At 66.8% G+C, this 57,024-nt stretch carries 54 protein-coding genes, 1 tRNA gene and 1 pseudogene (1 of these 56 only partly in view); 31 read left to right on the top strand and 25 right to left on the bottom strand.

Features of this window, described 5'->3' with window-relative positions; all coding sequences use genetic code 11:
* Positions 1–117: 117 nt before the first annotated feature.
* The 4 genes from A5747_RS18420 to A5747_RS18435 form a co-directional block, all read right to left on the bottom strand.
* Positions 118–1,875 (bottom strand): serine/threonine-protein kinase, encoded by a 1,758-nt coding sequence (locus A5747_RS18420; protein WP_076126872.1) that lies wholly within the window; start codon positions 1,873–1,875, stop codon positions 118–120.
* Positions 1,876–2,123: 248 nt separating this feature from the next.
* Positions 2,124–3,284 (bottom strand): ATPase/transcriptional regulator EmbR, encoded by a 1,161-nt coding sequence (gene embR / locus A5747_RS18425; protein ID WP_076126874.1) that lies wholly within the window; start codon positions 3,282–3,284, stop codon positions 2,124–2,126.
* 5 nt (positions 3,285–3,289) lie between these two features.
* On the bottom strand, positions 3,290–5,245 hold the full coding sequence (locus tag A5747_RS18430; RefSeq protein ID WP_369805139.1) for an ABC transporter ATP-binding protein: 1,956 nt from the start codon (positions 5,243–5,245) through the stop codon (positions 3,290–3,292).
* A 5-nt stretch (positions 5,246–5,250) separates the two neighbouring features.
* Positions 5,251–6,996 (bottom strand): ABC transporter ATP-binding protein, encoded by a 1,746-nt coding sequence (locus tag A5747_RS18435; RefSeq protein WP_076127300.1) that lies wholly within the window; start codon positions 6,994–6,996, stop codon positions 5,251–5,253.
* A gap of 197 nt (positions 6,997–7,193) precedes the next feature.
* Between A5747_RS18435 and A5747_RS18440 the strand changes: the two genes are divergently transcribed.
* Together A5747_RS18440 and A5747_RS18445 are read left to right on the top strand one after the other, a co-directional pair.
* Positions 7,194–7,742 (top strand): DUF3558 domain-containing protein, encoded by a 549-nt coding sequence (locus A5747_RS18440; protein WP_076126877.1) that lies wholly within the window; start codon positions 7,194–7,196, stop codon positions 7,740–7,742.
* On the top strand, positions 7,739–8,281 hold the full coding sequence (locus A5747_RS18445; RefSeq protein ID WP_076126879.1) for a DUF3558 domain-containing protein: 543 nt from the start codon (positions 7,739–7,741) through the stop codon (positions 8,279–8,281). Before A5747_RS18440 ends, A5747_RS18445 begins: the two co-directional genes overlap by 4 nt.
* A 1-nt stretch (position 8,282) precedes the next feature.
* Here A5747_RS18445 and A5747_RS18450 read toward each other — a convergent pair whose 3' ends face one another.
* The gene (locus A5747_RS18450) at positions 8,283–8,786 is read right to left on the bottom strand and encodes a histidine phosphatase family protein (protein WP_076126881.1); all 504 of its coding nucleotides are present in this window, start codon (positions 8,784–8,786) and stop codon (positions 8,283–8,285) included.
* 118 nt (positions 8,787–8,904) lie between these two features.
* Between A5747_RS18450 and A5747_RS18455 the strand changes: the two genes are divergently transcribed.
* The 9 genes from A5747_RS18455 to A5747_RS18495 all read left to right on the top strand — a co-directional run bounded on the left by A5747_RS18455 (position 8,905) and on the right by A5747_RS18495 (position 20,140).
* Positions 8,905–10,428: a CdaR family transcriptional regulator gene (locus A5747_RS18455; protein WP_076126884.1), complete on the top strand. Its 1,524-nt coding sequence runs from the start codon at positions 8,905–8,907 to the stop codon at positions 10,426–10,428.
* Between the two features lie 245 nt (positions 10,429–10,673).
* The gene (locus A5747_RS18460; RefSeq protein WP_233148081.1) at positions 10,674–11,240 is read left to right on the top strand and encodes a hypothetical protein; all 567 of its coding nucleotides are present in this window, start codon (positions 10,674–10,676) and stop codon (positions 11,238–11,240) included.
* A gap of 275 nt (positions 11,241–11,515) precedes the next feature.
* On the top strand, positions 11,516–12,040 hold the full coding sequence (locus A5747_RS18465) for a GreA/GreB family elongation factor (RefSeq protein WP_076126888.1): 525 nt from the start codon (positions 11,516–11,518) through the stop codon (positions 12,038–12,040).
* A 53-nt stretch (positions 12,041–12,093) separates the two neighbouring features.
* Positions 12,094–12,564 carry a GreA/GreB family elongation factor gene (locus tag A5747_RS18470; RefSeq protein ID WP_076126890.1) on the top strand — a complete coding sequence of 157 codons (471 nt, stop codon included), beginning with the start codon at positions 12,094–12,096 and terminating at the stop codon, positions 12,562–12,564.
* Positions 12,565–12,711: 147 nt separating this feature from the next.
* Entirely contained in the window at positions 12,712–13,323 is a 612-nt protein-coding gene (locus tag A5747_RS18475) for an STAS domain-containing protein (RefSeq protein ID WP_076126892.1), read from the top strand.
* A gap of 105 nt (positions 13,324–13,428) precedes the next feature.
* Positions 13,429–14,571, top strand: coding sequence for an exonuclease SbcCD subunit D (locus A5747_RS18480; RefSeq protein WP_076126894.1), 1,143 nt, complete (start codon positions 13,429–13,431; stop codon positions 14,569–14,571).
* A complete protein-coding gene (locus tag A5747_RS18485; RefSeq protein ID WP_076126896.1) occupies positions 14,568–17,186 on the top strand; it encodes an ATP-binding protein in 2,619 nt (872 codons plus the stop codon). The genes A5747_RS18480 and A5747_RS18485 overlap by 4 nt, the downstream gene beginning before the upstream one ends.
* A 52-nt stretch (positions 17,187–17,238) precedes the next feature.
* Complete coding sequence (locus tag A5747_RS18490) at positions 17,239–18,840, top strand: GMC family oxidoreductase (RefSeq protein WP_076126898.1); 1,602 nt, start codon at positions 17,239–17,241, stop codon at positions 18,838–18,840.
* 55 nt (positions 18,841–18,895) lie between these two features.
* Positions 18,896–20,140 (top strand): alpha/beta hydrolase, encoded by a 1,245-nt coding sequence (locus A5747_RS18495; protein ID WP_076126900.1) that lies wholly within the window; start codon positions 18,896–18,898, stop codon positions 20,138–20,140.
* Here A5747_RS18495 and A5747_RS18500 read toward each other — a convergent pair.
* From A5747_RS18500 to A5747_RS18515, 4 genes are read right to left on the bottom strand one after another with little or no spacing between them, the layout of a single operon-like run.
* A complete protein-coding gene (locus A5747_RS18500; protein WP_076126902.1) occupies positions 20,127–21,791 on the bottom strand; it encodes an ABC transporter family substrate-binding protein in 1,665 nt (554 codons plus the stop codon). The two genes, A5747_RS18495 and A5747_RS18500, sit on opposite strands and share 14 nt — an antisense overlap.
* Positions 21,784–23,619, bottom strand: coding sequence for an ABC transporter ATP-binding protein (locus tag A5747_RS18505; RefSeq protein WP_076126904.1), 1,836 nt, complete (start codon positions 23,617–23,619; stop codon positions 21,784–21,786). Before A5747_RS18505 ends, A5747_RS18500 begins: the two co-directional genes overlap by 8 nt.
* On the bottom strand, positions 23,616–24,491 hold the full coding sequence (locus tag A5747_RS18510; protein ID WP_142245649.1) for an ABC transporter permease: 876 nt from the start codon (positions 24,489–24,491) through the stop codon (positions 23,616–23,618). The genes A5747_RS18505 and A5747_RS18510 overlap by 4 nt, the downstream gene beginning before the upstream one ends.
* A gap of 47 nt (positions 24,492–24,538) precedes the next feature.
* Complete coding sequence (locus A5747_RS18515) at positions 24,539–25,513, bottom strand: ABC transporter permease (RefSeq protein ID WP_076126910.1); 975 nt, start codon at positions 25,511–25,513, stop codon at positions 24,539–24,541.
* 136 nt (positions 25,514–25,649) lie between these two features.
* Between A5747_RS18515 and A5747_RS18520 the strand changes: the two genes are divergently transcribed.
* Complete coding sequence (locus tag A5747_RS18520) at positions 25,650–26,141, top strand: carbonic anhydrase (protein WP_076126912.1); 492 nt, start codon at positions 25,650–25,652, stop codon at positions 26,139–26,141.
* Between the two features lie 91 nt (positions 26,142–26,232).
* Here A5747_RS18520 and A5747_RS18525 read toward each other — a convergent pair whose 3' ends face one another.
* Both A5747_RS18525 and kasB read right to left on the bottom strand, forming a co-directional pair.
* Complete coding sequence (locus A5747_RS18525; protein WP_076126914.1) at positions 26,233–26,664, bottom strand: PaaI family thioesterase; 432 nt, start codon at positions 26,662–26,664, stop codon at positions 26,233–26,235.
* Between the two features lie 9 nt (positions 26,665–26,673).
* On the bottom strand, positions 26,674–27,930 hold the full coding sequence (kasB, locus tag A5747_RS18530) for a 3-oxoacyl-ACP synthase KasB (RefSeq protein ID WP_076126917.1): 1,257 nt from the start codon (positions 27,928–27,930) through the stop codon (positions 26,674–26,676).
* 114 nt (positions 27,931–28,044) lie between these two features.
* On the opposite strand from kasB, the pseudogene cysD reads away from it, so the two are divergent.
* From cysD to A5747_RS18545, 3 genes and pseudogenes are all read left to right on the top strand, one after another.
* Positions 28,045–29,030 (top strand): annotated as a pseudogene (gene cysD, locus A5747_RS18535) (sulfate adenylyltransferase subunit CysD).
* Positions 29,030–30,883: an adenylyl-sulfate kinase gene (gene cysC / locus A5747_RS18540; RefSeq protein WP_076126922.1), complete on the top strand. Its 1,854-nt coding sequence runs from the start codon at positions 29,030–29,032 to the stop codon at positions 30,881–30,883. The pseudogene cysD and the gene cysC overlap by 1 nt, the downstream one beginning before the upstream one ends.
* Positions 30,884–30,982: 99 nt before the next feature.
* On the top strand, positions 30,983–31,468 hold the full coding sequence (locus tag A5747_RS18545; protein ID WP_076126924.1) for an RrF2 family transcriptional regulator: 486 nt from the start codon (positions 30,983–30,985) through the stop codon (positions 31,466–31,468).
* On the opposite strand, the gene A5747_RS18550 is transcribed toward A5747_RS18545, so the two are convergent.
* The 3 genes from A5747_RS18550 to A5747_RS18560 are packed head-to-tail and all read right to left on the bottom strand — an operon-like array spanning position 31,465 to position 33,483.
* Positions 31,465–31,854 carry a VOC family protein gene (locus tag A5747_RS18550; RefSeq protein WP_076126927.1) on the bottom strand — a complete coding sequence of 130 codons (390 nt, stop codon included), beginning with the start codon at positions 31,852–31,854 and terminating at the stop codon, positions 31,465–31,467. The genes A5747_RS18545 and A5747_RS18550 overlap by 4 nt on opposite strands.
* 25 nt (positions 31,855–31,879) lie before the next feature.
* A complete protein-coding gene (locus tag A5747_RS18555) occupies positions 31,880–33,067 on the bottom strand; it encodes a bifunctional 2-polyprenyl-6-hydroxyphenol methylase/3-demethylubiquinol 3-O-methyltransferase UbiG (protein ID WP_076126930.1) in 1,188 nt (395 codons plus the stop codon).
* A gap of 2 nt (positions 33,068–33,069) precedes the next feature.
* A complete protein-coding gene (locus tag A5747_RS18560) occupies positions 33,070–33,483 on the bottom strand; it encodes a VOC family protein (protein WP_076127303.1) in 414 nt (137 codons plus the stop codon).
* Positions 33,484–33,551: 68 nt separating this feature from the next.
* Here A5747_RS18560 and A5747_RS18565 point away from each other — a divergent pair, with 68 nt between their 5' ends.
* Positions 33,552–34,430: an LLM class flavin-dependent oxidoreductase gene (locus A5747_RS18565; RefSeq protein ID WP_076126932.1), complete on the top strand. Its 879-nt coding sequence runs from the start codon at positions 33,552–33,554 to the stop codon at positions 34,428–34,430.
* On the opposite strand, the gene A5747_RS18570 is transcribed toward A5747_RS18565, so the two are convergent.
* Complete coding sequence (locus A5747_RS18570) at positions 34,427–36,151, bottom strand: NAD-binding protein (protein ID WP_076126934.1); 1,725 nt, start codon at positions 36,149–36,151, stop codon at positions 34,427–34,429. The two genes, A5747_RS18565 and A5747_RS18570, sit on opposite strands and share 4 nt — an antisense overlap.
* Before the next feature lie 83 nt (positions 36,152–36,234).
* Between A5747_RS18570 and A5747_RS18575 the strand changes: the two genes are divergently transcribed.
* The 3 genes from A5747_RS18575 (at position 36,235) to A5747_RS18585 (ending at position 37,837) form a co-directional block, all read left to right on the top strand.
* Entirely contained in the window at positions 36,235–36,705 is a 471-nt protein-coding gene (locus tag A5747_RS18575; protein WP_076126937.1) for an SRPBCC family protein, read from the top strand.
* 85 nt (positions 36,706–36,790) lie between these two features.
* Complete coding sequence (locus A5747_RS18580; RefSeq protein WP_198938223.1) at positions 36,791–37,276, top strand: NUDIX hydrolase; 486 nt, start codon at positions 36,791–36,793, stop codon at positions 37,274–37,276.
* A 30-nt stretch (positions 37,277–37,306) separates the two neighbouring features.
* A complete protein-coding gene (locus A5747_RS18585) occupies positions 37,307–37,837 on the top strand; it encodes a pyridoxamine 5'-phosphate oxidase family protein (protein ID WP_076126943.1) in 531 nt (176 codons plus the stop codon).
* Here the strand turns inward: A5747_RS18585 and A5747_RS18590 are convergent.
* Both A5747_RS18590 and A5747_RS18595 read right to left on the bottom strand, forming a co-directional pair.
* Positions 37,825–38,403, bottom strand: a complete 579-nt coding sequence (locus A5747_RS18590; protein WP_076126945.1) for a TetR/AcrR family transcriptional regulator — start codon at positions 38,401–38,403, stop codon at positions 37,825–37,827. The genes A5747_RS18585 and A5747_RS18590 overlap by 13 nt on opposite strands.
* On the bottom strand, positions 38,376–39,365 hold the full coding sequence (locus A5747_RS18595) for an NAD-dependent epimerase/dehydratase family protein (protein WP_076126948.1): 990 nt from the start codon (positions 39,363–39,365) through the stop codon (positions 38,376–38,378). Before A5747_RS18595 ends, A5747_RS18590 begins: the two co-directional genes overlap by 28 nt.
* 83 nt (positions 39,366–39,448) lie before the next feature.
* Between A5747_RS18595 and A5747_RS18600 the strand changes: the two genes are divergently transcribed.
* Complete coding sequence (locus tag A5747_RS18600) at positions 39,449–40,285, top strand: SDR family NAD(P)-dependent oxidoreductase (RefSeq protein WP_076126951.1); 837 nt, start codon at positions 39,449–39,451, stop codon at positions 40,283–40,285.
* Here A5747_RS18600 and A5747_RS18605 read toward each other — a convergent pair.
* The gene (locus A5747_RS18605) at positions 40,258–41,046 is read right to left on the bottom strand and encodes an SDR family NAD(P)-dependent oxidoreductase (RefSeq protein ID WP_076126953.1); all 789 of its coding nucleotides are present in this window, start codon (positions 41,044–41,046) and stop codon (positions 40,258–40,260) included. The two genes, A5747_RS18600 and A5747_RS18605, sit on opposite strands and share 28 nt — an antisense overlap.
* Before the next feature lie 81 nt (positions 41,047–41,127).
* Here A5747_RS18605 and A5747_RS18610 point away from each other — a divergent pair, with 81 nt between their 5' ends.
* From A5747_RS18610 to A5747_RS18625, 4 genes are all read left to right on the top strand, one after another.
* Positions 41,128–41,670: a carboxymuconolactone decarboxylase family protein gene (locus A5747_RS18610; protein WP_233148082.1), complete on the top strand. Its 543-nt coding sequence runs from the start codon at positions 41,128–41,130 to the stop codon at positions 41,668–41,670.
* 183 nt (positions 41,671–41,853) lie between these two features.
* Positions 41,854–42,276, top strand: a complete 423-nt coding sequence (locus tag A5747_RS18615; protein ID WP_076127306.1) for a hypothetical protein — start codon at positions 41,854–41,856, stop codon at positions 42,274–42,276.
* 179 nt (positions 42,277–42,455) lie between these two features.
* The gene (locus A5747_RS18620) at positions 42,456–43,958 is read left to right on the top strand and encodes a DUF4185 domain-containing protein (protein ID WP_076126957.1); all 1,503 of its coding nucleotides are present in this window, start codon (positions 42,456–42,458) and stop codon (positions 43,956–43,958) included.
* Positions 43,959–44,007: 49 nt separating this feature from the next.
* Positions 44,008–44,397, top strand: a complete 390-nt coding sequence (locus tag A5747_RS18625; protein ID WP_198938224.1) for a DUF4189 domain-containing protein — start codon at positions 44,008–44,010, stop codon at positions 44,395–44,397.
* Here the strand turns inward: A5747_RS18625 and A5747_RS18630 are convergent.
* From A5747_RS18630 to A5747_RS18645, 4 genes are all read right to left on the bottom strand, one after another.
* The gene (locus A5747_RS18630; RefSeq protein ID WP_076127308.1) at positions 44,394–44,687 is read right to left on the bottom strand and encodes a hypothetical protein; all 294 of its coding nucleotides are present in this window, start codon (positions 44,685–44,687) and stop codon (positions 44,394–44,396) included. The two genes, A5747_RS18625 and A5747_RS18630, sit on opposite strands and share 4 nt — an antisense overlap.
* Before the next feature lie 42 nt (positions 44,688–44,729).
* On the bottom strand, positions 44,730–45,119 hold the full coding sequence (locus A5747_RS18635; protein WP_076126961.1) for a heme-binding protein: 390 nt from the start codon (positions 45,117–45,119) through the stop codon (positions 44,730–44,732).
* 90 nt (positions 45,120–45,209) lie between these two features.
* Entirely contained in the window at positions 45,210–45,890 is a 681-nt protein-coding gene (locus A5747_RS18640; RefSeq protein ID WP_076126964.1) for a thioesterase II family protein, read from the bottom strand.
* Positions 45,891–45,917: 27 nt separating this feature from the next.
* Positions 45,918–46,448, bottom strand: coding sequence for a hypothetical protein (locus A5747_RS18645; RefSeq protein WP_142245644.1), 531 nt, complete (start codon positions 46,446–46,448; stop codon positions 45,918–45,920).
* A gap of 110 nt (positions 46,449–46,558) precedes the next feature.
* Between A5747_RS18645 and A5747_RS18650 the strand changes: the two genes are divergently transcribed.
* A complete protein-coding gene (locus tag A5747_RS18650; RefSeq protein WP_076126968.1) occupies positions 46,559–47,059 on the top strand; it encodes a hypothetical protein in 501 nt (166 codons plus the stop codon).
* A 92-nt stretch (positions 47,060–47,151) separates the two neighbouring features.
* Here the strand turns inward: A5747_RS18650 and A5747_RS18655 are convergent, their stop codons facing one another.
* Positions 47,152–47,535: a hypothetical protein gene (locus A5747_RS18655; protein WP_076126971.1), complete on the bottom strand. Its 384-nt coding sequence runs from the start codon at positions 47,533–47,535 to the stop codon at positions 47,152–47,154.
* Positions 47,536–47,783: 248 nt separating this feature from the next.
* A complete protein-coding gene (locus A5747_RS18660) occupies positions 47,784–48,563 on the bottom strand; it encodes an alpha/beta fold hydrolase (protein ID WP_076126973.1) in 780 nt (259 codons plus the stop codon).
* A gap of 80 nt (positions 48,564–48,643) precedes the next feature.
* Here A5747_RS18660 and A5747_RS18665 point away from each other — a divergent pair, with 80 nt between their 5' ends.
* Positions 48,644–50,410 (top strand): GNAT family N-acetyltransferase, encoded by a 1,767-nt coding sequence (locus A5747_RS18665; protein ID WP_076126975.1) that lies wholly within the window; start codon positions 48,644–48,646, stop codon positions 50,408–50,410.
* A gap of 56 nt (positions 50,411–50,466) precedes the next feature.
* On the opposite strand, the gene A5747_RS18670 is transcribed toward A5747_RS18665, so the two are convergent.
* Positions 50,467–50,539, bottom strand: a tRNA-Arg gene (locus tag A5747_RS18670).
* An 829-nt stretch (positions 50,540–51,368) separates the two neighbouring features.
* On the opposite strand from A5747_RS18670, the gene A5747_RS18680 reads away from it, so the two are divergent.
* The 5 genes from A5747_RS18680 to thrC all read left to right on the top strand — a co-directional run.
* Positions 51,369–51,716 carry a hypothetical protein gene (locus A5747_RS18680; protein WP_139329693.1) on the top strand — a complete coding sequence of 116 codons (348 nt, stop codon included), beginning with the start codon at positions 51,369–51,371 and terminating at the stop codon, positions 51,714–51,716.
* 444 nt (positions 51,717–52,160) lie between these two features.
* Positions 52,161–53,813, top strand: coding sequence for an arginine--tRNA ligase (argS, locus tag A5747_RS18685; RefSeq protein WP_076126980.1), 1,653 nt, complete (start codon positions 52,161–52,163; stop codon positions 53,811–53,813).
* A gap of 80 nt (positions 53,814–53,893) precedes the next feature.
* Positions 53,894–55,228, top strand: coding sequence for a diaminopimelate decarboxylase (lysA, locus tag A5747_RS18690; RefSeq protein ID WP_233148087.1), 1,335 nt, complete (start codon positions 53,894–53,896; stop codon positions 55,226–55,228).
* Between the two features lie 3 nt (positions 55,229–55,231).
* Positions 55,232–56,557, top strand: a complete 1,326-nt coding sequence (locus A5747_RS18695) for a homoserine dehydrogenase (RefSeq protein WP_076126985.1) — start codon at positions 55,232–55,234, stop codon at positions 56,555–56,557.
* Positions 56,554–57,024: the 5' portion of a threonine synthase gene (gene thrC, locus A5747_RS18700; protein ID WP_076126987.1), read on the top strand. 621 nt of this gene lie beyond the right edge of the window; 471 of the gene's 1,092 nt are visible here — the first part of the coding sequence; its start codon is at positions 56,554–56,556; the stop codon falls past the right edge of the window. Before A5747_RS18695 ends, thrC begins: the two co-directional genes overlap by 4 nt.

The raw sequence follows: 57,024 nt of genomic DNA on the forward strand, positions 1-57,024 counted from the left end.
CATCGACCCCACCCGCGAGGCCTGACCGTCACTCATCCCAGATCCTCCAAACCAACCCCAGACCCGCCGACCATACCGCCCGTAGCCGAGTGCCGGTATCCGTTGCCGCGCAATGGGTCAGCCGTACTTCTCCCACCATCCGTGCAGGTCCTCGATTGTCGGGGGGTCCCCGAAGACGTCACAGAGCATCAGTTTGGCGTCGTTGGTCCACACCACGTTCGGGTGATCCTTGTAGGTGGCGCAGGCGACCATGCCGGCGGTCACGGTCGGGCTCTTGTCGTAGTGCCAGCTGTCCGGTGACGGTCCGCCGCCGGGGCAGTTCATCAGCTGACCGGCGGCGATGTCGTCGTTGAACGCCTTCTTCAGGACATCGGCGTTGGCGAACAGTCCGTACACCGCGCGAGACGGGCCGCCCGGGTTGGTGTTCTGCCCGCAATCGACCATGGCCACCGCGTTCACCCAGACGCTGTTCGGCTTCGGGGTGGTCGGGGTGCAGGTGCCGCTGGCGTAGCCGGCGGGCAGCTGACTGAGCAGCTTGCCTTGGGGATCGCCGCCCGGGGTCGTGGTGGTGGTGGACCGCGAGGTCTTCGTGGTGGTGGGGGCCGTCGTCGTGGTGCTGTGCGCCTGCGGGTTGTTGTCATCGTTGCCGCCCATGACTATTGCGATGCCGATGGCGGCGCCGACGAGGACGACCACCAGCGCCACGGCGGCGGCGACGAGGGGCCAGGGGTTGCGTTTGGGTTTGAGTGGTTGGTTCCAGGATTGTTGGGGCGGGGGTGCGCCCCAGTTGGGGCCGGCGCCTTGATAAAACGCGGCGGGCTGACCGGCCGCGGGCACCGGGCCACTGGGTGGTCCCCAGGCCTGCCCGGGTTGCGCGGGCGGCGTCGGGCCCGAACCGGGCGCGGCGGCGCCCGCATACGGCGGGGGCGCGTCTTGCGCCGGCGCCGGCGGGCTCGGGGATGCCGCGGCAGGCGACGGTGCGCCGGGCAGGGTGGCTTCTTGGCTGCGGCGCAGGATGTTGTCGGCGTGGTCTTGGTCGGGGTCGGAGAGGGCTTCGTGGGCGGCCAGGGCCAGATCGCCGGCGCTGGCGAAGCGGTCCTCGGGTTTTTTGGCCATGCCGCGTGCGATCACGCCGTCGAGGGCCTTGGGGATGCCCGAGCGTGCCGTGCTGGGCTGGGGGATGGGCTGCATCAGATGCGCGGTGACCAACGTCGAGGCACTGTCGGCCCGATACGGCGGCGAACCGGTCAAGCACTCATAGAGCACACACGCCAGCGCATAGATGTCGGCGCGATAGGTGACCTCATCGTTGGAAAACCGTTCCGGCGCCATGTATTTCCACGTACCCACCGCCGTGCCCAACTGGGTCAGCTTCTCATCGGTGGTCGCACTGGCGATACCGAAATCCACCAGATAAGCAAAATCGTCACGGGTGACCAAGATGTTGGGCGGCTTGACGTCTCGATGCATCACCCCGGCCGCATGAGCGGCATCGAGCGCCGACGCGATCTGGGCGATAATGGCCACCGCCCGCGGCGGAGTCAACGGACCAAACCGCTTGAGCACACTATCGAGATCGGTGCCCTCGATCAGACGCATCTCCATGAACATCTGGCCATCGATCTCGCCGTAATCATGAATGGGCACCACATGGGGCTCCTGCAAACGCCCGGCAATACGGGCCTCCCGCTTCATCCGCTCCCGAAACACCGGATCGCGGCTAAAGGTGTCCGACATCAACTTCACGGCCACCGTCCACTCCTTGACGGTGTGCTCGGCCTCATACACCTCACCCATGCCACCACGGCCCAACAGCCGCTTGAGGTGATAAGGACCAAACATCGACCCCACCCGCGAGGCCTGACCGTCACTCATCCCAGATCCTCCAAACCAACCCCAGACCCGCCGACCATACCAACAAGTTTGCCCACATTCGCCCAGATCACCTATAACAACCGGCCTGCGACCCAGCGACCATACGGCCGGATGCCGGCGGAAACGACACACACCGACAAGGCCCTGTGGTGGTTGTCATGCGGCTTGGCCGCGCAGCGGTGCCGCGCTGTCGAAATGCTAGGCCGCGAAAGAAAAGCCGTGCACCGCAACCGTATTCGGCCTCGCGCCTAGACCTGGGTGGTATCGCCCGTTTTGTCGGCCGCGGCGATCCGAAACGTGAATTCGTGGTCGCAGATGCGGATGTGGTCACCGTCGTTGAGGGTGGCGGCCGAGCGGATCCGCTGGTGCCCCACATGCACGCCGTTCGATGACCGGAGGTCGTTGAGGATGTAGCTGGTGCCCGTGTCGACGATGACGGCGTGGTGTCGGCTGACGTTGGCGCCATCGAGGACTATGTCGTTGTCGCTTTGCCGCCCGATCCGGGTCGCGGCCGCCAGCAGCGGGTAGCGGCGCCCCGAGGCTTCGTCGAGATACGCGACGGCCTTCTGGCCCGGCACCTGGGTGCGCTGGTCGAGCACGGTGATCGTGCCGACGGCGGTGGTTTTGGCCGATTTCTTGGCGTCCAACGGATCCTGTCGGAGGATGAGCTCGTTGAGATCGCGCAGGGTTTGGCCGGGGTCGATGCCGAGGTCGTCGGCGAGGGTTGTTTTCACGCGGCGATAGGCGGCCAACGCGTCGGATTGGCGGTCGGTGAGGTAGTAGGCGGTGATCAGCTGGGCCCACAGCTGCTCGCGGTAGGGGTGTTCGGCGGTCAGGGCCTCGAGCTCGGCGATGATGTTCGCCGCCCGCCCGCACGCGAGTTCGGCTTCCGCCTTCGCGGTGTGGGCGAGCATCTTTTCCTCGGATAGCGAGGTGGCGTAGGTGTCGACGAACTGGAAGTCGCGCAGGTCGTCGAGGACCGGTCCGCGCCATTGAGCCAACGCATCCGTCAGGTGCCGGCTGGCCTGTTCGAAGCGGCCGGCGGCGGCCGCGTGCACGCCCGCGGTCTTCTCGGTGATGAACCGCCCGAGATCGCAAGCGTCCTCGGGGATGCTGAGTCGATAGCCCGGGGGCGCGGCCGCCAACACCGTTCGTGGATCGATCCCGGCGCCGCTGAGCAGCTTGCGCAGGTTGGACACGTAGGAGTGAATGCTGGCCCGCGCGCCCGACGGGGGCCGCTCCTCCCACACGGCGGTGATGAGCCGCTCGACGCCCACCGGACTGTTGCGATTGATCAGCAGCATGGCCAACACCGCTCGCTGCTTGGGCGTGCCCAACGGCACCAATGTGCCGTCAACGCTCATCTCTAACGGCCCGAGGAGGCCGAATTCGAGACGTTTGTCCGCCATCGCGCTTACCAGTCCTTCCGTCGTTCTGGTGAGTAGTTCGTGGATTCGGAAAAGGCCTGGGCCATCGCGTAGTAGGCGCCCCGGCGGCCCAGGAGCTCTGCGTGATTGCCTTGCTCGACGATCCGGCCGGACTGCACCACCAGAATGCGATCGGCGTCGCGGATGGTCGAAAGACGGTGCGCGATAATGAAACTCGTGCGATCCTGGCGTAGCTCACACATGGCGCGCTGAATGAGCGTCTCGGTGCGGGTGTCGACCGAGCTGGTCGCCTCGTCGAGGATCAACAGCTGCGGGCGGACAAGAAACGCGCGCGCGATCGTGATGAGCTGCTTCTCGCCGGCGCTGAGGTTGCCGCCGTCCCAGCCGACCCGGGTCTGGTAGCCGGCGGGCAGGGTGTGCACGAACCGGTCGACATAGGCCGACTTGGCGGCTTCCACCACCTCGTCCTCGCTGGCCTCGGGCCGCCCGTAGGCGATGTTCTCCGCGATCGTCCCGTCGAAGAGCCAGGTGTCCTGCAGCACCATGCCGATGCGCGAGCGCAGCGTTTGCCTGCTCATCGTGGTGATGTCGACCCCGTCGACGAGGATCCGGCCGGAATCGACGTCGTAGAACCGCATGAGCAGGTTCACCAGGGTGGTTTTGCCGGCCCCTGTCGGTCCGACGATCGCCACCGTGCTGCCGGGCTCGGCCACCAGCGACAGGTCCTCGATGACCGGGGTGCCCGGACGGTAGGCAAAGCTGACGCGCTCGAACTCGACCCGTCCGCTCGGCCCCGATCGACCGGCTGGTCCGGCCGGCTCGGGACCTGGCTCGGCTGCCGGAGTCTCCTCCGGCTCGTCGAGCAGCTCGAACACCCGCTCGGCGCTAGCGACTCCGGATTGCAGGGTGTTGTACATCCCGGCGACCTGGCTCAGCGGGGTATTGAACTGCCGCACATATTGGATGAACGCCTGAATGCTGCCGAGGGTGATTTGTCCGGTTGCCACCTGCAGCCCACCCATCACGGCCACCGCAACGTATCCCAGGTTGCCGACGAACGTCGTCGCCGGTGCGACCAGACCGGAGAAGAATTGGGAACCGAAGCTGGCGTGGTAGACGTCGTCGTTCAAACCGCGGAACTGCTCGCGCGCCGCGGCCTGGTGGCCGAACGTCTTGACGATCGTGAACCCGCTGTAGGTCTCCTCGATGTGCGCGTTGAGCCGTCCGATGCTCTTCCACTGCGCCGCGAACAGCCGTTGCGAACGGCGGGCGATCGCGCGCGTGGCCAGCAGCGAGACCGGCACGGTGAGCAAGGTGATGAGCGCCAGCAGCGGCGAGATCGACACCATCATCGCAAGCACCGCCACGATGGTCAGGATCGACGTCAGCAGCTGACTGAGCGTCATCGACAGCGACGATTGCAGGTTGTCGATGTCGTTGGTGACCCGGCTGAGCAGCTCGCCGCGCTGCCGTCCGTCGAAGTAGGCCAGTGGCAGTCGGTGCACCTTGTCCTCGACCTGGGAACGCAGCGCCACCATGGTGCGCTGCAGCGTGAGGTTCAGCAGCCGCGCTTGTATCCAAATCAGCAGCGACGCAACCAGATACAGCGCCAACGCCACCGCCAGCGTGCTGGCCACCGCGCCGAAGTCCACCCCTTTGCCCGGCACCACGTTCATCCCCGAGAGCAGATCGGCGAAGCCCGTGTCGCCGCGGCTGCGGGCCGCAGCGACGGCCTGTGCTTTGGTGATACCGGCCGGGAGGCCGCGGCCGATCACGCCGTTGAACAGCAGATCGGTGGCATGGCCGAGGATTCGCGGAACGACGACGCCGATCGCCGTGCCGGTGATACCGAGGCAGATCACCGCGGTGGCCAGCCCTCGTTGCGGCGCAAGCTGTTTCACCAGCCGCATCGCCGAACCCCAGAAATCGCGGGACCGCGCGGCCGGCGCCGGCGCGGCGCCCCGGGTCGGCCTACTGGTCACCGCCGTCATTGTGCGTCCCCGACCCCGGCGCCGACGGACTGCGAGTCGGCGAATTCCGCGTAGGTGGGGCACTCGGCCAGCAGCGATTCATGGGTGCCCGAACCGACCATGATCCCGTTGTCGACGACGATCACCTGGTCCGCCTGGGCGGCGGTCGAAATTCGTTGCGTGACAGCGATGATGGTGGCGCCCGCCGATATCGCGCGCAGCGAGTCGCGCACCTGCGCGTCGGTGTGCACGTCGAGCGCGGAGAACGCGTCGTCGACGAGATAGATGGCCGGGCGGCGGATGACCGCGCGGGCGATGGCAAGCCGCTGCCGTTGCCCACCGGAGAAGTTGATTCCACCCTGGGCGACCCGCATGCGCAGTCCGTCGTCGTGTGCCCGGACGAATCCCTCGGCGGCCGCCATTCGCAGCGCGTCCCACATCTCCTCGTCTGACGCGTCGACCTTGCCGTAACGCAGGTTTTCCTCGACGGTGCCGGAGAAGAGGTAGCCGCGCTGGGGGACCAGCCCGATCGCGGACCAGAGTCGCTCGGTGTGGTAGTCGCGGACGTCGACGTCGTCGACCAGGACGGCGCCGGCCGTCACGTCGTAGAGCCGGGCGATCAGCGATATCAGCGTCGACTTTCCCGAGCCGGTGCTTCCGACGATAACGGTGGTGCTGCCGGGTAGCGCCGTGAACGAGATGTCCTGCAGCACTGGGCGATCCGCGCCAGGATAGGTGAAGGTGGCGTTCTGCACGCGCACGACTCCGGTGATCCCGTCGCGCGGAAATTTGGGGCTCGGCGGATCGCCGATCGCCGGGCGGGTGGACAGCACCTCGGTGATCCGTTCGGCGCACACGGACGCCCGGGGCAAGATGACCAGTGTCATCGTCGCCATCAGCACCGCCATCAGGATCTGGGTGAAGTAGGCCAGAAACGCGGTAAGTGAGCCGACCTGCATCTGGCCGCGATCGATGCGCAACCCGCCGAACCAGATCAGCGCGACGCTGGACACGTTGATGGTCAGCGTGGTCACCGGCAGCATCAACGCCTGCCAGTTGCCGGCGTTCAGCGACGCGTTCGACAGTGCCGCATTAGCTCGGGCAAACCGGTCGCGCTCGAAGCGTTCGCGGGTGAACGCGCGCACTACACGGACGCCGGCAAGCTGGTCGCGCATCACCCGGTTGATGCCGTCGATCAGGCTCTGCATCCTGCGGAAAAGCGGCAGCATGTGCGACATGATCCAGTAGTTGGTCACGGCCAGGATCGGAACGCTGACCAGCAGCAGCCACGTCAGCGCGGCCTCCTGATGGATCGCCATGAAGATGCCGCCGACACACATGATCGGCGCGGTGACCAGAACCGTGGCCCCCATCTGGACCAGGTATTGGATCTGCCGGACGTCGTTGGTGCTGCGGGTCAGCAGCGTCGGTGCGCCGAACCGTGCGGTGTCGCGCTCGGAGAAGGTGGTGACGTGTTCGAACATCGCCCAGCGCAGGTCGCGGCCGAAGCCCATCCCCGTCCGCGAGCCGACGTAGAGCGCCCCGACCGAACACAACAGCTGTACACCCGTGACCGCGAGCATCAGCACGCCGAGGCTGAGGATGGCGGCGGTATCGCCCTTGGCGACGCCGTCGTCGATGATCGCCGCGTTGACCGTGGGCAGGTACAGCGTCGCCAGGGTGCTGATTATCTGGAGCACCGTCAGCACCGCGACCAGCCGACGGTACGGCCGGATGTACTGGCGCAGCAGTGCCAGGAGCATTTGGTAACTGTCGCATATGGCAGGGGTCCCGGTCCCGAGCACCGCCGGACGGTTGCGCGCTCGCGCCGCATCCGGCAACGGCATTGAATTGCCAGCTCAGCGGGCGCGTCGGTGGTTGACCCGCGGGGCTGCCGCTACAGTGCATCGTGTGGGGCATCGTGTGGACCGGCAGCAGGCTGAGAAGAAGCAGAGTATCGGTGCGTCGTAACCTGACAGCGCTCGCCGTCGCGGCGTCGGCCACGATCCTGATTTCTGCGGGGTGCTCGAGTTCCGGCGACAACAAACCAGGCGCGACTTCATCGACCGAACCTGGGAGCGGGGACGGTCACCACGGGCCGATGTTCCCGCAATGCGGCGGCGTCGGCGATCAGACGGTGGCGGAACTGACCAAGGTAAACGGACTGATCAATACCGCCCGGAACTCCGTTGGGTGCCAGTGGCTGGCGGGCGGCGGCATTCTCGGCCCGCACTTCTCCTTCTCCTGGTACCGCGGCAGCCCGATCGGTCGCGAACGCAAGACCGAGGAGCTGTCGCGGGCGAGCGTCGATGACATCAACATCAACGGCCACGGGGGTTTCATCGCCGTCGGCAACGAACCGAACCTGGGCGACTCGCTGTGCGAGGTCGGGATCCAATTCCAGGACGACTTCATCGAATGGTCGATCAGCTTTAGCCAGAAGCCGTTCCCGCCGCCGTGCGACATAGCCAAAGAACTGGCCCGTCAGTCGATTGCGAACGCGAAATGAGCAGCCGAGGCGTGCGTGGCGGTGTCGCCGTGTTGATCATCGCGCTGATGGTGGCGACCGGTTGTTCACGGTCGGTCGGCGGTAAGGCCATCAAGGCGGGCGGCCCGTCCCCCAATAACAACTCCCAGCAGCAGTACCCCAACCTGCTGAAGGAATGCGAGGTCTTGACCTCCGACATCCTGGCCAAGACCGTGGGTGCCGATCCGCTCGACATCCAGAGCACCTTCGTCGGCGCGATCTGCCGGTGGCAGGCGGCCAACCCCGCCGGACTGATCGACATCACCAGGTTCTGGTTCGAACAGGGCAGCCTGGGCAACGAGCGCAAGGTTGCTGACTTCCTGAGGTACAAGGTCGAGAGCCGTCAGATCGCGGGCATCAACTCGATTGTGATGCGCCCCGACGATCCGAACGGCGCGTGCGGAGTGGCCAGCGACGCGGCGGGGGTGGTCGGCTGGTGGGTGAATCCCCAGGCGCCCGGTATCGACGCCTGTGCGCAGGCCATCAAGCTGATGGAGTTGACGCTGGCCACCAACTCCTAGGTCAGCGCGGTATCTCGAAGGCGACCAGCGCGGCCCGGTTGAGTTCCACCCCTTTCCAGCAGCCGGCCACGCTCAGCACCGCGATCGCCGACGTCGGAAATTTCTCCGAAATGCGTTGCACCGCAGCCGTATCGGTGCCCTCGGCGCCCGCTAGGCCGATCGCCACGTTGGAGGTTGTCGGTTCGTGCCCGACGACGAGCAGGGTGTTGACGCTGTCGGCGACACCATTGATTTCGTCGATCATCGTGCCGGGGGTGGCGCCGTAGAGTCGCTCGCTGTATCGCACCATGGCGTCAATGCCCGTCCTGTCCAACGTCTGCCGGGCACGCGTGGCCGTCGAACACAGCACGGCATCGACGGGGGGCACGTTGGCGCGCAACCAGTCGCCGGCCAGCCCGGCCTCGCGGATGCCCCGCGGCGCCAACGGCCGGTCGTGATCGACGACGCCATCCGGGTACGACGACTTCGCGTGCCGCATCAGCAGCAGGGTGCGTTGCCCATTCACCCGACTCACGTTAGTGCTCGAAGTTCGGCTTGAGCGCTGTCGCCGACGACGCGTCGTGTCTAGAGTTCGTTAACGGTCACCGCAATGTCGCTGTGGTCGATGGTATGGGGAGCGGCTCGTGATTACGTTGGACCGCTTGGTGAATGTGTTGGGCGATTACGGCGTCCGCCTGAAGTGGTCGTCTGTGCCGCGATCGACGGAATTGCGCAGCGTGGTTATCCACGAGACCGCGGGTGACCACACCGTGGTCGGCGACGTCTTGTTGGCCATCGGTGCAGACACCGTGGCCCAAGCTGTGCAGTGGGCAGCCTCTGCTGGATCCGTCGTGGTGCTGGTGCGCGGCGACGGCCAGCAGGTCACTTTCGACGGTGCGGACGCGGCTCTCGCGATCATGGTTCTCGACGAGGAGATGGCCTGGAGCGAAGTCGCGGCGGTTGTCTACGGACTCGTAATGGAGGGCCGTGAGACGGAGTCCGGCCGCGGCCCCACCGATTTGTTCGCGCTGGCGGACAGTCTGGCGGATGTCATCGGCGGTGCCGTTGTAATCCACGATCGGCTGTTGCGGGTGTTGGCGTATTCGAGGCAGCAACGGCATGCCGACGCTGCGCGGGTTGCGACAATCCTCGAGCGACAGACGCCGGAGCAGCTGCGCGCATTGTTCGAGGCCCGTGGAGTATTCGCGCATCTGGCGGACTCCGACGATCCGCTGTTTGTCGCGGAGGACAACGAGCGCGGCATGTCTGGCCGGATGGTGGTGGCGGTGCGCTCAGGACGAGAACTTATCGGGTCGGTTTGGGTCGCGTGCTCGGCGCCGCTGGAAGGCGGCGCTCTAAGCGCCTTGGCCGACGGTGCGCACACGGTGGCCCTGCATCTGCTGCGGTCGCGGGCCAGCGCGGACCTGGAGCGTCATGTCGAATCCGAGCTGGTGATCCGCCTACTGGAGGGCACCGCTGATGCCGCCACCGTGGCCAGCAGGCTGGGTTTGCCGCACGGCCCATTGCGCGTGATTGCACTCCGAGCGTTCGTCGGAGCGGACCGCGATGCTGCGCTGCTGCTCGCGTTCGAGCGCGCGACCATGGGTTTCGGCTGGTCACGTCCGGGCCGCAGCGCGTTGGCAGGCAACACCGTTTACACCGTGCTTCCCGGGGACGAGGCAACGACGGCGCGGCGCTGGGTGAGCGGTTTGGGGGCGGCCCTTCCCGAACGGGCCACGGTGTTGGCCGGTATCAGCGGGGTGGCTGAGGTGACTGAACTCGCCGCCGCGCGCGACGAGGCCGAGGAATGTTTGGCGCTGCACGAGATGTCGCCCCGCGCGGCGCCTCCGGTCTATGACGAGTCGTGGGCTGACATCCTGCTGCAGCGATTACGCACCGCGGCGCGCTCGGGCCGGTCCCCATCGCGCGGGCCGGTGGCCGAGCTAGGCCGCCACGACCGAGCCAACGGGACCGACTACGTGGCCACGCTGCGAGCATGGCTCGAGGCCCAGGGCGACCCCACCGCTGCGGGTGAACGTCTGGGAGTGCACGAGAACACCGTGCGTTACCGGCTGCGCAAGATGGCCGAGATCACCGATCTGCCGTTAGACGACGCCAGGAAGCGGCTGGCGATGATGATAGAACTCGCGGCCATCGACACCGATTGATCAGGTGCGCTGTCGTAGCTCGACAAAGCGCGGCAGCGTGGTTGTCCGGCTGCGGCAAAGCTTGCGGCAGCGATTCACACCATCATGGGGGTTGCCAAGTCAGGGCCAGGTTCGAGTGGCGGCCGGTGTTCGGCCGCCTTGCACTGGCTCAAACCCCCGCACTCTCCGATGGGAAACGTTCGATGTCCACCTCAGAGCCCGGTCATCGCCGGATCGGCGATCGCCGACCCGGCGACGACGGCGCGATGGAGACCTTCACCGTGCCGTTGCCGCGGACGCTGTTTGTACGGCTGTTTGGTCGTAACCCGTTGGTACGCGCCACGGATCGGGTGGAGGGACTGATTTTGGTGTTGGTCGTTGTGGTGTCATTGATCGCAGTGCCTATCAGTGCCGCCGTGGGCACCGCTGTCCACGATTCTCGAAGCCGCGCCTACGCCGAACAGGTCCAAACCCGCCGCCCGGTGACCGCGACTATCACGGGGGACAGTCATCCGCGCCGGGACCTTGAAAGCCCAACGGTCACGGTTCCTGCGCGATGGATTGCTTCCGGGGCCGAACGCTCCGGCGACGTCACAGCACCGCTGACGGCCAAGATCGGCGACGATATTGAGATTTGGGTAGATGCCGGAGGCCATCCGGTGGCCCAACCGGTCAACACTGCCCGCACCGAGGCGGTGGCCTTCGCGGCCGCGACCTGGTGGGCCATAAGCCTCATGGCGGTGGCTTTGTTCGCCCGCGCACGAATCACCCTTGACCGACTCCGTTACGACCAATGGCAACAGAGCTTCGATCGCCTCGTCGAGCGACGATAGGTCAGCACGCGCGCACGCGGTGGTCGCTATCGGGCACGGCGGCAGCAGCTTTGTCGGGTCGCGACAATGCTCGACGGCGCCGTTGTTCGTTTCCGGCAAACAGTGCGGCGCCTGCGCGAGCCATCATGGAATTAGGCGGCCCCCGGCACTTTTCGCGTCACGCGGGCTAAGCCCGCAGCGAATATTTCGCCCATAACGTGCCCCGAGTGGTCAGGGGGGGGGCCCCGGGCGGCCCCCCCCCGACGACGCCCTCGATACGAAAGGACATCAATCCAATGACCACCATCCAACGCGTCCGGATGACGCACCACGACTACACCCGACTGCACGACGAACTTGCCGCGCACCGCTCGCGCCGCGGCATCGAGGTTCCCGACGACTTCATGGATTACGACGCGAATCGCGCCGCGCGCCACTCGGCGCGACAAGCACGCATCCGCGAGATCGAGGATTTACTGAGCAACGCGGTGGTCGTCGGTGCGGAAGCCGTCTTCGACCCCGTCGCCGAACCGGGCATGGTGTTGACCGTCCGTTACGACGACACCGGCGACACCGAAACATTTCTGCTCGGCAGGTCTGACGTGGACGACGCCGGCATCAAGGTCTACTCAATGGCATCGCCGCTGGGCCGCATGATTGCCGGTGCCCGTCCCGGCGATCAGCGCGTCTACGCAATTCCTGGTGAGGCCGGACGGCTCGTGACGCTGCTGAAGGCGGTGCCCTGTGGGATATATGTGGCGAAACGACATGGGCCGCAGTCTTTTTCACGGATGTATCGCGACTGCTCAATGGGGACCTAACGCCCTTCGGGCCAGCCCATGATCATCATTGTCACGCGACGAAAGGAACAGATATGACCAACCCGCAAACGCGCGTGTGGATTTCGCCGCAAGGCTACGAGCGGCTCCAAAGGGAACTGACCACCCTTCGTGAGCTATGTTGCGCCGCAACGGCTGACGGTGATATCGTTGAAAACAATGTGGCCGTGCAACGAGCGTGGCAGGCGCGTATTCAACGGATCCATGATGTGATGAGCAACGCCGTCGTCGGTGTGGATCCACCTGACGACGGGATTGCCGAACCCGGCATGGTTTTGACCATTCGCTACGACGAGACCGGCGACACCGAAACTTTCCTACTGGGTGTGCGCGGAGCCGAATACGGCGACATGAACGTCTACTCCAACCGATCTCCGCTCGGCGCCGCCATCGAAGGCGCACGCCCCGGCGAGCGTCGCACCTACACCCTGCCCAGCGGCGCCGCCCTCACCGTCACACTCCTGGAAGCCGTTCCCTATGGCATCCACACAGCTGAAGTGAAATAACGGCGCGCTATGCAGCCCGGATAGTAACTAGCACAGAACAATTGGAAGGATTCCGCCACAATGTCAACTATTCTCGAGTATCGCGACACCGATAGTTACGCGCGACAGCTTGCACGCAATTGCTCGTTGGCCGCCGCTCACGCCGGCATGTCGCTGCGCACCCATTTCCGGCCGGAAATGACCATCGTCGAGGTGCGCGGCGCGCTCGACGCCCACAACGCCGAGCGGCTGAGCGACCACATCGACGACCTGGCCACCCGCGACCGGCCGCTAATCATTGACCTCTACTCTGTGGATTTCTTTGGCAGCGACGGTTTCCGAGCATTGGTCAAGGTTGCCGAAACCTGCCAGCGCGAAGGTTTGCGATGGGCGTTGGTGACGAGCCGCGCGGTCGATCGGCTGCTGGATACCGACAATGGTAACCACGCCTTTCCCGCTGCGGCATCGCTGGACGAAGCCATGCGGCAACTGACACCGCCGGGCCATGCGTGGTCGCCACCCCAGCGCATCGCGCCAACTGGATCGCGAGGCGCGTCCCGGGTGAGCCATCGGGGGCGCGGGGTGCCTGGCATGGGCAAATTCACCGAGAAATTGAAATCGGTGCTCATGCACCACGAGTTATCGGACATCCCCGCCAAGCAGATCCACAGGTGGGAAGACGAGGGTGGCTTCATCCCGCCCGAGCGCAAACCGCGTCGGGCATTCACTCGGCGTAGTCGAACATGCGGTCACTCGTTCGGCGGCGGAAAGGCCGGATGAGGACGCCCGGAGGCATGCCGGTGCGCGTCCCCCGACTTGTCGGTGTCCGGACCTAGACTCGCGGTGCCTCGATAGCCACGCAGTTTCGGAAAGGCGGCCGCCCGGATGCGATTCCTGCACACCGCCGATTGGCAGCTGGGCATGACCAGGCACTTTCTTGCCGGCGACGCCCAGCCGCGGTATTCCGCGGCCCGCCGTGACGCCGTGGCCGGCCTGGGGGCGCTGGCGGCCGAGGTGGGCGCCGAGTTCGTCGTGGTGGCGGGTGACGTCTTCGAGCACAATCAGCTCGCCCCGCAGGTGATCGGCCAGTCCCTGGAAGCCATGCGCGCCATAGGCATTCCGGTCTACTTACTGCCGGGCAACCACGATCCGCTGGACGCGTCATCCGTCTACACCAGCGCACTGTTCACCGCCGAACGCCCCGACAACGTCGTGGTGCTCGATGAAGCCGGCATCCATCAGGTTCGGCCCGGCGTGGAGATCGTCGCCGTGCCGTGGCGGTCCAAGGCCCCGACCACTGACCTGGTCGCCGAAGTCCTCGAGGGCCTAACCCCGGCTCCGGCCACGCGTATCCTCGTCGCCCACGGTGGCGTCGACGTGCTGGACCCCGATCGAGACAAGCCCTCGCTGATTCGCCTCGCGCGGCTTGAGGAGGCGTTGGCCCGCGGCGCGCTGCACTATGTGGCACTGGGGGACAAGCATTCGCTCACCCAGGTCGGCGACACCGCCCGCGTCTGGTATTCCGGATCGCCGGAAGTCACCAATTTCGACGATGTCGAATCCGACCCCGGCCACGTCCTGGTCGTCGACATCGATGAACACCGCAAAGTATCCGTAACGGCCCGGCACATCGGCCGCTGGCGGTTCGTCACGTTGCAGCGCCAGGTCGACACCAGCCGCGACATCGCCGATCTCGACATGAACCTCGACCAGTTGACTGACAAGGACCGGACCGTGGTGCGGCTGGCGCTGACGGGTTCGCTGACCGTCACCGACCGCGCCGCGTTGGACGCCTGCCTGGACCGATACGCGCGGCTGTTCGCCCACCTGCGAACCTGGGACAGCCACACCGATCTGGCCGTGATACCCGCCGACGGCGAATTCACCGACCTCGGCATCGGGGGGTTCGCCGCCGCAGCCGTCGAGGAGTTGGTGGCAACCGCGCGCGAGGGCGACACCGAATCGGCGGTCGACGCGCAGGCCGCGCTGGCGCTCTTGCTGCGGCTCACCGATCGGGGCGCCGCGTGAAGCTGCATCGGTTGGTCCTGACCAACTACCGCGGCATCGCACACCGCGAGATCGAGTTTCCCGACCACGGAGTGGTCGTGGTCAGCGGCGCCAACGAGATCGGCAAGTCGTCGATGATCGAAGCGTTGGATCTGCTGCTGGAATCCAGGGACCGTTCGACGAAGAAGGAAGTCAAGCAGGTCAAGCCGACCAACAGCGACGTCGGCTCCGAGGTGACTGCCGAAATCAGCTGCGGTGCTTATCGTTTCATCTATCGCAAGCGGTTCCACAAGAAATGCGAAACCGAATTGACGGTGCTGGCGCCCCGGCGTGAACAGCTGACCGGCGACGAGGCGCACGAACGCGTCCGGGCGATACTCGCCGAGACGGTCGACAACGACCTGTGGCACGCCCAGCGGGTGCTGCAGGCCGCGTCGACCGCCGCGGTGGACCTATCCGGTTGCGACGCGCTGTCGCGTGCGCTCGACGTGGCGGCCGCGCAATCCGACACCGACGCGGCACTCTCCGGCACCGAGCCGTTGCTCATCGAGCGGATCGATACCGAGTACGCGCGCTACTTCACCCCAACCGGCCGGCCCACCGGGGAGTGGGCCGGCGCGATCTCCAGGCTGGCCGACGCCGAGGCCGCGGTGGCGGAATGCGTGGCGGCGGTCGCCGAGGTCGACGACCGGGTCCGGCGCCACGCCGTTCTGACCGAGGAAGTGGCCGAGCTGTCGCAGCTGCGCCTGGCCGCCGGCCCGCGGTTGTCCGCCGCGCAGGCCGCCGCCGACAAGATCGCGGAACTCACCCGCCAGGCGCGTGAAGCCAAGCTCGTCGCCGAGGCCGCGGCCGCGACCAGCGCCGCGGCGGCCGTCGCGCACAGCGGACGGTCGCGGCTGCTCACCGAAATCCAAACCCGCACCGCGGCTGTCGCCGCCGCCGAGGCCGAGGCGCAAGAAGCCGCCGATGCCGAGTCGACGGCACGCACCGAAGCCGAGGCCTCCGCCGCTGCGGCCGAGAAGGCCGCCCAGGCCCTGGCGGAGCTGCAAGGCCGCGTCGAATCCGCGAGGCGCGCCGTCGACCGGTTCGCCGACCTCGAGGAGGCCGACCGGTTGAGCACCCGGCTGGCCAAGATCGACGCTATCCAGCGCGACCGCGACCGGGTCTGCGAAGAGCTCGCCGCTCTCGTCATGACGGAGGAGCTGCTGCATCGCATCGAAAGCGCCGCGGCCGCAGTCGATCGCGGCGCCGACCAGCTGGCCGCGATCTCGGCGGCCGTTGAGTTCACCGCCGTCGCCGACCTCGAGCTCGCCGTTGGCGACCAACGGATAACGTTGCCGGCGGGTCAAACCTGGTCCACCACCGCCACCGGCCCAACCGAAGTCGATATTCCCGGGGTCCTGACCGCGCGGATCACGCCCGGCGCGACCGCGCTCGATGTTCAGGCCAAACATGCTGCGGCACAACAGGAGCTGGCCGCCGCACTCGCCGCCGCAGGTGTAGCCGACCTCACGGCCGCGCGACGCGCCGACCAACGCCGTCGTGAGTTGCAGAGCGGCCGCGACCAGCTGAACGCAACGCTGTCCGGCCTGTGCGGCGACGAAGGCGTAGACCAGCTGCGCTCGCGGCTGGCGCAGTTGCACGCTGACCAGCCGTCGGAACCCACGAATATCACCGCCGCCCGCGGCGAACTCGACGCGGCCGACGCCGCTCGGGCGGCCGCGGAGACAGACTGCGAGACAAGTCGCCATGCCGCGGTGGCGGCCGCATCACGGCTGACTGAGACATCCACCCGGGCAACGGTTTTGATCGACAAAGCGGCCACTCAACGCGCCGAGCTCGAAAGGGCGACCAACCAGCTGGCCCTCGAGCGCGCGTCAGTGAGCGACGAGGATCTCTCGGCGTCGGCGGAGTCGAGCCAGCGGGCCGCCGCCACGGCGCAGCAGCGCGCCGCCGAGCTGGCCGAGGAACTGGCCGCCGCGGCACCCGACGCGGTGGCCGCGGAATTGGCCGACGCCAAGCAGGCGGCCGAGTCGCTGGACGATCGCTACGAAGACGCCGCCCGCGCGTTGCGCGAGATCAGCATTGAACTCTCCGTCATCGGCAGCGAGGGGCGCCACGGCAAGCTCGACGCGGCGGAGACGGAACTCGAACACGCCACCAGCGAACACACCCGGGTCGGCCAGCGGGCCCGGGCCGCGGAGCTACTGCGGTCGGTGATGGCACGGCACCGCGACACCACCCGACTGCGCTATGTCGAGCCCTACCGCACCGAACTGCAGCGGCTCGGCCGTCCCGTGTTCGGGCCGACGTTCGAGGTCGACATCGACAGCGATCTGTGCATCCGCAGCCGAACGCTGGACGGCGTCACGGTGCCCTACGAATCCCTGTCGGGCGGGGCCAAGGAGCAGCTCGGCATTCTGGCGCGGCTGGCCGGCGCGGCTCTGGTCGCCAAGGAGGACTCCGTCCCGGTAGTCGTCGACGACGCGCTGGGGTTCACCGACCCGGATCGGCTGGCCAAGATGGGGCAGGTATTCGACACCGTGGGCGCCCACGGTCAGGTGATCGTGCTGACGTGCAGTCCCGACCGCTACGACGGCGTCACGGGCGCACAGCGCATCGATCTGAACGTTTAGCACCGTCAGCCGTCGGGAGCGTCTTACACTCACCCCGAAACGGGAGTGCACCATGGACATTCAGTGCGACTACCTTGTGGTCGGTACCGGATCAGCCGGCGCGGTCGTCGCGAATCGGCTCAGCAGCGATCCGGCCACCACCGTGGTTGCGCTCGAGGCGGGACCGCCGGACAAGAACCGATTCATTCCGATCCCCGCCGCCTTCTCCAAGCTGTTCCGCAGCGAAATCGACTGGGATTACCTGACCGAACCACAGCCGGAGCTCGACGGCCGCGAGATCTATTGGCCCCGAGGCAAAGTGCTCGGCGGGTCGTCGGCAATGAACGCCATGATGTGGGTGCGTGGATTCGCCGCCGACTACGACGAATGGGCGGTGCGGGCCGGCCCGCAGTGGTCTTTCGCCGACGTGCTCGGATACTTCCGTCGCATCGAGGACGTCACCGCCGCGTGGCACTTCGTCAGCGGTGACGACAGCGGGGTCACCGGGCCACTGCAGATTTCCCGCCAACGCAGCCCGCGGCCCTCCACCGCCGCCTGGCTGGCCGCGACCCGCGAGTGCGGATTTCCCCCGGCGCAACCGAATTCACCGCGGCCGGAAGGCTTTTGCGAAACGGTCGTCACCCAGCGCCGCGGTGCCCGGTTCAGCATCGCCGACGCCTACCTGAAGCCGGCCATGCGCCGCAAGAACCTCACCGTGCTCACCGGTGCCACCGCTACCCGAGTCCTGTTCGACGGACCCCGCGCGGTCGGCGTCGAATTCCGACGGGGTGGCCGGCAACACGATCAACTATGCGTCGCTCACGCCCGCCGCGAGGTGGTGCTCTGCGGCGGTGCCATCAACAGCCCCCAGCTGCTGATGCTTTCCGGCATCGGCAGTCGTGACCACCTCGCCGATCTCGGCATCGACACCGTCGCCCACTCGCCCGAGGTGGGGCAGAACCTGCTTGACCACCTGGTCACACCGCTGGGCTTCGACGTCGCCGGCGACAGCCTCGCCGACGCGCAAAAGCCAGGACAGCTGCTCAAGTACCTGCTGCGGCGGCGCGGCATGCTCACTTCCAATGTCGGCGAGGCCTACGGATTTGTCCGCAGCCGCCCCGAGCTGGACCTTCCTGACCTCGAGCTGATCTTTGCTCCCGCCCCGTTCTACGACGAGGGCCTGCTGGTCAAGCCACCGGGGCACGGGGTGGTGTTCGGGCCGATCCTGGTCGCCCCGGAAAGCCGCGGCCAGATCACGCTGCGCTCGTCCGACCCGCGGGACAAGCCGGTCATCGAACCGCGCTATCTTTCCGATCCGGGCGGCGTCGACCGCGCCGCGATGATGGAAGGCCTGCGGATATGCGCCCGGCTCGCCGCGGCTCCCGCCTTGAAAGACCTGCTCGGGCCCATCGCCCGGCCGCGCGGTTGCACGGAGCTGAACGAGGCCACCCTCGAGGTCGCGCTCGCCGCCAACTCTCACACCCTGTACCACCCGCTCGGCACCTGCCGCATGGGCAGCGACGAGTCAAGCGTGGTGGATCCGCAGTTGCGGGTTCGGGGCGTCTTCGGGCTCCGGGTGGCCGACGCGTCGGTGATGCCCAGCACCGTCCGCGGGCACACGCATGCGCCGTCGGTGCTGATCGGCGAGAAGGCGGCCGACCTGATCCGAGGCTGACGGGCGGAGCCTCGGCGGAGTGTCGGCAGAATGGGACCATGGCGGGCCGACACCGATGACGATGGACGCGAAGCGGCGCCGGGCACACGAAAAGCTGGCGAGATTGCCCGGCGTGCGCCGGGTGCGCCGGCCCGTCTCGGCGGCCAGCTCTGACGAGTTCGACCTGTTCTACGTACGCACCGGCCGCCGGTCCACCCACCCGGTGGTGATCATCCCCGGCGGCCCGGGCGTGGCGTCGGTGCAGATGTACAAGGGGCTACGACGGCGCGCCGCCGCCGCGGGTCTCGACGTGATCATGATCGAGCACCGCGGGGTGGGAATGTCACGCCACAACGACTCGGGTGCCGACCTGCCGCCCCGCGCGCTGACCGTGAATCAGGTCGTCGACGACGTGGCCGCGGTGCTCGACGACGCCCGCGCGGATTCGGCCGTCATCTATGGCACCTCGTACGGCACCTATATCGCGTCCGGCGTCGGCGTTCGCCATCCGGGGCGGGTGAAGGCGATGGTCCTCGATTCGCCACTGTTGTCACGGCACGACATCGTGATCGTGCGCCGCGCAATTCGCCGGCTGCTGCTCAAAGGAGACAGCCCCGAAACCGCACCGCTGGCACCCAAGGTCCGCAAGCTCGTCGACGCCGGCGTGATGACCGCATCGGCAACGCAGATCATCGCGACGATCTACGGACACGGCGGCGCCGGCCTGCTGGATCGTCAACTGGATCTGTTGCTCGACGGGCGAAAGATGCTGTGGTGGGCCCTATCCCGATTCACCACGCTGTCCAACCTGCCGTTCCGCTACGAGGAAGACCTGGTGAGTCGCATCGCGTTCCGCGAGCTCGACTACGCCGCCCAGCCCGACGGCCTGCCGCTCGACCCGGCCGTGGCCGAGCGCGAAATCCGCACGCAAAAGGTCAGTTTCGACGACGAGCCCTACGACCTGCCGGCCGAGATGCCGAACTTCGGCTGGCCGACCGTGGTGGTTTCCGGCGGCCGCGACCTGATCACTCCGCCCGCGGTGGCCGAGCGGGTGGCGTCGCTGCTGCCGAACTCCGTGCTGCTGAAACTGCCGACCATGGCGCACAGCGCGCTGGACTTTCGCGAGCCCGCGGCGCTGGCCATCGCGGGCGCCGCGTTCCGGGGCGATCTCGACGGGCTGGTTGCCCAAGCGCCGGCTCTCGACGAGATCCCGCCGCGCGCCGCAGTGCGCCTGCTGTGGAAGGCGATCGCGGCGGCCGCCATCGCGGAGAGCGCGGTGCCCGCCATGCCGGCGATGCGACGGCGGCTCAGGTCCGCATGAATCCGATCGCGGTGTAGTCCAGGTCGGCGAGTCCGGGCGCGCCGAAGTTGGCCAGCGTGCTGCGCACGGCGACGTCGCCGGGCGACTGGGTCAGCGGCAGGCTGAAGCCCTCGGCCCAGATGAGCTTGTCGAGGTCGTTGGCCAGCGCTCGGGCCTTTCCGGGATCGAGCTCTTCGAGCGTGCGCTCGATGGCGGCGTCGATCTCCGGGCTGCCGATCTTGCCGAAGTTGCTGGCCCCGCCGGACTGGTAGATCTGGGTCAGCGCGGACAGCGGGAACGCGTCGCCGAGCCAGCCGAATTGGGCCATGTCGAAGGCCCCGACGTTGATGTAGTTGGTGAAGAACCCGCTGCCGGACCGGGCTACCAGTTCGAGTTTGACCCCGATCTGGGCCAGGTCGTGCTGGGCGATCTGGGCGAACACCTTGCTGCCCTGCGCGTCGTAGAACAGGTCGCGGATGACCAGCTGGCGCCCGTCCTTTTCGCGGAACTGGCCGCGCTGCTTCCAGCCCAGCGCGTCGAGCTCTCGTCTCGCCGCGGCGGGGTCGTACGGGACGGTGGCGCTGTTGTCCTGGTAGCCCTCCTGGCCGGCGACGTAGATGTGGTTGTCCAATGCCACCGGGTGGCTGGTGAGGCCGTATTGGACGACCCTGGCGATGGTCTGGCGGTCGATGCCCTTGGCCACCGCGACCCGTAAAGCCTTGTCTTCCAGGATCGCCCCGGGGGCGCCATTGAACGTGAAGTGCGACCAACTCGGGGCGGGGGCCCGCCGGATGGAGATGCCTTTGGTTCGCTGCGCGATGGTCAGCTGGTCCAGTGTGCCGACGCCGGTCGCGTCGATCGTGTTGTTCTGCAGCGCGGGCAGCCGGGCGGCGTCGTCGAGCACCAGGAAGGTGATGGTGTTCAGGCGCGGCGGCCGTCCCCACCATTTCGGGTTGCGGGTCAACACGATTCGCTGCGTGGTCCGGTCCAGGGACGAGACGATGAACGGACCGGCCGACGGACCGGGACCGCCGAGCTGCCCGTTGTTGAACGCGTCGGCCGTCGCGGTCATGCTTTCCGGCAACAGCATGCCGTTGCCGGCAAACATGCCACGCCACTCGGCGTAGGGCTTGGCGAAGGTCATGACGGCCTGCCGGTCGTCGACCCCGCGGGTCACCGACGCCACGCGGTCGGCGCCGCCGGGTGCGGCGATCGCGAAGTTCTTGTCGGCGCCGCTGAGGGCGTGGATTTGGCTGGCAATGTCGCGCCAAGTGATCGGCGTGCCGTCCGACCATACGGCCTTGGGGTTGATGGTGTAGGTGACCACCTGCGGGTTGGTCCCGGTGAGCTCGACGCTGGTGAAGTAGTCGGTGTCGACGGTCGTCGATCCGTCCGGCCCGATGATGAACGCCCTCGGCAGGGTGGCCTTCATCATCGCGGCGACCTCGGCCGAGTTGCCGTCGATGTTCAGGATGTTGAAGTTCGGCGGAAAGTCGCTGAGCGCCAGCCGCAAATCCCCGCCGTCTTGCAGCGTGGCCGGGTCTCGCGGGTTGAGATCGCTGGTCGTGCCGACCGAGGCGACGTCGCCCGTCGGGGGCGGGAGGTTGATGGCCGGCGAGCATCCGGATACCACGAGCGCAACGAATACCAGCGCAAGGAACCGCCTAGACATAGCGCCCCGGATCAGGTTGCGGCACCGCGCCCAGTAGCCGCCGCGTGTAGTCGTGCTGCGGATTGCGGAAAAGCTCGTCGCTGTCACCCTGTTCCACGATGGCGCCGGCGTACATCACTGCCACGTCGTGGGCGAGGTGCTTGACCACCGAAAGATCATGGGAAACAAAGAGATAGGACAGGCCGAACCGCTCTTGCAGGTCGAGCAGCAGGTTGATTATCCCCGCCTGGATGGAGACGTCGAGGGCCGACACCGGTTCGTCGAGGGCCAGGATCTTGGGCTGCAACGCCAGTGCCCGCGCGATGCCGATGCGCTGCTTCTGCCCGCCGGAGAATTCGGCGGGGTAGCGGGCCGCGTCCGCGCGGCGCAATCCCACGATGTCGAGCAGCTCGGCGACCCGCGCGTTGGTGTCGCGCTTGTCGAACCCATTGGCCCGCAACGGTTCGGCGAGCAGCTCGAAGACGGGCAACCGTGGGTCCAGCGACGCGACGGGGTCTTGGAAGACGACCTGGATGTCACGTCGCAGGGCCCGCCGGCTCGCCGGGCTCATAGCGGCAACATCCGTACCCAGCACCTCGATCGATCCCGATTGCGGCGCAACGAGTTCCAGGATCTCGTGCAGCGTCGTCGACTTACCCGAACCCGATTCGCCGACGATGCCCAGGGTGCGGCCCTGCCGCAACTCGAGGCTGACGCGGTCGACGGCGCGGACCTCGCCGACCGCCCGGCGCAACACCACGCCTTTGGTCAGCCGGTAGGTCTTGACGAGATCACGCACCCGCACGACGACGGGCGAGTCGCCGGCCGCCGCCGCAGGGGCGGAGGTGTTGATCCCGTAGATGTCGGCGGCGCTGCGGTCGCCGACCTGATCGGTGCGGATGCAGGCCGCCCGGTGATCCACGCCGACCTCGATCAATTCCGGTTCCGCGGAACGGCATTCGTCGATGACCAGTGGGCAGCGCGGCGCGAAGGGGCAGCCGGGTTCGAGCCCGGCCAGTGACGGGGGCGCACCGGGGATGGGCACCAGCCGGGTACCCTGCGCGGCGTCCAACCGGGGAACCGATCCCAGCAGTCCCACGGTGTAGGGCATCTGGCGACCACGGTAGAGATCGGCCACACTGGCGAACTCGACGATTCGCCCGGCATACATCACCAGCGCCCGGTCGGCGAACTCCGCGACCACGCCGAGGTCGTGGGTGATGATGAGCACCCCGGCACCGGTGACGTCGCGCGCGGTCTTGAGCACCTCGAGGATCTGCGCCTGCACGGTGACATCCAGCGCGGTGGTGGGTTCGTCGCAGATCAACAGGTCGGGATCGTTCGCGATCGCGATCGCGATGACGACTCGTTGCCGCTCGCCACCGGACAGCTCGTGCGGAAACGCCCGGGCCCGTCGCTCCGGCTGCGAGATCCCCACCAGCTCAAGCAGTTCGACCGCGCGCCGCCGGGCGTCGCGGCGGCCCACGCGCCGCTGGTGGACTTTGATCGCCTCGGCGATCTGGTCGCCGACGCTGTAGACCGGCGTCAGCGCCGACATCGGATCCTGGAACACCATGCCGACCTTCTTGCCGCGGAAGCGCGACATCGGCTCGTCGCCCAGCCCGAGCAGCTCGGTGTCGTGCAGTCGCACCGAACCGCGCACCCGCGCGTGCTCGGGCAGCAGCCCCACCACCGCCATCGCCGACACCGACTTACCCGAACCCGATTCGCCGACCATCGCCACCACTTCGCCGGGCTCGATGTGGTAGCCGATGCCGCGCACCGCGGTGACAGGTTGGCCGTCGGTCGGAAAGCTGACGGTCAGGTCGGTCACTTCCAAGAGGCTCATCGGGCGCCGCCCCCCAGCATCCCGCTACCGGGGTCGAGCGCGTCGCGCAAGCCGTCGCCGGTCATGTTGGCGCACACCAGGATCAGCACCAAGACCCCGGCGGGAAACAAGAACACCCAGGGGAAGGTGGTCGCGGACTGGGTGCCGTTGGCGATCAGGGTGCCCAGCGACACATCGGGCGGCTGGACGCCGAAACCGAGGAAGCTCAAGCCGGTTTCGGCGAGGATGGCCGAGGCGACGTTGAGCGCGGCATCGATTATCAGGATGGACGCCACGTTGGGCACCACATGACCGACGATGATCCGGCGGCTGGAGACTCCCATATACCGTGCGGCGCGGATGAATTCGCGTTCCCGCAGGCTCATGGTCATGCCGCGGACCATGCGCGAGCTGATCATCCAGCCGAAGCCGGCCAGCAGCAGCACCAGCAGCAGGATGCTGGACGACTTCTTGACCCGCGGCGTGAGGATGGCGATGAGGATGAAGCTGGGCACCACCAACAGCAGGTCGACCACCCACATCAGCACCCGGTCCCGCCACCCGCCGAAATAGCCGGCGATGGACCCGACGGTGGCGGCGATTCCGGTGGAGATGAACGCCACGCAGACGCCGATCAGCATCGACTTCTGCATTCCGCGCAGGATTTGCGCCAACAAGTCTTGGCCCAGCGCGTTGGTGCCCAGCCAGTGACGGGTGCTCGGCGGCTGCAGCAGCGCGTTGAAGTCGAGGTCGTCGTAGGAGTAGGGCAGCAGCGAAGGCAGCGCATAGCAGCCGACGAACAGCAGCGCCAACAGCGCCAGCGACGCCACCGCGAGCCGGTTGCGGGCGAACCGGCGCAGCACCAGGGTGCGCCGCGAGGCGAAACCCGCCACCTCCGGAACCGAAACCCCTTGGGCCGCGGCGGTTTGCGAGCTAGACGTCATGACACCCGAACCCTTGGATCAAGCGCCGCGTAGATGACGTCGGACAGCAGGCCGGCCAGCAGCACCACCGTGCCGGAGAACAGGGTGATCGCGGCGATGATGTTGGTGTCCTGGGTCGAAATGCCCTGCACCAGCCACTCGCCCATGCCGTGCCAGCCGTAGATCTTCTCGACGAACACGGCTCCGACGACCAGCCCGGCCACCCCGTAGGCGAACAGGGTCGCCAGGGGGATCAGCGCGGTGCGCAGCCCGTGTTTCAGCAGCGCGCGCCGGCGGGTCAGGCCCTTGGCGCGGGCCGTTCGAATGAAATCCTGGCCGAGGACGTCGAGCATGGCGTTGCGCTGATATCGGCTGTATCCCGCGGCGGCCATCAGAGTCAGCGTCAGCGTGGGCAGGATCAAATGCCGCAGCCGGTCGAGCAATTCATGCCCGGCGCCCGTCACCCCGGGCGACGTCTCCCCGGTGTAGTCGAAGAGCTGGACGCCGACGGCCCAATTCACCCGCAGGGCACCGAGAATCAACAGGCTGGCGATGACGAACGACGGCGTGCTCAGCACCAGTAGCGCCAGCATGGTGACGACACGGTCACTGAGTCGGTACTGGCGGATCGCGCCCCACGCGCCCGCCGCGATGCCCAGCAAGGTGCCCGCCACGGAGCCGATCACCAGCAACCGCAGGCTGACTCCGACGCGGCGCCACAGCGAGGCGGCGACCGGCTGGCCGGTGATGGTCGTGCCGAAGTCGCCTCGCACGACGTGCGAGGCCCAGTGGCCGTAGCGCAGCGGAATGGGTTTGTCCAGACCAAGCGCGTGGGCCTTGGCGTCGATGACGGCCTGCGGGGGGCGGGGATTGCGCTGCAACAGGCTGTCCAGCGGCGAGAAGGCCAGCGACGTCAGGCCGTAGGTCAGAAACGACGCCAGCGCGAGCAGCACGACATAGTTGAGCAACCGGCGCGCCAGGAAGCGAATCATGCCCGACCGAGCCGCCCGTGCCGCATTGGGACAGGTTAAGGCGTGTCGAGGCGTCCTTGTGATCCGCCTGATTTTCATGCGTGAATTACGGGTGGTCCGTTGCTAATTTCAAGCCGCAATACCGCAGGAGGCTGCTATGACGGTCACCGATGACTACCTGGCCAACAACGCCCAGTACGCGAGCGGTTTCAAGGGACCGCTGCCCATGCCGCCGAGCAAACACGTCGCGGTCCTCGCATGCATGGATGCCCGGCTCGACGTCTACCGCATCCTGGGGCTGGGCGAAGGGGAGGCCCACGTGATCCGCAACGCCGGCGGCGTCGCCACCGACGACGCGATCCGCTCGCTGGCCATCAGCCAGCGATTGCTTGGCACGCGGGAGATCATCCTGATTCACCACACCGACTGCGGAATGCTCACGTTCACCGACGACGACTTCAAGCGGGGCATTCAGGAGGAGACCGGGGTCAAGCCGCCGTGGGCCGCGGAGGCGTTTCCGGATGCCGCCGAGGATGTGCGGCAATCGATGCGCCGCATCGAAAACAGTCCGTTCGTGACCAAGCACGTCTCGCTGCGCGGGTTCGTTTTCGACGTCGCCACAGGCAAGCTCGAGGAAATGACCCTCTAGCCCAAGCCACTTTCGCCGAACGTGTAACCACTGCGAAAAACGGGCCGGATTTTCGCACTGAGTGCACGTTCGGCGACCCAGCCAATAGCGATCAGCCCACCTTGTAGGTGGCGAGCGCCTTGGCGACCAGCGTGCCCTGCGCGTCGAGGATCTCGGCCTCGCAGTTGGTCAGCGAGCGGCCCCGGCGTAGCACCCGGCCCACGCCGATCACGTCCGTGGCGCGGGCCGGCGCCATGAAGTCCAGCGTCATCGACACCGTCACACCGCGCAGGTCGGGTGGTGCCGCGGCGCCGCACCAGGCCGCCGCCATGACGGTGACGTCGGCGAGGGTGGCGATGGCGCCGCCGTGGACCATGTCGCCGAGGGTGACATTGGAGGGATCCCACGGCAGCCGCAGCCGCACTTCGTCATCGCTGAGGTGGTCGGCGACGATGCCCAGCTTGGCGACGAACGGCGATTGCGGCAGAAACTGCGCGATGACGTCGCGGCCACTCGCCGCGGGAGGACTGGAGGGGTTGGTCATCCGTCCAGGCTAGGGGTACCGCCCGAAGGCTATCGCGACGTTGTGCCCGCCGAATCCGAACGAGTTGTTGATGGCGTACCGGTAGTTGCCGGGCCGCGGCTTGCCGGCCACCACGTCGAGGTCGATCTCGGGGTCCAGGTTGACCAGGTTCAGGGTCGGCGGGATGACCTGGTCGCGCAGCGCCAGCACGGTCAGGATCGACTCCACCGCGCCCACCGCCCCGACCGAGTGGCCCAACGCCGCTTTGGGTGCGTACACCGCGGCCTTGTTGCTGCCCAGCGCGTTGTTGATGGCCTTGCCCTCGGCGACGTCGCCGACCGAGGTGCCGGTGGCGTGGGCGTTGACGTGGTCGATCTCGTGTGGGGTGATGCCGGCGAGCTGGATCGCCCGGGTCATCGCGTGCCCGGCGCGCACGCCGTCGGGGTCCGGCGCCACCATGTGGAAGCCGTCGGAGGTGATGCTGGCGCCCATGATCCGGGCCAGGATTGGGGCACCACGCGCCTTGGCGTGCTCCTCAGTCTCGATCACCATCAGGGCGCCGGCCTCGCCGAAGACGAACCCGGTGCGGTCCTTGTCGAACGGGCGACAGGCGCCCGCCGGGTCGTCGTTTTTCGTGGACATCACGATGCGCATCTGGGCGAACGCCGCGATCGCGACCGCCTCGATCCTCACCTCGACGCCGCCGCAGATGGCGATGTCCGCCTCACCCAGCACGATGTTGCGCCACGCCTGGGCGATGCCTTCCGAACCTGACGCACAGGCCGAAACCGGGGCGATCACGCCGGCCCTGGCGTGCCGTTCCAGGCCGACCGCCGCCGCGGCGGAGTTGGGCATGTATTTCTGTACCGCCAGCGGCGAGACAGCGTTCTTCCCACGAGCGCGCAAGTCTTCGTAGCTGAACACGATCTGCTCGGCCGAGCCCAGGCCGGTGCCGATGGATACCATCAGCCGGTTGCCGTCGACCTCGGGCGAGCCGGCGTTTTCCCACGCCCGGCGGCCCAGAACGGTGGACATCTGCGCCAGGTAACCCATCCGATGCCGCTCGGCGCGCGTCAATCCGTCGTCGAAATCCTCCAGCAGGTGCCCGCCGATGCGCACCGGCAGGTCGTAGTGCTCGATGAACGAGTCGTCGAGGGTCCGGATGCCGCTTTGCCCGTCCAGCAACAACTTCCAGGTCTTTTCGGTGTCCGTCGCCAGCGCCGTCGTCATGGCCATGCCGGTGACGACGACGTTTGGCAAACCGTTCCCCGTAGCCAACGGTGCCATCAGGTCCGCTAAACCCTTCCCCTCCGTGCTCCAGTCGAGCGGAGACGTGCCCCAAGGTACGCCACACGGGCAGTCATTGACATCGACGGGGGCGGGCTGGTTTTATATACGGCAATGACCATAAACATGGTCAGTTCTACCAAGTTTATTGGGATTCTCTGAGGGGGCCCATGACCAGCGATGTGAAGGCCGCGCCGGCGGCCGGGCAGTACGAGCTGAGCCATCTGCGCTCGCTGGAAGCGGAGGCGATCCACATCATCCGCGAGGTGGCCGCGGAGTTCGAGCGGCCGGTGCTGCTGTTCTCGGGCGGCAAGGACTCCATCGTGATGCTGCATCTGGCGCTCAAGGCTTTCCGGCCGGGGCGGTTGCCGTTCCCGGTGATGCATGTCGACACCGGCCACAACTTCGACGAGGTGATCGAGACCCGCGACGAATTGGTCGCCGAGGCTGGGGTGCGCCTGGTGGTCGCGTCGGTGCAGGAAGACATTGATGCCGGCCGGGTCGTCGAGACCATCCCCTCGCGAAACCCGATCCAGACCGTGACGCTGCTGCGCGCCATCCGGGAGAACAAGTTCGACGCCGCATTCGGGGGAGCGCGGCGCGACGAGGAGAAGGCGCGCGCCAAGGAGCGAGTGTTCAGCTTCCGCGACGAGTTCGGCCAGTGGGACCCGAAGGCCCAGCGGCCGGAGCTGTGGAACCTTTACAACGGGCGGCACCACAAGGGCGAGCACATTCGCGTCTTCCCGCTGTCCAACTGGACCGAGTTCGACATCTGGTCCTACATCGGCGCCGAGAAGATCAAGTTGCCGTCGATCTATTTCGCGCACCGGCGCAAGGTGTTCAGCCGCGACGGCATGCTGCTGGCGGTACACCGGCACATGCAGCCGCGCGCCGACGAGCCGGTGTTCGAGGCGATGGTGCGGTTCCGCACGGTCGGGGATGTCACCTGCACCGGATGTGTGGAATCGGCGGCCTCCACCGTGTCGGAGGTGATCGCCGAAACCGCGGTGTCCCGCTTGACCGAGCGGGGGGCGACACGCGCCGACGATCGAATTTCGGAAGCCGGAATGGAAGACCGCAAGCGACAGGGTTACTTCTGATGGCCGCACCCGCCACGCTGCTTCGCATCGCAACCGCCGGCTCCGTCGACGACGGCAAGTCCACGCTGATCGGGCGCCTGCTCTATGACTCCAAGGCCGTAATGGAAGACCAGTGGGCGTCGGTGGAGCGGACATCCAAAGAGCGCGGCCACGAGTACACCGACCTGGCGCTGGTCACCGACGGCCTGCGCGCCGAACGCGAGCAGGGCATCACGATCGACGTCGCGTACCGCTACTTCGCCACTCCCAAGCGGAAATTCATCATCGCCGACACCCCCGGGCACATCCAGTACACCCGCAACATGGTGACCGGCGCGTCGACCGCCCAACTGGTCATCGTGCTCGTCGATGCGCGGCAGGGCCTGCTCGAACAATCGCGCCGGCACGCCTTCCTGGCCTCGCTGTTGGGCATCCAGCACATCGTGCTCGCGGTCAACAAGATGGATCTGATCGACTGGGACAGAGAGAAATTCGAGGCGATCCGCGACGAGTTCCACGCCTTCGCCGCACGCCTGGATGTACAGGACGTGGCGACGATACCGATTTCCGCGCTGCACGGCGACAACGTGGTGACCAAGTCGGACCGGACGCCCTGGTACGAGGGGCCCGCACTGCTGTCGCACCTCGAAGAGGTCTACATCGCCGGTGACCGCAACCTCGTCGACGTGCGCTTCCCGGTGCAATACGTGATTCGGCCACAGACCCACGAGCATCAAGACCACCGCAGCTATGCGGGAACGGTGGCCAGCGGGGTCATGCGCCCCGGTGACGAGGTGGTGGTGCTGCCGACCGGCAAGAGCACCCGCATCACGTCGATCGAAGGGCCGACCGGCCCTGTGGCAGAAGCGTTTCCGCCGATGGCCGTCTCGGTGAGCCTCGCCGACGACATCGACATATCCCGCGGCGACATGATCGCCCGCACCAACAACCACCCGCGGGTCGCGCAGGAATTCGACGCGACCGTCTGCTGGATGGCCGACGGTTCGGCGCTGGAGCCCGGCCGCGAATATGTCATCAAGCACACCACCCGGACCACGCGGGCGCGGGTCACCGCGCTGGAGTACCGGCTCGACGTCAACACCCTGCATCGCGACAAGTCCGCAACGGCGTTGAAGCTCAACGAACTTGGGCGCATCTCGCTGCGCACCCGGGTGCCGCTGCTGCTCGACGAGTACACGCGCAACGCCAGTACGGGGTCGTTCATCCTCATCGATCCCGACACGAACGGCACGGTGGCGGCGGGAATGGTGTTGCGTGATGTCTCGGCGCAGTCCGCGAGCCCTAACACCGTGCGGCACGCGTCGCTGGTAACCGCCGCCGACCGGGCGGTCCGGGGCAGGACGGTGTGGCTGACCGGCCTGTCGGGCGCCGGAAAGTCATCGGTGGCCATGCTCGTTGAGCGGAAGCTGATCGAAAAGGGAATTCCCGCATACGTTCTCGACGGCGACAACCTGCGTCATGGGCTGAACGCCGATCTCGGGTTCAGCATGGCCGACCGCGCGGAGAACCTGCGGCGGCTGGCCCATGTGGCGACGCTGCTCGCCGACTCCGGCCAAATCGTGCTGGTGCCCGCGATCAGTCCGCTGGCCGAACACCGGGAGATGGCTCGTCGAGTGCACGCCGACGCCGGCTTCGACTTCGTCGAAGTCTTCTGCGACACCCCGCTCTCGGAGTGCGAGCGGCGTGATCCCAAGGGGCTGTACGCCAAAGCTCGTGCGGGTGAGATCACGCATTTCACCGGCGTCGACAGCCCGTATCAACGGCCGAAGAATCCCGACTTGCGGCTCACCTCCGATCGTCCGCTCGATGAGCTGGCGGAGAGCGTCATCGAGCTACTCGAGTCGCGGCCCTAGTGGCGATCGCAAGCGCGGCGTAGCCGGGCGCGGCGGGTCGCCACCATCGGACGAGCGCGGAACGCATCGTCGCTATGAGCGGATGGCACAATCCTCAGGGTGCGCATGTCAGCCAAGGCGGAGTATGCGGTGCGGGCGATGGTGCAGCTCGCGACGGCCAGCGCTGGCTCGCTGGTCAAGACGGATGACCTGGCGCACGCTCAGGGCATACCGCCGCAATTTCTCGTCGATATCCTGACCAACCTGCGCACCGACCGCCTGGTGCGCAGCCACCGCGGCCGCGAGGGAGGCTACGAGCTGGCCCGGCCGGGAAACGAGATCAGCATCGCCGACGTGCTGCGCTGCATCGACGGACCGCTGGCCAGCGTCCGCGACATCGGGCTGGGCGACCTGCCGTACTCCGGTCCGACGACGGCGCTGACCGACGTGTGGCGGGCGCTGCGCGCCAGCATGCGGTCGGTCCTGGAGGAAACGACGTTGGCGGATGTCGCCGCCGGCGCCCTGCCCAAGCATGTCGCGCAGCTCGCCAATGACTATCGGGCGCAGGAGAGCGTCCGGCACGGCTCACCGCACAGAAGCGACTAGCCGCCCGAGCCGTAGGGGCGGGTGAGGATCTCCATGGCGTGCCCGGAGGGATCCAGGAAGTACACCCCGCGCCCGCCGTCGCGCTGGTTGATCTCACCGGGCCGCTGTTGCCGGGGATCCGCCCAGTGCTCCATGCCGCGCGATTTGATCTTGCCGTAGATCGCGTCGAACTCCTGCTCGGAGACGAGGAAGGCGTAGTGCTGCCGCCGGATGTCCTCACCCTCGGGCGCGTCCGCGTAATCGAGGCTGGCGCCGTGATCGAGCGAGAGAACCATGAAGTGGCCGAGCGGCTTCGGGCTGGGTAGGCCGAACAGGTCGGCGAGAAATTGCGCGGACTCCTGCTTGTCGCGCGAGGCGACGATGGTGTGGTTGAAACTGATGGACATAGTTCTTTCCAGTATTCCCTCGACATCAGCTCGTGGCGAGCGCCACGGCGAGGACGTCGAGACGCCACAGCGCCTGAAAGAGCTCGCGAGCCATCTCAGCGGGCTGTGCGACGCTCGCCGCGATCTCGCGGATGGTGCGGCGTCCGTCGACGAGTTGCACGAACGCCAGCCGATCGGGGCCGAGCGTCAGCCTGGCGCCGCCGGGCCAGATGAGGTCGGCTTCGGACAGGACGCATGCGGTGCGCAATTCCGGGACGTAGTCCAGAGATTCGGCCGTCGAGAAGTCGATCGTGTACTGCTCTTTCGGACGGTCCGGGCGACACGCCATGAAGAAGTGTGTCGCATTCAGAGTTTGTATCCGCTCCATAGCCGACCAGAGTTTGATATCGGGCAGTTTCGCCAGGGCGGCGTGAAATCTGCTCGCCGGCATGAGAATTTCGTGCGGATAGTAGGGCGTCTTGTGAAACCAGCCCTGGAATTCGAGCCCCGCGGAAGCGACGAGCTCCAGGCACTCCTGGACCGTGTAGCTTCGCTGGCGGCCGTGTAAGAACGTGTCGACGACGGCGCCGTCGTCGTGCAGATCGCGGGCCACCTTGAAGTAGTTTCGGACGGGATGCTCCGCGGGCAGCGTCGGGATCGCGTCCTTGACCAGCTGCACCGACTCGTCATCCTGCGACAGCCCCAAGTCCCGGAAGACCGATTCGAGCAACTCGACCCCGATCCGGCCGTATTTCGCATAGAGCATGACGCCGATCGCGCCGTCGCGCCGCAGGCAGCCGCCGAGTGCTTTCATGCCGGTCAAGGGATCCGCCATGTGATGCAGCACGCCGGTGGACACAATCAGGTCGAAGTCTCGTTGCAGCGTTGACAACTCTTCGATCGGCAGCTTGTGCAGTTCGAGGTTGTGTAGCCCGTGCTTGTCCTTGAGGTATTGCTGATGATCCAGCGCCGACTGGCTGACGTCGACCGCCACCACTTTGGCGGCCCGGTTGCTGAAGGCGAACACCGCCGCCTGATTCGCACCGCATCCCGCGATCAGGATGTCGAGGTCGGGTCGGTATTCCCGGTCGGGCCACAGGATCCGGTGGGATCGAAACGGGTCGAACCACTCCCAGTTGGTTTTGGAGTAGGCCTCGAGGTCCTGGATCGGGGGCGGATAGCGCCACCGATCGTACTGGCGAGACACGACGTCGGCGCGGGGATCGTCGGTCACGGCTACTTCGGCGCCGTCAGCTCAAGGGCGATGTTGTCGGGGTCGCGGAACTCCAGGATGTACGACGGCCCGATGTCCTTGACCGGTTCGTGCTCGACGCCGATTTCGTCGAGATGTGTAGCCGCGGAATCCAATTCGGCCCTATTGTTCAGCCGGAAAGCGATGTGGTCGAGGCCGGCGCGGTCCTCGTGGAATCGGTCGGTTGCGACCGGCCGCAATCCGAGCAGCGTCCCGCCCAGGTCGTAGATCACGCCGCCGAACAGGAAGCTCAACTGATCGCGCGTTGCGTCGTCGGCGTTCTCCGGAACCTCGAGCAATACCGGCCAATCGAAGACGCTCTCGTAGAACTGCCGGGATCGCTCGATGTCGCTGACCGTGAGGCGGACATGCGCGATCGAAGAACAGGTGACGCCCACGTGACCATGCTGCCACTTGAGGATCTGCATGTTGCAGGCATGCCAGAATCGCCGTCGTGCGAATAGCCATGACGATGCCGGTGATGGAGCCGGATCTGGATGCGGGAATTTTGCAGAGCTGGGCCCGGGGCATCGACGAAGGGCCGTTCTCGTCGCTGTGCTGGGGCGAGCGCATCGCTTTCGACAATCCGGACCACCTGACGCTGCTCGGGGCGCTGGCCGCGTGGACCGGCCGCGTACGGCTGGTGAGCACGGTGATCGTGCCGCAGCTGCACGAGCCGGTGCTGCTGGCGAAGGCCCTGGCGACCGGCGACCTGCTCTGCGGCGGGCGCCTGACCGTGGGGGTCGGCGTGGGCGGCAGGCACGAGGACTACCACGCCGTCGGCGCCGATCCGGCGACGCAGACGATGCGCGCCTTGGCCGACCGCGTCGCGGTGATGAAGCGGGTGTGGGCCGGCGAAAAGGTCAGCGAGTCGGTGCTGCCGGTCGGGCCGCTGCCGGTCCAGCCCGGTGGTCCTCCGCTGCTCGTCGGAAGCATGGGACCCAAGGCCATCCGCAGCGCGGCGGCCTGGGCCGACGGCCTGGCCGGCACCACCCTGGACCTGGACGCCACCAAGCAGAACACGTTGTTCGACGTGGCGCGGGCGGCGTGGGCGCAGGCCGGCAAGCCGAAACCGCAGCTGGTGACGTCGTTTTGGTTCGCGTTCGGGTCGCCCGAGGACGCCCGCGCCCAGGTGCATCGCCATCTGCGCCGCTATATGAACTGGATACCGCCGGAGTACGTCGACGCGATGGCACCGATGACCGGCTGGGCCGGCAGCGAGGACGAGTTGCTGGCCGTCCTGCGAAAGTTCGAAGCGATCGGCGCCGACGAGGTCCAGCTGATTCCGACCAGCTCCGATCTTGACCAGCTGCGCCGCGCGGCCGACGTGGCCAGGCAGCTCTAGGCCGACGCGCGCTCATTGGTATCGGGGCCGGCGGCCGGTTCCTGGGGAGGCTGCCCCTTGCGCAGCGTCGCCAGCAGCTCGCGGTACGGGCCGACGAGGTAGACGGTGTCGCCTCCACGAAGCCACGCGTCGCGTCGCGGGTGGAGCGCGACGGGCGCGTCCTGGCGGGTGATCGCGATGACGCGGGTCTGGGTGGACAGCTCGAACATCTTCAGCCCGTCGAGTTCGCTGCCGGCCGCCACGTGCATGCCGCCGACCATGAAGGAGCGTTGCCCGACGGAAAACGTCCCCAGCACTTGCAGGCCCATCGCGGCGCCGATGAACCACGGCGCGGCGAGTTCGACGGTCGACCGCACGTTTTCGAATCCGAACCGCTGCGCCACCGCGTTCCCCAGCGCGCGGTCGTATACGCGTAGCACCAGCGGAACGTCGGTCCGGACGATGTCGGGCATCACCCTGGGCCCCAGCATCTCGCGCAGCACGATTCCGGTCTCGATGTTCACCATGTCGTCCTGGGTCAGCACCGCTACCGCCCGGGCCCGCGCAACGCCGGCCGATTCCAGGGTCTGGCGCAGCGTCGCGTCCCCGAAAATCACCGGTACGTCGAGGTCGGCCGCCGTCGACAGGTAGCGGTTGTTCTCGTCGCGCTCGACGACCGCGACGTCGTATCCGGCGGCTGTCAAATCGCTGACGACGCGGATGCCGAACGAACCCAGCCCGACGACGATGACGTGATTGCGTAGGTGGCGCGCCCGACGCCGGCCGGCCGAGTGAACGAAACGCCGCGAAAGCAGCAGGTCGGCGATGAACGCGACAAGCAGTGCGGTGGTGGTGACGCCGGCGAACATCAACATGATGCTGAACAGCCGCAGCCACGTGGGCTGCTGCAGGAAGCTGAAGTCGCCGTATCCCACCGTCGCCATCGTCTCGGTGCTGAAGTACAACGCGTCGAGCCACGACATTTTCGGATGCGGCTGATAGAACAGGCGCAACACGATCGTCGATCCGAGCAGCAGGGCGGCCGCCGCCAGCAGCGCCTGCGGGAACATCGGGTTGAGGTCGTCGCGCACGCCGCGCCCGGCATCGAGTGCCCGCCGCAGCAGGGGCCGGCGGGAGCGCCTCGCGGTGGACCGCGGGATCTTGATGCCGCGGGTGGCCAGCTCGTCGGCGGTACCGATCATCGCGGTCCAGTCGCCGGCGTGCACCGGCAGATCCCGGCCGGGGCACACCTCCACCTCGCCCGGGGCAGAGGTGTTCTCGCCGTGAATCACGGCCACCGGTGCTAGGTCGCCGTAGATCTCGCGTAGCGTCGCGTCCCGCGGTGCTTCGGCGCCCGAGACAACGAATTTGATGCCCGCCGCCTCGAACGGGTGCGCCGTGTGCGCCAGACATGCCTCGACGACCGACGGCGCAGCGAGCTCCGCCACATCCAGAATCGCGCCGGGCCGCTTGTCGGCAGTCAGAGCCGTGCGCAGGACGTCGTTGGCCAGCCGCGCCACCACCCGTACGTTGGGGTTGGCTTTCCTTGCCAGCAGGGCGATTTCGAGATTGATCGCGTCATCGTCTCCGGCGCAGACCACGGCGAGCGCGCGCGTCACCCCGGCGTCGGCGAGCTCGGCGGCGGTGGTGACTTTGACGATGTGCACACCGGCGTTGTTGAGCTCCTCGACGATCGTGGTCGCCAGTGCGTCGTCACCGCTGACGATGATGTGCCGACGCATGCTCACCAACGCTACCGTGCGGATTTGTCCCAGCAAAAGTGCTGCTTCGCACGACATCGTTGTGCCACAAGTAGAGTCGCAGCATGCCCACAGCCCAGCGCGGGCGCAGCAGCATCGAGATCGTCGCGCCTCCCGATCTCGTATACGACCTCATCGCTGACGTCACCCGGATGGGCGAGTGGAGCCCCGAATGCTACCGGTGCGAGTGGCTTGACGGGGTAACTGAGGCGGCCCCGGGCGCGCGGTTTCGCGGGTACAACCGGCGCGGTCTGCTGCGGTGGCAAAGAACGGCCGTGGTCGTTGCCGCCGACCGGGGCCGTGAATTCAGCTTCAGCACGGTCAACGACGGCACTGGGCGTGAAGAAACACGTTGGCTTTACACGATGGAGCCGTCGTCGTCCGGCACGTCGCTCACCGAGTCCTTTCAGTTCGTGTGGTGTTCGGCGCCCACTCGACTCGCTGAAGCGCTTATGCCGCGGGGACGTCAGGTCAACCAGGGGATCGAGGAGACACTGCGGCGCATCAAACGGGCCGCCGAAACACCCGCCTCATAGGACTCGGAATTGCGCTGACCGCGATACTGGCGGCGTGCCTTTCATCGAACGCGTCGCATCCCGCGAAATCTATCGGAACCGGTGGATGGTGCTTCGAGAGGACGACATCCGTCGTGCCGACGGCAGCGCGGGCATCTTCGCCGTGGTGGACAAGCCGACCTATGCGCTGGTGCTGCCTTATGACGGACGGCGCTTCTCCTTGGTCGAACAGTTCCGGTATCCGCTCGGCGCGCGGCGCTGGGAGTTTCCACAGGGCACGGCTCCGGATCTGGCGGAAAGCGAGCCGTCCGAGCTGGCGGCGCGCGAGCTGCGCGAGGAAACCGGGCTACGTGCGGCATCGTTCGAGGCGCTCGGCCAGCTCGACGTGGCGCCGGGACTGAGCAGTCAGCGCGGGTGGGTTTTCCTGGCCACCGGGATCTCCGAGGGCGAATCCCGCCGCGAGCACGAGGAGCAGGACATGCACAGCCAATGGTTCGCGCGCGACGACGTCGAGCGGATGATCCGCTCGGGTGTGATCACGGACTCGCAGTCGATAGCGGCCTATGGCCTGTTCCTGCTACGGAAGCGATGAGTTCTGGGTCCGGCATCGGTCAACACCGATATGACGATCACACAACGCAATCTCGACGGCTATGGTGCGCCGGCCATTCAGTGGGCTCGGGTCAAAGCCGTGCTGGACAGTCAGCTGACCCAGGCGCCGGAAACCGGCGGCCCGCAACGCCACACGGTGTGGCTCACCACGATCAATCCCGACGGCACCCCGCATGTGATGCCGCTCGGGGTGCTTCCGTGGGACGGCAGCTGGTACTTCACCTCCGGCCCGGCCACCAGGAAATCGCGTAACTTGGCCCGCGATCCGCGATGCGTACTGTCCGTCGCCACCGATCCGTTCGATCTTGTCGTCGAAGGGTCCGCCCGCCGGGTTACCGACGCCGGCGAACTGGCGTCCGTCGCAGACGTTTTCGCGCGTGACGGCTGGCCGTGCCGCGTCGAGGGCGACGCGCTGACGGCGGAGTTCAGCGCTCCCTCGGCCGGCCCCGCGCCGTGGCATCTCTATCGCGTCACGCCCGAGACGGTGTTCGCTCTCGGCACGTCGGAACCCTACGGCGCCACCAAGTTTCAGGTGAAGTGAGCGGACAGACCGGCCGCGGCGCAGATCTGCTTTCGCGCGGCGGCGCGGTCGACGTCGGGAAATATGTAATGGCTCAACGCGGTTCGTGCGATGGCGCCGGCCAGAGCGCGAGGGTCGACCGGCGTGAGGAAGGCACCCTCGCGGGCGCAACGCTGCAACACCGCCAACAGGCCTTCGGCGAGCATGGGTAAGGCCTGCGCCATCTGTTCGTGTGCAAATCCCGGCTCGAGATCGAGCAGGCGCCCGGGTGGCTGGGCCTCGACGAAGGTCGCGACGACGTCGACCGCGGCTTCCAGTCGTGCGACCCCGACGACGCCCGACGTCGCTTCGTCCAATGCGGCGGTGAAGCGCCGGCGCTCGCGTTTTCCCAGCGCATCGATGAGCTCTTCCTTGGAAACGAAGTAGCGGTAGATGGTCGGCCGGGACACCCCGGCCAGCGTCGCGACGTCCGACAGCGACAACTTGCGGGCGCCGGTCCGGAACGCGAGCCGCTGCGCCGCGTCGAGGATACGATCGGCGACCGACGCGGCGGCGGCGTTTACAGCTTGCCGAGTTTGCGCAGCCATGAGATCAGCCGTCGCAGGCCGTCGTCGAAGGACATGGGCTCATACCCGAGGCGCCGGGTGGTCAGATTGTCGGTCGCTCGGGGTCGGCGGTTGCTCTTCGCCGCGGCCTCCGCGATGGCCATCAGCGTGGGCCCGAATTCGGCGGTCAGCGCCTCGGGATCGGTGCGGTAGTCGAGATCCTCGACGCGGTGGTCGATTCCGGCGATCTCGCACGCGCGATTGATGCCACCGGCCGTGCTGAATGTGTCGTCGGGCCGGCCGACCAACAGGTATCGCTCGCCGGCCATCCCTTTGTCCAGCGCGGCGATCGCGCCCTTCGCGACATCCGCCCCGGCGACCCACGTCACCGGAAAAGCCAGATAGCGCTTAATCTTTCCGCGCATGCCCGCCAGCAGCACCCGGTTGAAGCTGGTGCGGTGCAAGGCGCGTTCCACGACCAGGCCGGGCCCGAAGATCGCGCCTGGATGACACGTCAGCACGTCGTCGCCCGCGGCGGCACGCCGATGCGCCTCCAGGAAGGCGGCCAGCTTGGTGACGGTGTAGGGGTCACCGGGCGGGTTCTTCAGGACGGGCGCCTCTTCGAAATCGACGCCGGTGCTCAGGTCGAGGAACGTCGCGGTGCTCAGGGCAACCACCCGGCGCATGCCTTGGGATTTGGCCGCATCCAGGACGTTGGTGGTGCCGACGGTGTTGACCGCCTTGAAGTCCTCCAGGTCCTGACTCGCGCCGCCCAGCAGCGCCGCGCAGTGAATGGCTGCCTCGGCGCCCTTCGCCGCGTGCAGCACGTCGTCGGCATCCGTGATGTCGCCCTTGACCAGCTCGACGCCGACCCCGGCCAGCGGCGCGGCGTCGTCGGGATTGCGAACCAGGGCCCGAACGTGGTCGCCCCGCTCGATCAATTGCTGACAGACGTTGCCGCCGGTCTGCCCCGTCGCGCCGGTGACGAAGATCGTGCTGGCCATGGCGGCCTCCCGCGTTGTTACATATCGAACAGATTTAGTTTTGACTGTAAACCTTGAAGTGGGATTGTTCTATATTCATCTCCATGACACTCGATCCCTCCAGCGTCCTTCTGACCGACCGCGTCGCGGTCGTCACCGGCGGAGGCGCGGGCATCGGCCGCGGCATTGCGGCCGGCCTGAAGGCCTTCGGCGCGCGGGTCGCGATCTGGGAACGCAACCCTGACTCGTGTGCGTCGGCGGCCGAGGAGATCGGCGCGCTGGGTTTGACCGTCGACGTCCGGGACGGCGCCGCGGTGGATGCCGCGCTGGAGCAGACGACCGCCGAACTCGGAACGGTGACGATCCTGGTCAACAACGCCGGCGGGGTGTTCTGGTCGGGGATCCTCGACACCAGCGAGAACGGTTGGGACGCGCTGTACAAGTCGAACCTGCGGCACGTCTACCTGTGCACGCAGCGGGTGGCTCGCATCCTCGTGGAGCAGAAGCTGGCAGGCAGCATCATCAGCGTCACCTCGATCGAGGGGGTGCGCGCCGCGCCCGGATATGCCACCTACGCGGCGGCCAAGGCCGGCGTCATCAATTACACGAAGACCGCCGCACTCGAGCTCGCCCCGCACGGCATCCGGGTCAACGCGCTGGCGCCCGACATCACGCTGACCGAAGGCATCAGGCAGATCGCGCCGCCGGGCTCCGAGCAGCGATTCGGTCTCACCGTCCCGATGGGACGCGCGGGTCATGTCGATGAAATGGCCGGCGCGGCAGTGTTTCTCGCGTCCGACATGTCGAGTTACATCACGGGTCAGACCATTCACGTCGACGGCGGCACCCATGCCGCCAGCGGCTGGTATCACCACCCGGAGACCGGCGCGTACGCGCTCGGTCCGACGAGCGGTCAATCGCCGGTGTCGAGGCCGACATGAGCGGACATCCCGCCGTCGATCGAAATCATCTGCCCGGTGATGTAGCGCGACGCGTCCGAAGCCAGGAATACGACGAGGTCGGCGACGTCGCGCGGCTCTCCGAGGTACGGCGTCAACGTGGCGCGGCCGAGGCGGCCGATGATCTCCTCGGACAGGTGCGCGCGAACGGCGTCGGTGAGGATCAATCCGGGCACGATCGTGTTGGCCCGCACGCCGGCCTTTCCCTCGCTGGTCGCGACGTACATCGTCAGGGTGTGCACCCCGGCCTTCGAGACGCCGTAGGCCAGGCGGGTGCGGTCGCCTTTGAGTGCGGCCCCAGACGACATGTTGACGATGGAACCCCCTCCACCCCTGCGCATTTCGGGGACCGCGTACTTGCACATCAGCAGCTGACTGCCGAGGTTGACCTGCACGGACCGCTGCCACACATCCAACGACATTTCGGTGACTGTGGTGTCCCGCGACAAGAAGTCGCTGGCGGTCAGGGCCGCGTTGTTGTGCAACACGTCGACGCGGCCGAACTCCGCCACCGTCGATTCCACCACTTCTCGCACTGTCGCCTCCTGCGCGAGATCGCCGCCGAGCGCGATCGCGCGGGACCCCGTTCGCCGAATCTCGTCGGCGACCCCGGCGGCCTTCGCGACGTCGACGTCGACCACGGCGACGGCCGCGCCTTCGTGGGCCAATTCGTGCGCCGTCGCCGCGCCGATTCCGCCTGCGCCCCCGGTGACTATCGCGACCTTTTCGGCAAGTCTGGACATCGAGTTCTCCCAATCATCTGGCCTTTTCGGCCACGCACAAGAAAGTTAGCCTGATTTATGCCGCGTATTGCGCCAATCCCAATGGAAGAGCTGAGCTCGCGCTCCCGCGAGATCGTGGAGGCCGGCGTTGCCGCCGGGCTCTACGCCACACCGGTGCCCCTGCAGATATTCGCGTACCGCAGCGCACAACTCGAACAGGTCGACATGGCCCGACATCAGCTGGGTGCCGGCACCCTGCTCGGCGGCCGCATCCTGGAGTTGCTGCGCATTCGCAGCGCGCAACTCGGCGAGTGCGAGCCCTGCAGTCAGTCACGCAAGCATGACTCGATCACCGACGAAGATGTGGCATGCCTGCTTGCGCCGGGACACGGCTCGCTGACCCCGCAGGAGCAGATGGCCGTCGAATTCCTTGACTTGCTTTCGGCCGACCATCACGCCATGGACGACGATTTCTACAAGCGTCTGGGGGAGCATTTCACCGCCGCGCAAATCATCGAGTTGGGGTTCACCTGCGCCGGCGTGATGGGAGTGCACCGCTTCATCCACACCCTCGACGTCTACGGCGATTCACCGCCGGTCATCGGCTACGACCGGGATCAGGTCGACAGCACGAAGCCGGAGTGACGGGCTGGGTCTCGGAAGCGTTCGGCGCCATAGAGTTTCAGCCGTGTCCGTGCCGATATCTCGTTGTGTCGTCAACCCCGCACCATGTAGGCGATGCGTTCGAGGGTGGTGCGACGGGTCGCGGTGCTGGGCGGTATCGCACTGGCGATCGTCGGCACCACAGTCGTTGGGGCACACGCGGCCATGCCGTCGTGGAACGGCAAATACTCGCTGGTGAGATACGCCGTCAACAAGACGGGTACTAGCGCCGCCGCAGGGCAGGCCGAACCGACATTCAGTGCCGACTACGTCTTCGTGACGTCGTGCGCGTCCGGCACGTGCGTCGCCACCGCCACCGATGGACCCGTGCCCAAGAACCCGACGTTGCCGCAGCCGTCGCATTACACCTGGGACGGCACTCGGTGGGTTGAGCATTTCGACTTCCAATGGGACTGCTACATGGGCGACGGGATCCCGAAGGTCTGGTCACCAGCAAGGTCGTGGGCGTTCTACGCGCCGCAACCCGACGGTTCGCTGCGCGGCACCTGGCACACCGACATCGCCGGCGGGCCGTGCGGCGGAAGCGTCGAAATGCCGGTGGCGGCGTTTGCGGTGCGGCCCGGATGACGGCCGCCGCCCGTATACACCGGCCCTTCGCGGCAAACCCGCTGCAGCCTATTGCGACACGGTCACGGAAGCATACCCATTCGCAGCTCACTGGTCACAAAGGCCTCAGCAGTCACTATCGTCACATAGGCCAGCCGCAGACGTCAATGCGACGTCTCGCCCCCCGAAAGGTGTGACCTTTGTCGGCGATTCTTCGAGGCACTTCGCTATGGGTGGTGTCGACGGCCGCCATCGCATTCATCGTTGCGTTGGGCCCGGCTCCATCGGCGAATGCCACCCCTTGCGGCGCGCCCGAGGCGAACGTGGAACCACCCCCGCGGCAGGAGATGCCCGCGCCGCAGCCCGTTGTGGTGCCGCCCACCGGGCGGCGTCCCACTCATACGAATGACCAGGCGCCGCTGCCCAAGTTGGGCCCGCTGATCCAGTCCTTCCTCAGGCCGACCGCTCCCGGTCAGCGATACTCGGCCCCACTGCAACCCCAAGCCGGTGTGGTACCGCCGCCCGGGCCCAACCCTCCCGCGCCGGGCTTCCCGCAGACGCCGAATGCCACGCAGCTGCAGCCGAACGCGGCACCGAATCCGCCGCAGCCGGCACCGCAACCGGCGCCGCAGCCCGCGCCGCCGCCCCCGGCCAATATCGCGGGGGCGCCGACTTCGCTCGTCGACTGGGTGACCGGGCCCAACGGCCCCAACAAGACGCTGCAGCGATTCGGCATCTCCGGAACCGACCTCGGGATCATTTGGGACAACGGCGATCCCGCCAACCGGCAGGCCCTGATGGCCTTCGGTGACACATTCGGCTACTGCAAGGTCCGCGGCCAGGAATGGCGGTACAACGTACTGTTCCGCAGTAACGACCGTGACCTGTCTAAAGGAATCCACATCGCGGACGGCGTACCCAACAACAACTATTCGGGTTCACCGGTCTGGACGAACGGCCTGTCCAAGCAGGTGGTCAACTCCATCCACAAGGCGGCGCACGAAACGGGAATCATTCCGACCTCGGCCATCTCGATCGGGCGCACCCAATACATGAACTACATGTCCATCCAGCATTGGGGGCGCGACGGCGAATGGACAACCAACTACTCTGCGATCGCGAGATCCCTTGACAACGGCCAGAACTGGGGAATCTACCCCGGCTCTATGCGCACGGCTTCGGCCGACGCGGTCCCGGGTGTCGGGTTCACCCCGGGCAATGAGAATTTCCAGATGGGGTCGTTCATGCGGGGCACCGACGGTTACCTCTATTCGTTCGGAACCCCGTCGGGACGTGGCGGTGCGGCGTACCTGTCGCGAGTGCCCCCGAACGCTTTGCCCGACCTCACCAAGTACCAATACTGGAACGGCGACAACGGCGGGCGCTGGGTCCCGAACAATCCGGGCGCGGCGACGCCGGTTTTCCCCGGCCCGGTGGGCGAAATGTCGTCCCAGTACAACAGTTATCTGAAGCAGTACTTGGTGCTGTACACCAACGGTGGCAGCAACGACGTCGTGGCCAGGACGGCGCCGGCTCCCCAGGGGCCGTGGAGTCCCGAACAGCCGCTGGTGTCGTCGTTCCAGATGCCCGGTGGGATCTACGCGCCGATGATCCATCCCTGGTCGTCGGGCCGGGACCTGTATTTCAACCTGTCGCTGTGGTCGGCCTACGACGTGATGTTGATGCACACCGTGCTGCCTTAGCCTTTCGGCTTGACCTGCGGTGATGCCGCGTTTGTGCAATAGTGTTTGCCTGATGAAGAGACAAGCAGCAGTGGCGATCGCTATCGGCGCCGCATTCGCGGCAACGCCGGTCGCTCATGCCGACAACAACTGGATTGCCATGGCGATGTCCGATTCCACCGGGCAGATCAAGTTCGTTGACGGTGGGACCAGTCAAGGTGCCGCGGAGCAGAAGGCGATGGAGACGTGTCGCAAGGCCATCAGCGACTGTCGCCTTCTGGCCAGCGGGCAGGGCGGGTGCATCGCGCTCGTTTTGAACAGCGCGAAAACCAAGTACTTCGGCGGCTGGGGCCCGACCCGCGAAGAAGCCGAGGCGGCGGCGCTAGGGATCGCCGGCGGCGGAACGGTCCAAGCCGGGCACGGCCACTGTCAAGGCGACGGGGGCGCCGGCGGGGGTTAGGTGCACCCGCTTACGTGGATTCGCCGCCCGGCTCCGACGCAGACACTCACCGGCGGCGGAGGGGGTGGGGGCGGCGGAAAGTCCTGCGGCAGTGGCGCATAGTCGGCCGGCGGCGGGACGTAGGTGTTGACCGTGTCGGCTACGTTGGTGCACCCGCTCACCGAAACACGCCTGCCGACGCTCGCGCACACGTCGGCGTTGGCCACGCCGGAGGGCTGCACGACGGCATATATCTCAGGAATCGATGTAAGGGCCAACACAGTTATGCCCGCGGCGGTCCAAGACCGCATCAACAGATTCATCGCGATCTCCTTTCCGTCACTCCGATCGCGTTACGGAGCGGCCCCCTGGCCAAGTAATGGAGTCCACTGGCAACGCTGCCTGATGTCGGTTAGCGGCTGGCGGATTGCTTCCAGGTCGGCTTGCTCTTGTGGGTTGGCGCTGAAGTAGTTCTGGACGTCGCCTTGGATCTGATCCTTGGGCTGATCCTGAAGCCCGGTGTAGAAGCCATTCACGTCGGGGTGAGTGAACAGATAGGTCGAGAGCGACGTGGCAACACCGGCCGCGACACCGGCTACGTCCGCGGCTGTGCAGTTGGGCGGGCGCGGCGGCGGGTCGGCCGCGGCGGTCCCCGCGGTGGCGCACCACAGCGCGCCGGTGGCCGCCACGGCGCCGATCGCGCCGACGACCACTCGGCGCGAAACGATTTCTGAGAGGAACATGTCTGGCTCCTTCCTCCGATAAACGATCCGGCCGCACCCGATAGCTGCCTCAAGCTAAGTAGACATCAACAACGGCCTGCAGCGATACAGCTACGCCGCCGCGATCGTCGACATCAGCGGACGGAGCGTCTTGAACAGCGGCTGCCTATCGCGCAGATAGAAGTGGCCGCCCCGGAGGATCTGCACGGAGAAGTCCGCCGTTGTCCGCGAACGCCATTCGCGCAAGTCCGATTCACTCACGAGCGGGTCCTCGCTGCCGCCGAAGACATGAATCGGGCACGGCAGCTGGGCTGTGTCGTCTTCCTCGTCGGTCATGCACAGCCGCAAGTCGTGTCGAGTGGTGGTGACGGCTCGCTCGTGCAGAGTCGGCCACCGCGTTAGCTGCGGAGGCAGCCCGCCTAGGTCCGACAGCAGCGTCGCAAGCTGGTCGTCGTCGAGGAGGTCCACGACATGCAGTGGCGGCGGAAGGTGCGGTGGGCCATAGGCCGACAGTAAGACCGCCCGCGGCAGCGGCGATCCCTGCGCGGCGCGCACGCACGCCAACCGGTATGCCTGCAGGGCGCCGAAACTGTGGCCGAAGAACATGTGCGGTTCGTCAAGATCGGTCCGCAGCTGATCGTTCAGCTCGTCGACGAGCTGCCGCAGTGTGGTGAAGCGCTGCCGGTCGGCGACCTCGACCGGAATCACGTCGACCGCCGGCCTCAGCGCCTTACCCCAGGCGTTGAATGCCAACCCGCCGCCCCCGGCGTGGTGAAAGCAGAACAACTTCACGGTGTCAGTCGTCTTTCTCGTCGAGGCTTACCGAATCCGCGATCCGGCAAGCCCTTTGAGGGGATGCCAGAGGAAACCCTGCGGTCGCGGGTGTCGACGGCGGGTTTTCGTCGCCGGGCCCGGGTGGCCTGCGTTCACCAGCTTCAGCTCGTCGGCCAGCGCCTTGACCATGAAGTGGATCTGTTCGGATGAGTGGCAGCTGGTGACAAAGAATCGAATCCGCGCTTCTTCTTCCGGCACGGCGGGAAAGATGATCGGGTCGGCATTGATGCCGCGCCGCTGCAGGGCATACGCGAGTTGCAGAGCCTTGGTCGAGCTGCCGACGACGACCGGGATCATCGGGGCGCACGCTGGGTGGCCGGTGTCGATGTCGGCTTCGCGGGCCAGGCTCATGAAGAGCGCTTCATTCGCGCGGCGCCGGCGCAGGTGTTCGAGTAGCGTCCAGCGCCCGGTGGCTCTCCGTTTTGCCGCCGCAGGCGCGATCGCGTCGACGCAAGAGTTGGTGTTCATGCTGTGCTCCGTACTTTCGTGGGGCCGACCCGGGTGGGCCGCGCTCACAGGTAGGAGCGTCAGGCTCGACCAACGTGGACAGTTTTTTCCGAAGGACTTTCTGTGCCGGCGGCGGAGGAACAGTATGGAGAGGGGGTTCGGACCCAGAGGAGGAACCGATGACCCCAGACGGTTTGAGTAGTCGCATAGGTTTGGGCGCCGCGTCGCTCGCGATTGCACTCGCGCTTCCCTCAGTCGCCTCCGGCGATACTCCGTCCTGGAACGGCGAGTACGCGATCACGTTCATCGTCGGTCCCAAGGACGGGACCAGCGTGGCGGCCAGTCAGCCGGAGGTGCAGTACACCGATACCTACACGTTCCATTCGAGCTGTGCGAGCGGCAAGTGTGTCGCCACGATCGTCGGCGGGCCGCCGCCGAGGAACCCGACGGTTCCACAACCGGTCCAATTCACCTGGGACGGGTCGTCATGGACGCAAGTCAGCGATTTCCAATGGGATTGCATGATGCCCGACACCTCCATCCAATGGAGTCCGGCCCGAGGCACAACCCGCTACACGCCCCAACCCGACGGGTCACTGTCCGGCACCATGCACACCGACATCCTGAACGGGCCGTGCCAGGGGACACTTGACATCAACATGACTGCCCAGCGCGTGTGAAAGTCGTGCGCGATCGCCGAGATCTTTCTCATCGCGACTTGCTGAAATCGCTGTGCGGCAAGCTAATTGGGGATAGTTGAAAATTTGCGGACCTAGCCGCGCGTGTTCAGCAGCTCCAGCTCCTCGGCCAATGCGTTGACCATGAACCGGATCTGGTCTTCCGAGTAGCAGCTGGCAACAAAGAACTGCAGGCCCGCTCTGTCTTCCGGCGCAAAAAGGATCGGGTAGGCATTGATGCCGCGCCGCATCAGGGCGCCCGACAGGCGTAGCGCCTTGATCGAGCTGCCGACGATGCACGGGATCACAGGGCTGTCGGCGCGTTCCTCGGTTGCGATGCCGGCTTCGTGCGCCAGACTCAGGAAAAGCGCGGCATTCTGGCGGCGCCGGCGTTGGTGTTCGAGTAGTGCCCGGCGCCCAGTGGCTCTACGTATCGCCGCCGCGGGCCCGATCATGTCCAGGCAGGGGTTGATGTTCACGCTGTGCTCCGTACTTTCGTGGGCGGACCCTTGTGGACCGCGCTCACAGGTAGGAGCGTCCGACTCGGCTAACGCGGACAGTTTTTCCGCAGAACTTTGGGAACCCGCGGTCGGGCGACTGTCCCCGGCCGCAATCGGGGTGGATGGACCTGAAAACGGCCCTGGTGAGGAAGCTCCCCGGCTGGAACTCAGCGGATAACGATGCCGACACGGCCCAGGCATGCGCCGACGCGGCGTCCGCGTACAAGTCAGCCTTTGCGGGCGACGTCTTGGCTCAGGATCTGGGGCCACGTCTCGACATCGGCCGGGCTGTGCGCCACGGTGAGCGTTGACCGCGGCATCAGTGCGGCAAGCGATTCCGCTGTCGACATCGGATGCGCGGGGTCGCCGACCCAGGCCAGAATCGTCGTCGGCACATCGATTCGTGCGACCGCTTCGCGAGCGGGCAGGTCGCTGAGGGCCGCGCCCCGAAACAGTGACGGCAGCAGCGCGTCGGCCACATCGGGAACCGTTTCGGGCCTGCCGACCGTGGCTGGCGGCGGAGTCGCCCCACGCGACGACGCGACGAAGGCACCGACACCCTCGGTTTCGATGAAGTCGGCCGCAGCCCGGTAGATCGCCGCCTGCGCGGGCCGGGTTTCCCACGCGGTGGCCGGCACCATCAGCGTGAGGCCGGCGAAGCGGTCCGGCTCGCGGGCGGCAGCGTGCAGCAGCGTGCCGGCACCCATGGACGGGCCGACTCCGTGCACCCGCTCGCCGGGAAACCATTTGTCGAGCAGCTGCAGAAGATCCTCGGCAAGGCTTTCCCATCGGTAATCCTCCGGGACCTTGCGCCCTGTCGACTTGCCATGGCCGCGTGCGTCGTACCGCAGCAGTCGGGTCCCGCTGAGGCCCCTGCCGAGGTCGAGATTGAGCACCCGGTCACGCGCGCGGCTGGAGGTGAGCCCGTGCAGTTGAACTACGGGATGACCGCCTTCGTCGCTCAGTTCAACCGCAAGCTCTGCTCCGGGAACCACGAAAGTGGACATCACCCAACTCGTTTCACGACCCGACGGCTCGCCCCGCGCTGACCGAGCATCCAGGCTAACTGGGGCGTTAGGGTACCGCCATGCGGCTGACGAACGTGGCGCACCTGCGGCTACCCTTCGGACGACTCTGGGGCTACGACGTGGCGGTGTCTGACCTCGGCCGGCAGCTCCCGGTGTCTTTCGACCAGCGCATCCACGTTTGTGCGGGCGCACGACCCGGCTCCTGGATGGCTCTGTCCATTCGGTTGCCGGCGGGGGTGAGCCGCCAATCGTTGGCCGATGCGTGGCTGGGCGTGATCGCCCGCCACGGCACCCTCCGAACGGCATTCACACCCGGGGCGGACGGCGATCCGCAGCTGCATGAGATCGATATTCACCCGGGCAAGTGGGTAGAGCACGAGATCACTCCGGGCCAGGCGGTCAACGACGCACTGCGAGTGGTTCTCAATGCGACATGCTCGCCCTATCAGCGGCCCTCACATCGGTTGTGTGTGTTGGAGACTGCCGCCGGATTGACGGTGGTGATCGCTGCCGACCACGCCCACGTGGACATGTGGTCGATGCTGGTGATTGCCCGGGACCTGTTGTCGATGCTCGCCGACGCGCGGATCGGACGCACGTCGTCGCCGCAGCCGCCGCCGGCATTTGTCGTGCACACCCAAGCACTGTTGGACCGTCCCGCCGCACCGGAACGCGTGCGCGCGCGATGGGCACAAATCATCAGCGACAGCGGCGGGGTGATGCCACGGTTTCCGCTGCCGTTGGGTGCGTCCGGGCCGCATCCGGAACGCGTTGAAGTGCGTGACGTGTTCGATGTCGATGACGGCGCCGCGTTCGTCGCGCGGGCGCGCGACGACGGTGTCTCGACGCTGGCACTCGCGGTGGTCGCCATGACTGCGGTGACCCGAGAGTTGGCCGGGGCGCCGCTGCGCGCGGTCTTCCCCGTGCACAGCCGATTTGAAGACAAATGGCACGACTCGGTGGGCTGGTTCATCACCAACTCGGTCCTGGAGTCGGCGGTTGCCGAGCCGCACGCCGCGGCCGCCGCCGTCAAAGAAGCCGTGCAGCTTGGTTCCTGGCCACTAGCCGACGTACTGGCTCCGTGGGGTGGAATGCCCATCGCGCCAGGCATGTTCGCGATTTCCTGGCTGGACCAAAGCAGACTTCCGGTGCGCATCGACTCGGTCGGACTCGACGCCCAGTATGTGAGCGCGAGCGTTGACACCGACGGCGTCATGCTCTGGTTCATCCAGGACGAGTCCGGGCTACATCTGCGATGCCGCTACCCGGATACCGCGGAGGCACGAACCAACGTCGGGGCGTGGCTGGACCTGTTGGTGGCGCGCCTACAGGGACTCGCGCAGTCCTCGGTTCGAGGACTGCTGCAGGTAGCGGACCGTACATATCGGGTGCAGCGCGCGACGCGCGAACACGTGGGGGTGATCGCCCAGCTGCTCTCCGACGACGAATTCGCTCAGGATCGCGAAGACGCCGAACTCGAACGCTACGAGGCGGCCTACGACATCGTCGTTCGCAACCGATCCAACTATCTCGGGGTCGTCCTGGACGGTTCCGATGCGGTCGTCGCGACTGTGCAATTGACCATCATCCCCGGCCTTTCCCGCGGCGGCGCGACCCGGCTGCAGATCGAGGGATTACGGGTCGCCAAAGCCGAACGCGCTCAGGGTCTTGGTACTGCACTTGTCGAGTGGGCACACAGCTACGGCCGAGCGCGCGGGGCACGGCTGGCGCAGGTGACCACCGACGAGGCTCGCGAAAGGGCCCGGGCGTTCTATCGCCGGCTCGGGTACCACGCCGCCCACGTCGGGCTGAAATGCACGATCTGAGTCCGGTTTACTCCAGTGGCGCTCAAAAACCACCTCTGACCTGCTTAAATGCGTTGTGCCCCCGGCAGGATTCGAACCTGCGGCCTTCTGCTCCGGAGGCAGACGCTCTATCCCCTGAGCTACGGGGGCGCGACAACATAGTCGTTGCGCCATTGGGCCCAGCCAGAGTAACGCATGGACGTGACGGCCGTGACGATGCCACAGATCAAGAGGCCCGCGCCTGGGCACTCGGGCGCAGCGCCCCGGGTGATCGCCCGGTGTGTTTCTTCACCAGTCGGTGCAGAGTCGCCGGATCGGCCAACGCCACCGCGGCGGCGATCTCCTCGAGGGGCATGCAGCTGGTGCAGCGAGCGTTCGAGGCGAACCCGCTGCACCAGCTGCAACGGACTGAGGCCCATGGCGTTTCGCGTCCGGCGCGCCAGCGTTCGGGTGCTGGGCCCGCACAACCGGGCCAGCGAGTCGAGCGTGTGCGATTCGTCCAACCGCGATCGGACGAAAGCCAGTGGGCTCAGAACGGCGCGATCCGCCGGCTTCCGGACATCGTCCCGATTGCGGGATTCGAGCACCTGACGTCCGTCGCACCCTGATGCTGGTTCGTCCGGGCAAACCAGTTGGCGCAAGCCATGATTGGCGAGCCGAACTCCCGTTTCCGCCTGCCCACACCGGCGCTGGTCCTCGACGAGGCGGTGCTGGACGCCAACATCGGTCGAATGGCCGAGCGCACCCGCGGGAGGGTGGCCCTGCGTCCGCACGCCAAGACCCGAAGCCAACAACGGCGTCGTCATCCCTCCGTACGATGCCGTCGACCCGATTTGGCTAGTTCCCCCGCCGACGGGCACTAGAACCGCTGAGCTGAGCGCGCGACCAATCCTCGGAGACTCTTCGAGCGGCTACGGTCGATCCTGCACGGAAAAATCCTCCATTCGGACTTATTGGCCTCGGCGAGGGTGTAATTACTGTGAGCATGCGTTTCATCTATGTTGGTGCGGCGGTCGGTATGGCCATCGCCGCCCCGGTCATGGCATCGGTTGTGCTGAATGGGCCGTCCGCTCGCGCTGACAACCGCGCTTCCCAGACCTATTACGAGGGTTGCATGTTAGGTATTCCGGGCACCGCGGGGCGGCAAATCGAAGTGAATAGGCTCTGGTTCGTGATGCGGCAGGATCTCAATTCCGGTGTTCCCAACGAGGCATTTCAGAAGGCGGAAATTCCAAAGATACAGCAGATGGGATTCGACGAGGACGTTGCTGAAAATGCCGTGCGTTGTTTTTATTTCAGCACCCCTTATTTAGACGACAACCCATAGGACAGGACCTGGGCGCTGCCATGCTGGGTAATCCTAGTTAGTGACTACCTAAGCAAGGTCATGAAATCGGCCCGCCGCCCCGAGCAGGATGACGGCCCGAGCGGCGTCGACGTTGGCGCGCGGGGAGTTGCGATGGGGGTGTGCCGTCAGCCAACGTCACACACGGCTGTCCCGGTTTCGCCCGACACAATGGACGCTCACGGTAAACCAGGCTTCGCGTACTTGTACGCGAAGCCTTGCCGAGGCCGGTCATCGCTCGGCACACCTGTCCACCGCGGCAAGCGCTTCAATCAACAGCCGGCGCAGCTTGAACAGCGGAGTGTTCACCCATTCAGGATCAGCCCAACCTTCCACATCGTCCGCGGCCTGCATGAGAGCGGCCGCCAGTCGCCGCCACCGTAATGGATTCGGGCGTAGGGACTGAAGCCCATAGGATGGACGTTCGTGACCCCCGCTGACCTGGCTGAGCTGCTCAAAACCACCGCTGCTGCGGTGCTTGCCGAGCGCGGGCTGGATGCTGCCGTATTAACGCAGCCGGTCACCGTGGAGCGGCCCCGCAACCCGGAGCACGGCGACTATGCCAGCAACCTGGCCATGCAGCTGGGCAAGAAGGTCGGCGCTAATCCGCGTGAGCTGGCCGGATGGCTCGCCGAAGCGCTGGCCCAGGCCGACGGCATCGCCTCGGCCGAAGTCGCCGGGCCGGGTTTCATCAACCTGCGCCTAGAGGCGTCGGCCCAGGCCAAGGTCGTCAACGACGTGATCGACGCCGGGGACAGCTACGGCCATTCCGGCGCGCAGGCCACCCACAAGGTCAACCTGGAATTCGTCTCGGCCAACCCGACCGGACCGATCCACATCGGCGGTACCCGCTGGGCCGCCGTCGGCGACGCGCTGGGCCGCCTGCTGTCCACGCAGGGCGCCGACGTCGTGCGCGAATACTATTTCAACGACCACGGCGCCCAGATCGACCGGTTCGCCAGCTCGCTGATCGCCGCGGCCAAAGGCGAACCGGCCCCGGCCGACGGCTACGCCGGGACCTACATCACCGACATCGCCGCGCAGGTATTGCAGCAGGCACCCGACGCGCTGAGCCTGCCCGAGCCGGACATGCGCGAGACCTTCCGCGCGATCGGGGTCGACCTGATGTTCACCCACATCAAGAAGTCGTTGCACGAGTTCGGCACCGACTTCGACGTCTACACCCACGAAGACTCGATGCACACTAGCGGCCGCGTCGACCAGGCCATCGCCAGGCTGCGGGAGACCGGCAACATCTACGAGAAGGATGGCGCAACTTGGTTGCGCACCAGCGCTTTTGGTGACGACAAGGACAGGGTCGTGATCAAGAGCGACGGCAAGCCGGCCTATATCGCCGGTGACATCGCCTACTACTTGGACAAGAGGCAACGCGGCTTCGACCTGTGCATCTACATGCTCGGCGCCGACCATCACGGATACATCGCCCGGCTCAAGGCCGTGGCCGCCGCGTTCGGCGACGACCCGGCCACCGTCGAGGTGCTCATCGGGCAGATGGTCAACCTGGTCCGCGACGGCCAGCCCGTCCGCATGAGCAAGCGGGCGGGAACGGTGATCACGCTCGACGACCTGGTCGAGGCCATCGGGGTCGACGCCGCGCGCTACAGCCTGATCCGCTCGTCGGTGGACACACCGATCGACATCGACCTGGCGCTATGGTCCTCGGCGTCGAACGAAAACCCGGTCTATTACGTGCAATACGCGCATGCGCGGCTTTCCGCGCTGGCCCGCAACGCCGCCGAACTGGGTCTCGTCCCCGACACCGCGCACCTCGAGCTGCTCAGCCACGACAAGGAGGGCGCGCTGCTGCGCACCATCGGCGAATTCCCGCGGGTACTCAACACGGCGGCCTCCCTGCGCGAACCCCACCGCGTATGCCGCTACCTGGAAGACCTCGCCGGTGACTACCACCGGTTCTATGACTCGTGCCGGGTGTTGCCGCAGGGCGATGAACAGCCCACCGACCTGCACACCGCGCGGCTGGCGCTGTGCCAGGCCGCTCGCCAAGTCATCGCCAACGGGCTGGCGATCCTCGGAGTCACAGCCCCGGAGCGAATGTGAACGTCCATCCCGCCGGTCCCCGGCACGCCGAAGAGACCCGGCACACCGAGAGTCCGCCGCGGCCGCAATCCGCCGAGGAGCTGCTGCGGTTGGCACCGAATGTGTGGCCGCGCAACATAGCTCGCGACGAAGCCGGTGTCGCCAGCATCGCCGGAGTGCCGCTGACCGACCTCGCCCAGGAGTACGGCACCCCGCTGTTCGTCATCGACGAAGACGACTTTCGCTCGCGCTGTGCAGAGATCGCGTCGGCCTTCGGCGGCGGCCACAACGTGCACTACGCCGCCAAGGCTTTCCTGTGCAGCGAGGTCGCGCGCTGGATCGACGAGGAAGGCCTGTCGCTCGACGTGTGCACCGGCGGCGAGCTGGCGGTGGCGCTGCACGCCGACTTCCCGCCGGAGCGGATCACCTTCCACGGCAACAACAAATCGGTCGCGGAGCTGACAGCCGCGGTGAAAGCCGGTGTGGGCCATGTCGTTTTGGACTCGATGACCGAAATCGAGCGCCTCGAGTCGATCGCGGCTGAGGCCGGTGTCGTCCAGGACGTCTTCGTTCGTCTCACCGTCGGCGTCGAAGCCCACACCCACGAGTTCATCTCCACCGCGCACGAGGACCAGAAGTTCGGCCTGTCGGTGGCAAGCGGCGCGGCGTTGGCGGCGGTGTCCCGGGTATTCGACACCGATCACCTGCGACTGGTCGGGTTGCACAGCCATATCGGTTCGCAGATCTTCGACGTCGCCGGGTTCGAACTGGCCGCGCACCGCGTCATCGGCCTGCTCCACGAGATCGTCGACCAGTTCGGGATCGACAAGACCGCGCAGATCTCGACGGTGGATCTTGGTGGCGGCCTGGGTATTTCGTATCTGGCCTCCGACGATCCACCGCCGATGGCCGAACTCGCGGCCAAGTTGAGCGCCGTCGTGAGCAGCGAGTCGGCGGCGGTCGGGTTGTCCGCACCCAGGCTGGTCGTCGAGCCCGGCCGCGCCATCGCCGGACCGGGCACCATCACCTTGTATGAGGTCGGCACCGTCAAGGACGTCGACGTGAGCGCCACGGCGAACCGGCGCTACGTCAGCGTCGACGGCGGCATGAGCGACAACATCCGAACGGCGCTCTATGACGCCCAATACGATGTCCGGCTGGTCTCGCGAGTCAGCGATACGCCGGCGGCGCTGGCCCGCATCGTCGGAAAACACTGCGAGACCGGTGATATCGTCGTGCGCGACGCGTGGGTGCCCGGCGACCTGCGCCCCGGCGACTTGCTGGGAGTGGCGGCCACCGGCGCCTACTGCTATTCGCTCTCGAGTCGTTACAACATGATCGGCCGGCCCGCCGTGGTCGCCGTGCGTGCGGGGCGGTCCCGCCTGATCCTGCGCCGCGAGACGGTCGACGATCTGCTGAGTCTGGAAGTGAGGTGAACTGTGCCCGGTGACGAAAAGCCGGTCGGCGTGGCGGTACTGGGTTTGGGCAACGTCGGCAGCGAGGTTGTCCGGATCATCGAGGACAGCGCGCAAGACCTCGCCGCTCGCGTCGGTGCACCCGTGGTGCTCCGCGGCGTCGGAGTGCGCCGCGTCGCTGACGATCGCGGCGTCCCGATCGAGCTTCTGACCGACAACGTCGAAGAGCTCGTCTCGCGCAAGGACGTGGACATCGTCGTGGAATTGATGGGGCCGGTGGAGCCGTCCCGCAAGGCGATCCTGTGCGCCCTCGAGCACGGCAAGTCCGTCGTCACGGCGAACAAGGCGTTGTTGTCCACCTCCACCGGGGAGTTGGCGCAGGCCGCGGAAAGCGCGCACGTCGACCTGTATTTCGAGGCGGCGGTCGCGGGCGCTATTCCGGTCATCCGGCCGCTCACCCAATCACTGGCCGGTGACACCGTGCACCGGGTGGCCGGCATCGTCAACGGCACCACCAACTACATCCTTTCGGAGATGGACAGCACCGGTGCCGACTACGAGAGCGCGCTGGCCGACGCGAGCGCGCTGGGCTACGCCGAGGCCGACCCCACCGCGGACGTCGAGGGCTACGACGCCGCGGCCAAGGCCGCGATTCTGGCATCCATCGCCTTCCACACCCGGGTGACCGCCGACGACGTCTACCGCGAAGGCATCACCGAGATCACCCCGGCGGACTTCGTGTCCGCACGGTCCTTGGGATGCAACATCAAGCTGCTGTCCATCTGCGAGCGCATCACGGGCGACGATGGCCAGCAACGGGTTTCGGCGCGCGTCTATCCGGCGCTGGTGCCCATGTCGCATCCGCTGGCCACCGTCAACGGGGCATTCAACGCCGTTGTCGTCGAGGCCGAGGCCGCGGGCCGGCTGATGTTCTATGGCCAGGGGGCCGGGGGAGCGCCCACCGCATCGGCGGTGACCGGCGACCTGGTGATGGCCGCCCGCAACCGGGTGCTCGGCAGCCGTGGTCCGAGGGAGTCCCGGTATGCCCAACTGCCCATCGCACCAATGGGTTTCATCAACACCCGCTATTACGTCAGCATGAACGTCGCCGACAAGCCCGGCGTCTTGTCTTCGGTGGCGGCGGAATTCGCCAAGCGTGAGGTGAGCATCGCCGAGGTCCGCCAGGAAGGCGTGGTCGACGAAGGTGGGCGACGGGTGGGAGCCCGCATCGTGGTGGTCACGCACACCGCCACCGACGCCGCGCTCTCCGAAACCGTCGATGCCCTAGCCGATTTGGACTCCGTCCACGGCGTGGCGAGCGTGCTGCGACTGGAAGGGACCAGCCTATGAGCGCCCCCCGGGCGACCCCGACGGCCACGCACCAACCGTGGCCGGGCGTGATCGCGGCGTACCGCGACCGGTTACCGGTCGGCGACGATTGGACGCCGGTCACGCTGCTCGAGGGCGGCACGCCGCTGATCGCGGCGACCCGGCTGTCGGAAAAGACCGGCTGCACCGTCCATCTCAAGGTCGAGGGCCTCAATCCCACCGGCTCCTTCAAGGACCGGGGCATGACTATGGCCGTCACCGACGCGTTGGCCCGCGGCCAGCAGGCGGTGTTGTGCGCGTCGACGGGCAACACCTCGGCGTCGGCGGCCGCATATGCCGCCCGCGCCGGGATCACCTGCGCGGTGCTGATACCCCAGGGCAAGATCGCGATGGGCAAGCTGGCGCAGGCGGTAATGCACGGCGCCAAGATCATCCAGATCGACGGCAATTTCGACGACTGCCTGGAACTGGCCCGCAAGATGGCCGCC

Source organism: Mycobacterium sp. IS-836, from assembly GCF_001954275.1.
Lineage (GTDB): Bacteria > Actinomycetota > Actinomycetes > Mycobacteriales > Mycobacteriaceae > Mycobacterium.

Bases quoted from the DNA above. Each gene is read 5' to 3' on its own strand.
- A5747_RS18420 (WP_076126872.1), bottom strand. From the start codon at position 1,875: ATGAGTGACGGTCAGGCCTCGCGGGTGGGGTCGATGTTTGGTCCTTAT.
- embR (WP_076126874.1), bottom strand. From the start codon at position 3,284: ATGGCGGACAAACGTCTCGAATTCGGCCTCCTCGGGCCGTTAGAGATG.
- A5747_RS18435 (WP_076127300.1), bottom strand. From the start codon at position 6,996: ATGCTCCTGGCACTGCTGCGCCAGTACATCCGGCCGTACCGTCGGCTG.
- A5747_RS18445 (WP_076126879.1), top strand. From the start codon at position 7,739: ATGAGCAGCCGAGGCGTGCGTGGCGGTGTCGCCGTGTTGATCATCGCG.
- A5747_RS18460 (WP_233148081.1), top strand. From the start codon at position 10,674: ATGGAGACCTTCACCGTGCCGTTGCCGCGGACGCTGTTTGTACGGCTG.
- A5747_RS18465 (WP_076126888.1), top strand. From the start codon at position 11,516: ATGACCACCATCCAACGCGTCCGGATGACGCACCACGACTACACCCGA.
- A5747_RS18470 (WP_076126890.1), top strand. From the start codon at position 12,094: ATGACCAACCCGCAAACGCGCGTGTGGATTTCGCCGCAAGGCTACGAG.
- A5747_RS18475 (WP_076126892.1), top strand. From the start codon at position 12,712: ATGTCGCTGCGCACCCATTTCCGGCCGGAAATGACCATCGTCGAGGTG.
- A5747_RS18480 (WP_076126894.1), top strand. From the start codon at position 13,429: ATGCGATTCCTGCACACCGCCGATTGGCAGCTGGGCATGACCAGGCAC.
- A5747_RS18490 (WP_076126898.1), top strand. From the start codon at position 17,239: ATGGACATTCAGTGCGACTACCTTGTGGTCGGTACCGGATCAGCCGGC.
- A5747_RS18495 (WP_076126900.1), top strand. From the start codon at position 18,896: ATGACGATGGACGCGAAGCGGCGCCGGGCACACGAAAAGCTGGCGAGA.
- A5747_RS18500 (WP_076126902.1), bottom strand. From the start codon at position 21,791: ATGTCTAGGCGGTTCCTTGCGCTGGTATTCGTTGCGCTCGTGGTATCC.
- A5747_RS18505 (WP_076126904.1), bottom strand. From the start codon at position 23,619: ATGAGCCTCTTGGAAGTGACCGACCTGACCGTCAGCTTTCCGACCGAC.
- A5747_RS18515 (WP_076126910.1), bottom strand. From the start codon at position 25,513: ATGATTCGCTTCCTGGCGCGCCGGTTGCTCAACTATGTCGTGCTGCTC.
- A5747_RS18520 (WP_076126912.1), top strand. From the start codon at position 25,650: ATGACGGTCACCGATGACTACCTGGCCAACAACGCCCAGTACGCGAGC.
- A5747_RS18525 (WP_076126914.1), bottom strand. From the start codon at position 26,664: ATGACCAACCCCTCCAGTCCTCCCGCGGCGAGTGGCCGCGACGTCATC.
- kasB (WP_076126917.1), bottom strand. From the start codon at position 27,930: ATGGCACCGTTGGCTACGGGGAACGGTTTGCCAAACGTCGTCGTCACC.
- cysC (WP_076126922.1), top strand. From the start codon at position 29,030: ATGGCCGCACCCGCCACGCTGCTTCGCATCGCAACCGCCGGCTCCGTC.
- A5747_RS18550 (WP_076126927.1), bottom strand. From the start codon at position 31,854: ATGTCCATCAGTTTCAACCACACCATCGTCGCCTCGCGCGACAAGCAG.
- A5747_RS18565 (WP_076126932.1), top strand. From the start codon at position 33,552: ATGACGATGCCGGTGATGGAGCCGGATCTGGATGCGGGAATTTTGCAG.
- A5747_RS18570 (WP_076126934.1), bottom strand. From the start codon at position 36,151: ATGCGTCGGCACATCATCGTCAGCGGTGACGACGCACTGGCGACCACG.
- A5747_RS18575 (WP_076126937.1), top strand. From the start codon at position 36,235: ATGCCCACAGCCCAGCGCGGGCGCAGCAGCATCGAGATCGTCGCGCCT.
- A5747_RS18580 (WP_198938223.1), top strand. From the start codon at position 36,791: ATGGTGCTTCGAGAGGACGACATCCGTCGTGCCGACGGCAGCGCGGGC.
- A5747_RS18585 (WP_076126943.1), top strand. From the start codon at position 37,307: ATGACGATCACACAACGCAATCTCGACGGCTATGGTGCGCCGGCCATT.
- A5747_RS18590 (WP_076126945.1), bottom strand. From the start codon at position 38,403: ATGGCTGCGCAAACTCGGCAAGCTGTAAACGCCGCCGCCGCGTCGGTC.
- A5747_RS18595 (WP_076126948.1), bottom strand. From the start codon at position 39,365: ATGGCCAGCACGATCTTCGTCACCGGCGCGACGGGGCAGACCGGCGGC.
- A5747_RS18600 (WP_076126951.1), top strand. From the start codon at position 39,449: ATGACACTCGATCCCTCCAGCGTCCTTCTGACCGACCGCGTCGCGGTC.
- A5747_RS18605 (WP_076126953.1), bottom strand. From the start codon at position 41,046: ATGTCCAGACTTGCCGAAAAGGTCGCGATAGTCACCGGGGGCGCAGGC.
- A5747_RS18610 (WP_233148082.1), top strand. From the start codon at position 41,128: ATGGAAGAGCTGAGCTCGCGCTCCCGCGAGATCGTGGAGGCCGGCGTT.
- A5747_RS18615 (WP_076127306.1), top strand. From the start codon at position 41,854: ATGCCGTCGTGGAACGGCAAATACTCGCTGGTGAGATACGCCGTCAAC.
- A5747_RS18630 (WP_076127308.1), bottom strand. From the start codon at position 44,687: ATGCGGTCTTGGACCGCCGCGGGCATAACTGTGTTGGCCCTTACATCG.
- A5747_RS18635 (WP_076126961.1), bottom strand. From the start codon at position 45,119: ATGTTCCTCTCAGAAATCGTTTCGCGCCGAGTGGTCGTCGGCGCGATC.
- A5747_RS18650 (WP_076126968.1), top strand. From the start codon at position 46,559: ATGACCCCAGACGGTTTGAGTAGTCGCATAGGTTTGGGCGCCGCGTCG.
- A5747_RS18660 (WP_076126973.1), bottom strand. From the start codon at position 48,563: ATGTCCACTTTCGTGGTTCCCGGAGCAGAGCTTGCGGTTGAACTGAGC.
- A5747_RS18665 (WP_076126975.1), top strand. From the start codon at position 48,644: ATGCGGCTGACGAACGTGGCGCACCTGCGGCTACCCTTCGGACGACTC.